The sequence below is a fragment of the Streptomyces caeruleatus genome (genome assembly GCF_001514235.1).
Taxonomy (GTDB): Bacteria; Actinomycetota; Actinomycetes; order Streptomycetales; family Streptomycetaceae; genus Streptomyces; species Streptomyces caeruleatus.
On record NZ_KQ948928.1, the window covers coordinates 229,876 to 286,298 of the forward strand.

Below are 56,423 nucleotides of genomic sequence, written 5' to 3' on the forward strand. Positions count from 1 at the left end.
GGAGGCCTTCAGCACCGTACGCCGCCCGTCGGGCCCCGCCCCGACGTCCAGCAGAATCCCGCAGCCGACCCCGCAGTACGTGCAGACCGTCCGGACCTGAGTCGTGGCAGCCGGAGTCGTGGAGGTGGTCGAGATCACGCGCTGCCCTTCTCCGGCGGTCGGGGTGGTGCGTGAAGCGTACGAATTGCCCGTTACGTCGATGTCACATCCCTTGATCATGAGGAGTTACGTCGGCCACACAGTCGCCGATGCGGCGGTGTGAGGGGGCGGGGCGGCCCCGTGCCGGGGTGCGGAACGCTTCGGTGCGGTCGCGGATCGTGTCGCTGTTGGGCCGAACGGGTGACTTGGCGTAAGAATTGGCTGGTGCAGGCATGGAAGGCAAATCAACACGGGGGGAGCCGGTGAACAGCCACGACGTCACCGATGAACAGTGGGAGGGGCTCGCCCAGGTCGTACCGTTGCGCGGCCGTGACGCCTGGCCGTCCGCGGTGGACCACCGGGTCCCCCCGGAGGCGGCGACGGAGCCGCGCCGCCGGTTCGTCGTCCTGCGGGTCAACGTCTTCGCGGACGCCCGCGACGTCGCCGAGACCCTCATGGCGGGCATTCCGGTGCTGCTGGATCTGACGGGGGCGGAGACCGAGGTCGCCAAGCGGGTGCTGGACTTCAGCACGGGCGTTGTCTTCGGGCTGGCGAGCGGGATGCACCGGGTGGACCGGAACGTGTTTCTGCTGACGCCGCCCGGGACCGAGGTGAGCGGGTTGATGGAGGGCGCGGGGGTGCCGGGCACCTGAGGGTGCCGGGCGGTCCCTCGATCGTAGGAAGGGCACTGCGGGGGAACGGTTCGCCTGAGCGGCGGAGGCCTACGGTCCGGACATGGCCGTGCCCTCGTCTGTCTCCCGTGCCGTGTCCGTGCCGTCTCAGGGACGCCGTGGGGGTGCGACGTCCGGGCTTCCGGCGCGCTCCACGGGCGACTCCCCGGGGGATTCGGCGGGCGGCGAGCCGTGTCCCGACCGACCTCGTGTCACCGAGTTACGGCTGTCGGCCTTCGCCGGGCTTCGGCGGGCAGCGCTGCCGCTCGGGGCGCTGACGTTCCTCGCCGGACCGAGCGGGTCCGGCAAGACGACCGCGTTACGGGCGTACGAGGCGCTGGCCCGGCTGGGTGCCGGTGCCGAGGTGGGGGAGGTGTTCCCCGACCCCGCCGCGTACGTTCCGGAACGGGCCCGGCCCGACGCTCAGCGGCGGCGCGGCTTCCGTATCGGGTGCACGGCGGACGGCCCCGAGGGGCTGGTGCGGCTCGACGTCGCCGTACAGGCCGAACCCGGACTGCGGATCGTGGGGGAACGGCTGAGCGTGGGCGGCGTGGTGCTGCTGGAGAAGGCCCTGCGCGATCCCAGCCGGCCCTGTGTGCAGGCCGCCTGGCACACGGCCGGTCAGTCGCCGGTCACACGGGCGCCACTGCCGGACGACCGGCTCGCCACCGCCCTGCTGCCGCTGCGGGTGGCCGGGAAGACCGACGGGCAGCGGCGGGTGCTCGCGGCGGCCGAGCAGATGGTCGTGGCGCTGCGGTCGGTCTACGCCTGCGACCCCCGGCCCGATCGGATGCGGGCGCCCGTGCCGCTCGGGTCGGGGCGGTTGCTCGGGCCCTGCGACAACCTCGCCGAGGTGCTGTGGCGGACCCGGGCCGAGTGCGGACGGCGGCATGCGCAGTTCGTGGCGGCGGTACGGGCCGGGTGTGCGGGGGCCGTGGCCGATGTGGTCGGTGAGGTGGTGGGGGACGGGACGGTGCGGGGGGTGCTGGACCGGGGGGACGGGGTGTGGACGGAGCTCGGGCGGCTGGGGGACGGGGAGTTGCGGTATCTGGCGCTGGCGTTGGTGCTGCTGACGGGGCCCGGGGTGCTGGAGGTCGATCCGGTGGGCGAGGTGCCTGCGGCCATGCAGACGCTGAGTGTGCTGGTGGACGGGTTCGACCGGGGGCTGGATCCGGTGCAGCGGCGGGAGTTGACGGGGCTCGCGGCGCGGATGTGCGAGCGGGGGCACATCCGCGTGCTGGGGACCGTGAGTGACGTGGCGGGGGTGGTGGAGGGGGCGGAGGGGGGCTCCGTGACGGTGGTACACCTGGAGCGTGACCGAACCTCTTGATGTGGCCGGGCTTCAGCGCAGGCTGGCCGAGTTCGCTGCCGTGCGGGGCTGGCAGCCGTATCACACGCCGAAGAACCTCGTCGCGGCGCTCAGTGTGGAGGCGTCCGAGCTGGTGGAGATCTTCCAGTGGATGACGCCGGAGGAGTCCTCGCGGGTCATGGACGACACGGAGAGCGCGGGACGGGTGACCGACGAGGTCGCGGACGTGCTGGCCTATCTGTTGCAGCTGTGCGAGGTGCTCGGGATCGATCCGCTGGCGGCGTTGGACGCGAAGATCGACCGGAACGAGCGGAGGTTTCCGGCGCCGTAGGGGGCTGATGGAGGGGCGTGCTCCACTTTCACTCTCTGTGGTTGGTGGAAGGGTCGTAGCCGAAAAGTTGTCCGCAGATTTCCGCCTTCCTCTGGCTTTTCGTCTCAAGGGCCTTCACTCTGGGTAGTGGACAAGGGAGTTCGGGTGGACGCGTGGGCAGCGCGTCGGGACAGACGGGGACTGCGGATGGACGCGGTGCGGCTGATCGTGACGAGCAGGCGGGCGCTGGCGGGGAGCAAGGGCGTCCCGGAGATGATGACCGAGGTGTGGCAGGCGCAGGCCCTGGCCCAGGCGATCGGCAGCCGGCTCGCGGTCTTCGGCCCGCCTGAACTGCGGGGCGAGGCGCTCGGGTTGACGGAGCTGGCGGGGCGTGGGTGCGGAGTCCTGGATACGCCGGACCTGGCCGAGGGTGACTTACGCGCGGCCCAGCTCACGGAGTTGGGTGATGCGCGGCAGTCGCTGATGCATCTGGGCAGCCTGCTGGGGGAGGTCGGGATCGCGCTGGTCGGGATGGCCAGTGGGGCGGACGACGAGACGACGTACTGGCAGTGCATGGAAGCGATCGACGCGGCGGACGAGTCCCGGGACCGGGTGCTGGAGATGCTGCGGAGGCTGGCGGATCGGGAAGAGGTGGTGCCGGAGGCGGGGTAGCCCCCGGTTGCTTGCTTGCTTGCTTGCTTGCTTGCTTGGTTGGTTGGACGGATGGGGGCAGGCCGTTCAGGGCCTGCGGTCGCGGAAGGTGCGGCGTAGATCGCTCACCCAGGCGTCGGGGTTCTCCCAGGGGATGAAGTGGCCGCCGTGGTCGTGGGCGTTGACGTTGACGTGGTTGAACCAGGCGGCCTGGGGACCGGACTTGAAGGCCTGGACGCGCTCGTCGGCGGTGTGGACGCCGGGCGGGTTCTCGTACGTGACGAAGGTGAGGCCGACCGGGGCCTGTACGACCGGGGTGCGGTCGTGGGCGGGGGTCCAGGGGTAGCGGTTGGCGTTGGCGTAGTAACGCATCGACGTGGCGACGGAGTTGTTCGCCCAGTAGATCGTGGCGTGGGTGAGCAGGTCGTCCTTGGTGAAGACGGACTCGACGTCGCCGCCGTTGTCGCTCCAGGCGTTCCAGCGCTCCAGCAGCCAGGCGAGCAGTCCGGCGGGTGAGTCGCTCAGCCCGTGGGCCAGGGTGGCACCGTCGAGCATGTGCACGGCGAGGTGGGACGCCCAGCGGCGGTCCTGGTCGAGGATGCGGGCGCGGACGTCGGCGGGCTGGTCGTCGGTGAGGGGCCGGTTCCGGGCGAAGTCCCAGGCGCGGGGGCCGGTGAAGAAGTCGAGCGGCAGCCCGGAGCCGATGTGGATGCCGTAGAGCTCGTCGGCGTACTTGTGGCCGAGCTGACTGGACACGATCCCGCCGATGTCGCAGCCTCCGGCGGCGTACTTCTCGTGTCCCAGGGTCTCGGTCATCAGGGTGTGCCAGAGGTCCGAGACCTTCCAGAAGTTGACGTCCGGAAAGCCGGTGAGCGGGCCGGGGAAGCCGAAGCCGGGCAGGGACGGCACGATGACGTCGAACGCGTCGGCGGGGTCACCGCCGAACGCCGCCGGGTCGGCGAGCGGGTCGATCACCTTCGACCAGTGCCAGAACGTCCACGGCCAGCCGTGGGTGAGGATCAACGGGATCGGGCGGGGCCCGCGGCCCGGCTTGCGCATGAAATGCACCGGGACCCCGGCGACGCTCACCTGGTAGTGCTCATAGGCGTTGATGTCGGCCTCGGCCTTGCGCCAGTCGTAGCCGTCCCGCCAGTACGCGACCAACTCCCGCAGATAGCTGTCCGGGACACCGTAGGACCAGTCCCCGTTGCCCTCGTCCAACGGCGGCCGGGTCCGCGCGAGTCGGCTGCGCAGATCGTCGAGGACCCGGTCCGACACATGGATCGGGGTGGGCTCCAGGGGAAAGGGGTGCGGGGTGGTCATGGCGTGGTTCCAGCCCTCCATCAGCGACTCCGACGACGCGACCATTCCACATGGGGCCACGGCGCAGGCCCTATTTCAGCCCGTCCGGCGTTTGAGGACGAGGCCCGAAGGGCCGATGGGGGTCCAGGGGGCGCAGCCCCCTGGCGGGGTCGAAGGGGCGGAGCCCCTTCAAGGGATGGGACGGGTAGGGGCGGCGGGGGCGAGAGACGCCCCGGTGGTCAGCCCGCGTCCCCGTCCTGCCGCGAGGCCCCCGTCGACTGAAGATCCGCGTCCAGCGCAGACAGGTCCGCGTTCAGGGCAGCCATCAGCTCCTCCATCTGCTGCAGCAGCCCCTTGGGCTGACCGGTACCGGCGGTGCGCTGTGGTGCGAGTTCCTCGGACAAGACGGCCTCCTCGGGCCTCCGGCCCCCCCCAATGGCAGCGGGCCGACACGGTGACACCCCGGTAGTCGGAAAGGACGGGGGCGGGCGCCGGTCGGTCCGGCTCCGTTCGAGCCAACGATCACCGTCGGGGCCGGTCACTGGCCCGAGCGTGGGCCGACACGGGGCGTTGACGGAATTCACCCGACCGGGGACGCGAGGGGCAGGGGGACCCATGCCGTTGACGGCTGTCGAGGCGTGCAGGATGGAGACATGGATCTTCGCATCTTCACCGAGCCCCAGCAGGGGGCCACCTACGACACCCTTCTCACCGTGGCGAAGGCCACGGAGGATCTTGGCTTCGACGCCTTTTTCCGGTCGGACCATTACTTGAAGATGGGCTCGGGCGACGGCCTCCCCGGCCCCACCGACGCCTGGATCACGCTTGCCGGTCTCGCACGCGAGACCAAGCGGATCCGGCTCGGCACCCTGATGACCGCCGGCACGTTCCGCCTGCCCGGCGTGCTCGCCATCCAGGTCGCCCAGATCGACCAGATGTCCGGCGGCCGTGTCGAACTCGGCCTGGGCGCGGGCTGGTTCGAGGAGGAGCACAAGGCGTACGGCATCCCGTTCCCGAAGGAGAAGTTCGGGCGGCTGGAGGAGCAGCTCGCCATCGTCACGGGACTGTGGGCGACGCGGGTCGGGGAGACCTTCGACTTCAAGGGCGAGCACTACACGCTCAGCGACTCGCCCGCTCTGCCCAAGCCCGCGCAGGACAAGATCCCCGTGCTCATCGGCGGCCACGGCGCCACCCGCACCCCGCGCCTGGCCGGCCAGTACGCCGACGAGTTCAACATGCCGTTCGCCTCGGTCGAGGACAGTGAGCGACAGTTCGGCCGGGTGCGCGCCGCGGCGGAGGCGGCCGGGCGCAAGGGCGACGACCTCGTCTACTCCAACGCCCTCGTGGTGTGCGTGGGCAAGGACGAGCAGGAGATCGCCCGGCGCGCCGCCGCCATCGGGCGTGAGGTCGACGAGCTGCGGCTCAACGGGCTGGCCGGCTCCCCGGACGAGGTCGTCGAGAAGATCGGCCGGTACCAGGAGATCGGGTCGCAGCGGATCTACCTCCAGGTCCTCGACCTGGCCGACCTGGACCACCTGGAGCTGATCTCCTCCCAGGTGCAGTCGCAGCTGTCGTAGGGCTGAAACGGCGGAGTTCGTGGTGCCGTCCGGCGGATCGGTCCGTTCCCGGTGCGATCCGCCGGGCGCGGCCTCGTCACGGTTTGCGGGCGACCCCCACGTACAGCGGTATGTCGTCGGACCCCGGCTGCTCGCCCTGCTCCGGGTGCCAGTTCGCGGCGAGCGCCACGCCGGGGGCCAGCAGGTCGAGGCCCGTGAAGAAGGCGGCGAAGGCTTCGCGCGAGCGCACCTGGGCCGGGGTGCCGCCTCTGCGGTAGACCTCGACGACGCGCTCCCACGTCTCCGGGTCGAAGTCCCCGGTCGCGTGCGACAGCGTCACATGGCTCCCGGGCGCGAGCGGCTCGATCAACTCGCTGACGATCCGCGCGGGTTCGTCCTCGTCCGGCACCAGGTGCAGAAGCGCCACCAGGGACAAGGCGATCGGCCGGCTGAAGTCGAGGGTCTCGCGCGCTTCCGCGAGGATCTTTCCCGGCTCCCGTACGTCGCCGTGGACGTAGGCCGTCCTTCCCTCGCGTGTGCTGTGCAGCAGGGCCTCGGCGTGCCGCAGGACGATCGGGTCGTTGTCGGCGTACACGACACGGGCGTCGGGCGCGATCCCCTGCACGATCTGGTGGAGGTTCGGCTCGGTCGGGATACCGGTTCCTATGTCGAGGAACTGCCGTACGCCTCGCTCGGCCAGCAGCCGGGAGGCGCGGTGCATGAAGCGGCGGTTGGTCCGTGCCATGTCCCGTACGTCGGGGAAGAGAGACACCACCTGCTCGGCCGCCTCCGCGTCGACCGGGTAGTTGTCCTTACCGCCGAGGAAGTAGTCGTACATACGGGCCGAGTGGGGCTTGCTGGTGTCCAGCCGTAACCCGGTGTCTGTCATGGGAGGCCTCCGCTTCCTACGTGGGCGCTCAGGCGTACGTTGTTCGAACGCCCGGACGTCCGGGAGGCTAGCGAAAATTCCCGAGTGGTGGGGGCGCCCGCTCTGTACGGTGGGCGTATCCGCAGTTCAGACCACTACTAAGGCCACCCATCGTGTTCCTGACCATCACCACCACCGGCACTCCGGAGCGTCCGGCCACCGATCTCGGCTTCCTGCTGCACAAGCATCCCGAGAAATCGCAGGCGTTCTCCACCTCGTACGGCAAGGCGCACGTCCTCTACCCGGAGGCGGACGCCGAGCGCTGCACGGCGGCGCTGCTGCTGGAGGTGGACGCGGTGGCGCTGGTCAGGCGGGGCAAGGGCAAGGGGCGGGGCGGCGCGCCCGACGCGGCGCTCGCGCAGTACGTCAACGACCGGCCGTACGCCGCCTCCTCGCTGCTCGCGGTCGCGCTCAGCAGCGTGTTCTCCAGCGCCATGCGCGGTGTGTGCAACGCGCGGCCCGAGCGCGCCGCCGAGCCACTGCCGCTGCGCGTCGAGGTGCCCGCGCTGCCCGCGAGGGGCGGCCCGGAGCTGGTGCGACGCCTCTTCGAGCCGCTCGGCTGGGCGGTGACCGTGGAGCCCGTGCCGCTGGACGTCGCATTCCCCGAGTGGGGCGACTCGCGGTACGTGCGCCTCGTACTGGAGTCGGAGTCCCGCACGCTCGCCGAGGCCCTGCGCCACCTCTACGTCCTGCTCCCCGTCCTGGACGACGCCAAGCACTACTGGGTGGCCCCCGACGAGGTCGACAAGCTGCTGCGGGCCGGTGAGGGCTGGCTGCCGGGCCACCCGGAGCAGAAGGTGATCACCAGCCGGTACCTGTCGCGCCGCTGGTCGCTGACCCGGCAGGCGATGGAGCGGCTGGAGCTGGTGCGGCTCGCCGAGGCCGACGACAGCGAGGTCGAGGACATCGACAACGCCGTCGAGGCGGAGGGCGAGACGGAGGAGAAGCCGACCCCGCTCGCCGTGCAGCGACGGGACACGATCATCGCCGCGCTGAAGGCGTCCGGCGCCGCGCGCGTGCTGGATCTCGGGTGCGGACAGGGGCAGTTGGTGCAGGCGCTCCTCAAGGACCCGGCGTTCACCGAGATCGTCGGTGTGGACGTGTCGATGCGGGCGCTGACCATCGCCGGGCGGCGGCTGAAGCTGGACCGGATGGGGGAGCGGCAGGCCTCACGCGTGAAGCTCTTCCAGAGCTCCCTCGCCTACACCGACAAGCGGCTCGCGGGCTACGACGCCGCCGTGCTCAGCGAGGTCATCGAGCACCTCGACCTGCCACGGCTGCCCGCCCTGGAGTACGCGGTGTTCGGCTCCGCCCGGCCCCGGACGGTCCTGGTGACCACCCCGAACGTCGAGTACAACGTCCGCTGGGAGTCCCTCCCGGCCGGGCACGTCCGGCACGGCGACCACCGCTTCGAGTGGACCCGCGAGGAGTTCCGCGCCTGGGCCCGGGCGGTGGCCGAACGGCACGGGTACGACGTGGAGTTCGTGCCCGTCGGCCTCGACGACCCGGAGGTGGGGCCGCCCACCCAGATGGCCGTCTTCGAGATGGGCCGAACCGAGAACGTGAAGGAGGCGAAGGCCGCATGAGCGAGAACACCACCGGGGCAACCGAGGGACGGGTCCTGCCCGTCACCGACCTCTCCCTCGTCGTGCTCGTCGGCGCCTCCGGCTCCGGCAAGTCCACCTTCGCCCGCCGGCACTTCAAGCCCACCGAGGTCATCTCCTCCGACTTCTGCCGCGGCCTGGTCTGCGACGACGAGAACGACCAGAGCGCGACCCGGGACGCCTTCGACGTCCTGCACTACATCGCGGGCAAGCGCCTGGCCGCCGGCCGGCGTACCGTCGTCGACGCCACCAACGTGCAGCAGGACGCCCGCAAGCAGCTGATCCAGCTGGCGAAGCAGTACGACGTGCTGCCCATCGCCATCGTGCTCGACGTACCGGAGCAGGTGTGCGCCGAGCGCAACGCGGGCCGCAGCGACCGCGCGGACATGCCGCGCCGGGTCATCCAGCGGCACACCCGCGAACTGCGCCGCTCGCTCAGGCACCTGGAGCGCGAGGGCTTCCGCAAGGTGCACGTCCTGCGCGGTGTGGAGGACGTCGAGAACGCCACCGTCGTCACCGAGAAGCGCTTCAACGACCTGACCCACCTCACCGGCCCGTTCGACATCGTCGGCGACATCCACGGCTGCGCCTTGGAACTGGAGTCCCTGCTGGGCAAGTTGGGCTACGTCGACGGCGTGCACCCCGACGGCCGTACCGCCGTCTTCGTCGGCGACCTCGTCGACCGCGGCCCGAACAGCCCGGGCGTGCTGCGGCGCGTCATGTCGATGGTCAAGTCGGGCAACGCGCTGTGCGTGCCGGGCAACCACGAGAACAAGTACGGCCGCTACCTCAAGGGCCGAGGCGTCCAGCACACCCACGGACTCGCCGAGACCATCGAGCAGATGGAGGGTGAGAGCGAGGAGTTCCTGACCGAGGTACGGCAGTTCATCGACGGACTCGTCAGCCACTACGTCCTCGACGGCGGCCGGCTGGTGGTCTGCCACGCCGGTCTGCCGGAGAAGTACCACGGCCGTACGTCGGGGCGGGTGCGTTCACACGCGCTGTACGGCGACACCACCGGGGAGACCGACGAGTTCGGGCTGCCGGTGCGCTACCCGTGGGCGGAGGACTACCGGGGCCGCGCGGCCGTGGTGTACGGCCACACTCCGGTCCCGGAGGCCACCTGGCTGAACAACACCATCTGCCTGGACACCGGCGCCGTCTTCGGCGGCAAGCTGACCGCGCTGCGCTGGCCGGAGCGGGAACTGGTCGACGTACCGGCCGAGCAGGTCTGGTACGAGCCGGCCAGGCCGCTGCGGACGGAGGCACCGGGCGGGCACGACGGACGGCCGCTCGACCTGGGCGACGTCCAGGGCCGCAGGGTCGTCGAGACCCGGCACTCGGGCCGGGTGTCGGTCCGCGAGGAGAACGCGGCCGCGGCCCTGGAGGTCATGAGCCGCTTCGCCGTCGACCCGCGCCTGCTGCCGTACCTCCCGCCGACCATGGCACCGACGGCCACGAGTCACATCGAGGGCTACCTGGAGCACCCGGCGGAGGCTTTCGCGCAGTACGCGGCGGACGGTGTCGAGCGGGTCGTGTGCGAGGAGAAGCACATGGGCTCGCGGGCCGTGGCGCTGGTGTGCCGGGACGCGGACGTGGCGCGCAAGAGGTTCGGGGTCGACGGGCCCACCGGGTCGCTGTACACCCGGACCGGCCGCCCCTTCTTCGACGACGAGTCGGTGACGGAGGCGATCCTGGACCGGGTCCGGGCCGCTGTCACCGAGGCCGGTCTGTGGGAGGACCTGGAGACCGACTGGCTGCTGCTCGACGCCGAGCTGATGCCGTGGTCGCTGAAGGCGCAGGGCCTGCTGCGTTCGCAGTACGCGGCGGTCGGCGCCGCCTCCGGGGCGGTGTTCCCGGGCGCGCTGGCCGCGCTGGAGGGCGCCGCGGCGCGCGGCGTCGACGTGTCGGACCTGCTGTCCCGGCAGCGGGAACGGGCCGCCGACGCCGCCTCGTTCACCGAGGCGTACCGCCGGTACTGCTGGACCACGGACGGCCTGGACGGCGTACGCCTGGCACCGTTCCAGGTCCTCGCGGTCCAGGGCCGCAGCCTCGCCGCCCTCCCGCACGACGAGCAGCTCGCGCTGCTCGACCGGCTGGTGGAGCACGACGGCACGGGTCTCCTGCAGACCACCAGGCGGCTGTACGTCGACACCGGTGACCCGGAGTCGGTCCGGGCCGGCGTCGACTGGTGGCTGGAGATGACCGGCCGGGGCGGCGAGGGCATGGTCGTCAAGCCGCTCGGCGCGGTCGTACGGAGCGGCGAGGGACGGCTGGTCCAGCCCGGGATCAAGTGCCGGGGCCGCGAGTACCTGCGGATCATCTACGGTCCGGAGTACACGCGCCCGGACAACCTGGCCCGGCTGCGGCAGCGGTTCCTCAACCACAAGCGCTCCCTCGCCATCCGCGAGTACGCGCTCGGCCTGGAGGCCCTCGACCGGCTGGCCGAGGGTGAGCCGCTGTGGCGGGTGCACGAGGCGGTGTTCGGGGTGCTGGCGCTGGAGTCGGAGCCGGTCGACCCCCGGCTGTGACGGCCGGCGGCTGTACACGTAAGTGGCCGTACACGGTCAGCCGACGAGTCGCAGCCGCTCCCGGCACACGCCCACCCGCAGGGTCTGACCCCAGGTCAGCTCCACCGCGTCCGTCTCCATCCCGTCCCCGAAGGCGACCAGCCGCTCGGACTCGACGGTGAGGTGGAGACGGTGCGCGGCGGCGAGTTCGCCGGACACCAGTGACGTCCCGGTGGCCGGGGAGGGCCAGGCCTCCCGTACGAACCACAGCAGGCGTTCCTCCGTGGGGGCGGGCAGCCGCTGCCGCCCGCCCCGCTCCTGCCACACCGACCGGATCCATCCGGTCGCCCCCGTCCCGGTGCCGATCAGCACCCCGGACGAGGCCTGGGCCTCGACGACACCCCCGTCGTCCTCCAGGCCCAGGCGGTATCGGGCCGTCTGGTGACCGACGGCGCCCAGGTAGATCTCGTTCAGCGCCACCAGCCGCTGGGTGTCGTCGGCGACGGCCTCCACCATGATGAGCTCGTCGCAGCGGACCCCTCCCGACCGTGTGGCGGCGAGCAGCGGGCCTGCGTCGGCGGGGCGGTGGCGCACCAGGACGCCCGGGTTGCGGCCGGGGTCGGTGTCGATGCCGAGCACCGGCTGGCCGGCCAGGTACTTGGCCACGTTCGCGACCAGCCCGTCCTGGCCGACCACGACGACCACGTCCTCCGGCGCGAACAGGAAACGGTCCAGGTCGGCCCGCTCCACCCGGGTCTGCCGCCAGGTCAGCGGGATCGCCGAGGTCACCTCCGTCAGCGCCTGCCGCGTGCGGCGGTGGCGTTCGGTGACCTCCGCGATGTCGCGGCCCCGGGAGGAGAGGAAGAAGGCGGCCTGGCCGTGGGTGCCGTGCCGGGCCACCAACTCCTCGTACTCCGTGGTGCGATGGACGAGGACGACCCGCGGGGCGAGACTCACGCCCGCTCCCGCGCACCGAGCCTGGCGAGCAGCCCGGTCAGCACGTCCGGCGACAGCGTCACACTGTCGATGCGCGGCAGGTTCTCCGCCAGCCGCGTCCCGGTGAGGGCGTGCAGCGTCGCCACGTCCACCTCGGCGTGCACCCGCAGCCACGCCGCCTGTGCCTGCGCCCGGGCCTCACCGACCTCGCGCGCGCCTTCGGCCTCGGCCCGGGCCAGTCGTACGGACCGCTTGGCCTCCGCCTCCGCGAGCCGCACCGTGCGCGCCGCCTCCGCCTCGGCCCGTACGGCGTCGGCGGCCGCGTGCTCCTCGGCCTCCCGGCGCGCGTTCGTGCCCCGCTGGTCGACCAACTGTTCCTCGCGGCGGGCGAGTTCGATCTGGCTGGCGAGCTCGTTCTCGGCGATGGCACGCTCCCGCTCGACGGCGACCGCACGCCGCTCGTACGTCGCGCGGTCCGCCTCCTGCTGGATCTGCTCGCGGGCGGGCGTGCGCAACGCCCGCTCCACCTCCGGTTCCGGACGCAGCGCCACGACCCGTACGGCGACCACCTCGATGCCGGTCGCCGGGAGCCGGGGCTCGCCGGCCAGGCCCGCCGCGATCCGCTCCCGCACCGCCGTCACGCCGTCGACGAGGGCCGCCGACAGCGGCGTACGGGACAGGACGTCCAGCGCGTGCTGCTGGGCCGTCTCCGTCAGCAGCGTCCCCAGCTGCTCCAGCGGGGTGCCCCGCCATGCGCCCGTGTCCGGGTCGACGGAGAAGTCCAGGCGGGTCGAGGCCAGTGCGGGGTCGCTGATCCGGTAGGTGACCGTGGCCTGGACGGCCACGTCCTGGAAGTCGGACGTACGGGCATGGAAGGTCATCGCCAACTCGCGGTCTTCGACCGGCACTTCGGAGAGCGCGGCGGTCAGCGCCCGGTACCAGAAGCTGAGTCCGGGGCCGTCGTGCAGCAGCTTTCCACCGCGGTGGTGGCGGATGTGCGCCGTGGGCGCGCCGCGCAGATGGCGCCAGCCGAGGCGCCGGGTGATGTCGGCCATGGGATCCCCTCCACGATTTCTCGTCATGTAGACGATAATTGTGAGGCCTGGTTGTCGTCAAGGAGACGAGAACGAGAGGAGGTCAAGGCGGTCAAGCAGGGGGTGAAGACGGCGCTCGATGGTCAGGATGGAGGCATGGGATTCCATGTCGACTCCGAGGCCGGGCGGCTGCGCCGCGTCATCCTTCACCGGCCCGATCTAGAGCTCAAAAGGCTCACCCCCAGCAACAAGGACGCCCTGCTCTTCGACGACGTGCTGTGGGTGCGCCGGGCGCGCGCCGAGCACGACGGGTTCGCCGACGTCCTGCGCGACCGCGGGGTCACCGTCCACCTCTTCGGCGACCTGCTCACCGAGGCCCTGGAGATCCCGGTGGCCCGCGAGCTCGTCCTGGACCGGGTCTTCGACGAGAAGGAGTACGGGGTGCTCGCCACGGACCACCTCCGTGCGGCCTTCGAGAGCCTGCCCTCGGCCGAGCTGGCCGAGGCCCTCGTCGGCGGCATGACCAAACGGGAGTTCCTGGAGGCGCACCCCGAGCCGACCTCCGTGCGCTTCCATGTCATGGAACTCGACGACTTCCTCCTCGCCCCCCTGCCCAACCACCTCTTCACCCGTGACACCTCCGCCTGGATCTACGACGGCGTCTCCGTCAACGCCATGCGCTGGCCGGCGCGGCAGCGTGAGACGGTGCACTTCGAGGCGATCTACCGGCACCACCCCCTCTTCCGTGACGAAACGTTCCGCGTCTGGTCCGAGGGGCAGGCCGACTACCCCTCCACCATCGAGGGCGGTGACGTCCTGGTGATCGGCAACGGCGCCGTCCTCATCGGGATGAGCGAGCGGACCACGCCCCAGGCCGTCGAGATGCTCGCCCACAAGCTGTTCGCCGCCGGGTCCGCGCAGACGATCGTGGCCCTCGACATGCCCAAGCGGCGCGCGCTGATGCACCTGGACACGGTGATGACGATGGTCGACGGCGACGTCTTCACCCAGTACGCCGGGCTCGGCATGCTCCGCTCGTACACCATCGAACCCGGCGCCGGCGACAAGGAGCTGAAGGTCACCGACCATCCGCCGGAGCACATGCACCGCGCCGTCGCCGCCGCCCTGGGGCTCAGCGAGATCCGCGTCCTGACCGCGACCCAGGACGTCCACGCCGCCGAGCGGGAGCAGTGGGACGACGGCTGCAACGTGCTGGCCGTCGAGCCGGGTGTCGTCGTCGCCTACGAACGGAACTCCACCACCAACACCCATCTGCGCAAGCAGGGCATCGAGGTGATCGAGATCCCGGGGAGCGAGCTCGGGCGGGGGAGGGGTGGGCCGCGCTGTATGAGCTGCCCGGTCGAGCGGGAGGCCGTATAGAAGGCCCTATAGAAGGCCGCATAGAAGGCCGTATAGAAATTCTAATGTTCGTATAGACTTCCAGCGTCCCTGTCCTCGTCCCACCCTGGAGCGCCCCCATGGCGACTGTCCCGAGCGCCCTCGCCGGCCGCCACTTCCTCAAGGAGATCGACTTCACCGAGCAGGAGTTCCTCGGGCTGGTCGAACTGGCCGCCGAGTTGAAGGCCGCCAAGAAGGCCGGGGCCGAGACGCAGTACCTGCGGGGCAGGAACATCGCGCTGATCTTCGAGAAGACCTCGACGCGTACGCGCTGCGCGTTCGAGGTCGCGGCCGCCGACCAGGGCGCCTCCACGACGTACCTCGACCCGTCCGGCTCGCAGATCGGTCACAAGGAGTCCGTGAAGGACACCGCGCGCGTGCTGGGCCGGATGTACGACGGGATCGAGTACCGCTGCGACAGCCACGCGAAGGTCGAGGAGCTGGCCGCGTACGCGGGCGTGCCCGTCTTCAACGGCCTCAGCGACGACTGGCACCCCACGCAGATGCTCGCCGACGTGCTGACGATGACGGAGCACAGCGACAAGCCGCTCAAGGAGATCGCCTTCGCCTACCTGGGCGACGCCCGCTTCAACATGGGCAACTCGTACCTGATCACCGGTGCGCTGCTCGGCATGGACGTGCGCATCGTCGCGCCCGAGGAGTACTGGCCCGGTGACGAGGTCGTGGCCCGGGCCCGCAAGCTCGCGGAGGCCAGCGGCGCCGTCATCACGCTCACCGCGGACGTCGCCGAGGGCGTCCGGGGCGCCGACTTCGTCGCCACCGACGTCTGGGTGTCCATGGGGGAGCCCAAGGAGGTCTGGGACGAGCGGATCGTGGCGCTCGGCGCCTATGCGGTGACCATGGACGTGTTGCGCGCCACCGGCAATCCGGACGTCAAGTTCCTGCACTGTCTGCCGGCCTTCCATGACCTCGGTACGAAGGTCGCGCGCGAGATCTTCGAGAGGCATGGGCTGGAGTCGCTTGAGGTGACCGACGAGGTCTTCGAGTCGGAGCACTCGGTGGTGTTCGACGAGGCGGAGAATCGGATGCACACGATCAAGGCCGTGTTGGTGGCTGCGTTGGCGTGAGTTTGGGGGCGCCATAGGGGGTTCGGTTGTTTGCCGGGTGCGGCGCCGTTGTGGCTGGTCGCGCCCGCGCGGCGGTAGCCGCAAATTCAATACAGCCCCGCGCCCCTAAGTGGGCTTTCGCTGAGCTGGGACGACAGGTAGCCGGAACCACACCGCCTTGCCGGAGTCGGTCGGGCGGTGGCCGCAGGAGGAGCTGAGGGCGCGGATCAGGAGTAGGCCGCGGCCGTGCTCTTGCCAGGGGTCGGGGGTGCCGATCGTGGGATGGGTCAGGTGGCCCGGCGGTGCCGGGTCCGGGTCGTGGACCTCTACCTGGCAGCCGGAGGGCAGCAGCTCCAGTACGAGTTCTATCGGGCCGGTGCCCGCGGTGTGCTCCACGGCGTTCGCGACCAGTTCCGCCGTGAGCAGCTCCGCGGTGTCGCTGTCGGCGGTGTGCTCCAGCTCGGCCAGCGCCGTACGGACCAGGGCGCGCGCCACGGGCACGGCGGCGGCCGTGTGCGGAAGCGCGATACGCCAGGAGGCGGAGGCTGAGGGGCGATCTTGCAAGGCGGGTCCGTTCATGAGCAGGCTGTCCTGCTTTCAACCTTATGAATGGTACGGCGCCACCCCGCAGAGGCTTCCGAAGGGCACCGTTCGGGACCTTCGGCCCCGACTGAAGGGCGGCTTACCCGGGTGAACGGCCGGCCTCGCGCGGCTGATCCCACCGTTACGCGGGTGTCGACGAGCCGTGACGGATGTGACGGGGTCAGGTCACACCCGGATGGGTTATCGCGCGACCGTGACGACAGTCAAAGTTGGGTGATAGCTTCGAAGGGTAGAGCTCAGTGATGCAGTGCCCGCCGTCCGCCCGAGGAGGCCGCACGTCATGAGTCCCTTCACCGGCTCCGCCGCCCGCACCGCCGACTGGAGGCATCTGCGGGTCGAGCACGCCGACGGGGTCGCCACCGTCACCCTCGCCCGCCCCGAGAAACTCAACGCTCTCACCTTCGGCGCCTACGCCGACCTGCGCGATCTGCTCGCCGAGCTGTCCCGGGAGCGGGCGGTACGGGCCCTGGTGCTGGCCGGCGAGGGCCGCGGCTTCTGCTCCGGCGGCGACGTCGACGAGATCATCGGCGCGACCCTGTCCATGGACACCGCCCAGCTCCTCGACTTCAACCGGATGACCGGCCAGGTCGTACGGGCCGTACGGGAGTGCCCGTTCCCGGTGATCGCGGCGGTGCACGGGGTGGCCGCGGGGGCGGGCGCCGTACTCGCCCTGGCGGCCGACTTCCGCGTGGCCGACCCCACCGCCCGCTTCGCCTTCCTCTTCACCCGGGTCGGCCTGTCGGGCGGCGACATGGGCGCGGCGTATCTGCTGCCCAGGGTGGTCGGCCTCGGTCACGCCACCCGCCTGCTCATGCTGGGCGAACCGGTACGCGCACCGGAGGCCGAGCGAATCGGCCTGATCAGCGAGCTGACGGACGAGGGCCACGTCGACCAGGCCGCACAAGTGCTGGCCCGCCGCCTGGCCGACGGCCCGGCCCTGGCGTACGCCCAGACGAAGGCGCTGCTGACGGCCGAGCTGGACATGCCCCTGGCGGCGGCGGTGGAAATGGACGCCTCCACGCAGGCACTCCTGATGAACGGCGAGGACTACGCAGAGTTCCACGCGTCCTTCACGGAGAAGCGCCCACCGAAGTGGCAGGGGAGGTAGGGATGTTCTCGGCCAAGGGGACTGCATCTCCCTCAGGGGCGCGGGGCTGTATTGAATGTGCGGCTACCGCCGCGCGGGCGCGACCAGCCCCCACGAACCCGCAGCCGCCAACGACGACCAGCCACCCCCTACGAGTCGCGATCACCGGCGGCGGCCCCGGCGGCCTCTACGCCGCAGCCCTCCTCAAACGCCTCGACCCCGCCCGCGAGATCACCGTCTGGGAACGCAACGCCCCCGACGACACCTTCGGCTTCGGCGTCGTCCTCTCCGACGAGACCCTCGGCGGCATCGAACACGCCGACCCCGTCGTCTACGAGGCACTCCAGTCCCACTTCACCCGCTGGGACGACATCGACATCGTCCACCGCGACACCCGCCAGACCTCCGGAGGACACGGCTTCGCGGCCCTCGGCAGAAAACGCCTCCTGGAAATCCTCCACACCCGCTGCCACCAACTCGGCGTAGACCTCCGCTTCCGCTCAGAAGCACCGCCCCCGGACCGCCTCGCGGAGACGTACGACCTGGTCGTCGCCGCAGACGGTGTGCACAGCACCACCCGCGAGGCCTACGCCCATGTGTTCCGCCCACATGTGGAGGAACACCACTGCCGCTACATCTGGCTCGCGGCAGACTTCGCCTTCGCATCCTTCCGCTTCGAGATCGCCGAGACCGAACACGGCGTGATGCAACTGCACGGCTACCCCTACGCCGCCGACGCCTCCACGGTGATCGTCGAGATGCGGGAAGAGGTCTGGCAGGCCGCCGGGTTCGCGGAACTCGACGAACCGGAGTCCGTCGAGCGCTGCGCCAAGATCTTCGCGGAAGCGCTCGGCGGACGGCCGCTCAAGTCCAACAAGTCGGCGTGGACGACGTTCCGCACGATCGTCAACGAACGCTGGTCGCACGGCAACGTCGTCCTGCTCGGCGACGCCGCCCACACCGCCCACTTCTCCATCGGCTCCGGCACCAAACTGGCCGTCGAGGACGCCCTCGCGCTCGCCGCCTGCCTGGCGGAACATCCCTCCCTGGAACGGGCGTTGGCGGCCTACGAGCAGGAACGCAAGCCGGTCGTCGCCTCCACGCAGCGTGCCGCCCGCGCCAGCCTGGAGTGGTTCGAGAACCTCGGGCTGTACCTCGACCAGCCGCCCCGCCAGTTCGCCTTCAACCTCCTCACCCGCAGCCGCCGCGTCACCCACGACAACCTGCGGCTGCGCGACGCCCACTTCACCGAGACCGTGGAGCGGGACTTCGGCTGTCCGCCCGGTACGCCGCCGATGTTCACGCCGTTCCGGCTGCGCGGCTTGACCCTGCGCAACCGGGTCGTCGTGTCCCCGATGGACATGTACTCGGCGACGGACGGCGTCCCCGGCGACTTCCACCTCGTCCACCTCGGCGCCCGCGCCCTCGGCGGCGCCGGACTGGTGATGACCGAGATGGTGTGCGTCAGCCCGGAGGGACGGATCACCCCCGGCTGCGCCGGCCTCTACACCGGCAAGCAGGGCGAGTCCTGGCGGCGGATCGTCCGGTTCGTGCACGCGCAGGCACCCGGCACCGCGATCGGCGTACAGCTCGGCCACAGCGGACGCAAGGGCTCGACCAAGCTGATGTGGGAGGGCATCGACGAGCCTCTGGAGGACGGCAACTGGCCGCTCGTCGCGCCGTCCCCGATCCCCTACAAGCCGTACAGCCAGACCCCGCGCGAGCTGACCCGGTCCCAGCTCACCGACATCCGCGAACAGTTCACGGCAGCCGCCTGGCGCGCCGCCCGAGCCGGGTTCGACCTCCTCGAACTCCACTGCGCGCACGGCTATCTGCTCTCCGGCTTCCTCTCCCCGCTGACCAACCGCCGCACCGACGCCTACGGCGGCTCGCTGGAGAAGCGGCTCCGCTTCCCGCTCGAGGTCTTCGACGCCGTACGGGCGGTGTGGCCCGAGGAACGGCCCATGACCGTCCGGATCTCCGCCACCGATTGGGCCGAGGGCGGTACGACCGCCGAGGACGCCGTGCAGATCGCCCGTGCCTTCGCCGCGCATGGTGCCGACGCCGTCGACGTGTCGACCGGGCAGGTGGTGGCCGACGAGCAGCCGGCGTACGGGCGGTCGTACCAGACGCCGTACGCCGACCGGATCCGGCACGCCACCGGCCTCCCGGTGATCGCGGTCGGCGCCATCTCCTCCTGGGACGACGTCAACTCCCTGATCCTGGCGGGCCGTACCGACCTGTGCGCCCTCGCCCGGCCGCACCTCTACGACCCGCACTGGACGCTGCACGCCGCGGCCGAGCAGGGCTACGACGGTCCGGGCGTCGTCTGGCCGGCGCCGTACCGGGCGGGCAGCCGCCGTCCGCAGACCGGGCGCACGGACGCCCCCAAGCCCCGGCTCACGCTGGGGAGTTGACGTTCACGGTGCCCGCCGCGCTCACCATGCCCGAGGTCACAGACCGGCGTACGTGGCTCCCGCGTCCCGCAGACGCTCGTGCAGCCCCCGGAAGACGGCGGCCGAGCGGGCGCCCGGCCAGTCACCGGGCAGCAGCCGGGCGGGCAGGCCGGGGTCGGTGTACGGGAGGTGGCGCCAGGAGTCCAGGGCGAGGAGGTAGTCGCGGTACGCCTCCTCGGGGTCGGGGTCCGGCCGGCGCTCCCAGTCGTGCAGCACGCGCGCGTGACGGTCGAGGAACGCCTCGTGCTCCTTGGCGATGGCGGCCAGGTCCCACCAGCGGGCGACGGCCTCGGCGGTCGGCGTGAAGCCGAGATGCTCACCGCGGAAGAAGTCGACGTACTCCTCCAGGCGCAGCCGCTGCAGGGTGTGCCTGGCCTCCTCGTAGAGCCGCGCCGGCGCGATCCACACGCCCGGAGCCGCCGTGCCGAAGCCGAGGCCGGCCAGCCGGGAGCGCAGGACGTGCCGCTTCTGCCGCTCGCTCTCCGGCACCGAGAACACCGCGAGCACCCAGCCCTCGTCGTCCGGCGGCACGGTGGTGTAGATGCGGCGGTCGCCGTCGTCCAGCAACTGACGGGCGTCCGGCGAGAGTTCGTACCCTGCCGCGCCCTGTGCCGTACGGGCCGGCAGCAGCAGGCCGCGGCGCTTCAGGCGGGACACCGACGACCGTACGGAAGGGGCGTCCACGCCGACCGCGGCCAGCAGTCTGATCAGCTCGGCGACCGGCACCGGGCCGGGCATGTGGCGGCCGTAGGCGCCGTAGAGCGTGACGATGAGAGACCGTGGTGCATGCTGGTCGGACACGTTGATCATCTTAGTTCGTACGGATCACTGCCGGTCGCCCGGCGGGTCACCGGCGTCGCGCAGCCGGAAGCGCTGGAGTTTGCCGGTCGCGGTGCGCGGCAGCGCGTCCAGGAAGACGAACTCCCGCGGGCACTTGTACGGCGCCAGCTCCGCCTTGACGAACGCCCGCAGCGCCTCCACGTCGCGTCGCGCACCCTCCCTGAGCACCGTGTATGCCACCACCACCTGCCCGCGCGCCTCGTCGGGCCGCCCTACCACCGCCGTCTCCAGCACGTCTGGGTGGCGCAGCAGGGCCTCCTCTACCTCGGGGCCCGCGATGTTGTAGCCCGCCGAGATGATCATGTCGTCCGCGCGGGCGACATAGCGGAAGTAGCCGTCACTCTCCCGGACGTAGGTGTCACCGGTGATGTTCCAGCCGTCCCGTACGTACTCGTGCTGCCGGGGGTCGGCGAGATAGCGGCAGCCGACCGGTCCGCGCACGGCGAGCAGCCCGGGCTCCCCGTCGGGCAGCTGTCGGCCCTCGTGGTCCACCACGCGCGCGTGCCAGCCCGGAACGGGCCGCCCCGTCGTGCCGGGCCGGATGTGCTCGTCCGCCGCGGAGATGAAGATGTGCAGCAGCTCGGTGGCGCCGATGCCGTTGATGATGCGCAGCCCGGTCCGCTCGTGCCAGGCCCGCCAGGTGGCGGCGGGCAGGTTCTCGCCCGCCGAGACACAGCGGCGCAGCGAGGAGATGTCGTGTGAGTCGAGCTCGTCGAGCATCGCGCGGTACGCCGTCGGGGCGGTGAACAGCACGGACACCCCGTGCTCGCCGATCGCGGGCAACAGCTGCTTGGGACCGGCCTGTTCGAGGAGCAGGGCGCTGGCGCCGGCCCGCATCGGGAAGACGACGAGCCCGCCGAGGCCGAAGGTGAAGCCGAGCGGGGGACTTCCGGTGAAGACATCGCCCACATGTGGTCGGAGCACATGCTCGGAGAAGGTGTCGGCTATCGCGAGCACATCCCGGTGGAAGTGCATACAGCCCTTGGGGCGTCCGGTGGTCCCCGAGGTGAAGGCGATCAGAGCGACGTCGTCGGCCGCGGTGTCGGCGGCGGGGTACGGCTCGTCGGGGGCGGGGTGGCGCAGGAGGTCGTCGGGGGCGTCGCCGCCGTACGTGGCGAGGTGCAGACCGGGTATCTCGGCCTTGGCCAGGTCGTCGACGGCCCGGATGTCGCACAGCGCGTGCCGCACCCGGGCGATCTCACAGATGGTCCGCAGCTCGTGCGCCCGCTGCTGGGCCAGCACGGTGACGGCGACCGCGCCCGCCTTCAGCACCGCCAGCCAGCAGGCGACCAGCCAGGGCGTGGTCGGGCCGCGCAGCAGCACCCGGTTGCCCGGGACGACGCCGAGGTGGGTGGTGAGCACATGTGCCAGCCGGTCGACGCGGGCACGCAGTGTGCCGTACGTCCATGTGTCGCCGGACGGGGTGTGGAACGCGGGGCGCTCGTCGGGCGGGCCGTCGAGCAGCTCGGCGGCGGCGTTGAGCCGATCGGGGTAGCGCAGCCCCGGCAGGTCGAAGTGGAGCTCGGGCCACTGGTCGGGCGGTGGCAGATGCTCGCGGGCGAAGGTGTCGACGTGGGCGGAGCGGTGCAGACCGGCCATGGCGGTTCGCCCCCTTGCCGTGTGGGCTGCCTTGTGGGCGTCGTGCTTCTGGGCATCGTGTCGGCTCGCACAGGGAGCGTATCGTGTTGGTGACGACAGTCAATGGTGCGCGATATCGTCGAGGAGGTCCGTCGAGGAGGTCCGTCGAGAGGGCCCGTCGCGGACGGCCCCGCAGGGAGGTCGGCAATGCCCGCATTCTCACTCGATCCACCGCAAACCGCATGGTGTGCGGAACTGCGCACCCTTGCCGCCGAACGGCTGCGCCCGCTCGCGGAGAAGGGCGAGCCCGGGCACGTCAACCGCCCCCTCGTCGTCGAGCTCGGCCAACTGGGGCTTTTGAAGCGGCTGTTCACCTCCGGCGCGGTCGACCTGTGCCTGATGCGGGAGTCCCTCGCGTACGCCTGCACGGAGGCGGAGACCGCGCTCGCCCTCCAGGGCCTGGGCGCGCACCCCGTGCACGCGTACGGCACGCCCGCCCAGCGGGACCGCTGGCTGCCCGGCGTGATCGACGGGAGCGCTGTGGCGGCCTTCGCGCTGAGCGAGCCGGGGGCCGGTTCGGACGCGGCGGCGCTGGAACTCGCCGCCGAGCCCGACGGACCCGCCCGCTGGCGGCTCACCGGCGAGAAGTGCTGGATCTCCAACGCCCCCGAGGCCGACTTCTACACCGTGTTCGCCCGCACCACCCCGGGCGCCGGCGCCCGCGGCGTCACCGCCTTCCTGGTCCCCGCCGACCGCCCCGGCCTCACCGGGACCGGCCTCGACATGCTGTCCCCGCACCCCATCGGCAGCCTCGACCTCGACGCCGTCCCGGTCACCGCCGACGACGTGCTGGGCGAACCCGACCGCGGCTTCCGGGTCGCGATGGGCACCCTCAACCTCTTCCGGCCCAGCGTCGGCGCCTTCGCCGTCGGCATGGCCCAGGCCGCCCTGGACGCCACCCTCGCGCACACGGCCCGACGCGACGCGTTCGGCGGCAAGTTGCGGGACCTCCAGACGGTCGCCCACCAGGTCGCCGAGATGGCCCTGCGCACGGAGGCGGCCCGTCTCATGGTGTACGCGGCGGCGACGGCGTACGACGAGCAGGCGCCGGACGTACCGCGGCGGGCCGCGATGGCGAAGCTGCTCGCGACGGAGACCGCGCAGTACGTCGTCGACCGGGCGGTCCAGCTGCACGGCGCCCGCGCCCTGCGCCGCGGCCACCTGCTGGAGCACCTCTACCGCGAGGTGCGCGCCCCGCGCGTCTACGAAGGCGCCAGCGAGGTGCAACGCGGCATCATCGCCAAGGAGTTGTACGCGGACATGGAGGCAGGCCAGTGACCACCGAGCGCGTCAACCCGCCCGACCTGTCCCCGCCCACCGGCTTCTCCCACGCGGTCGTCGCCACCGGCTCGCGCGTCGTGTTCCTGGCCGGGCAGACCGCGCTCGACGCCGACGGCAAGGTGGTCGGGGAGACGCTCACGGAGCAGTTCGAGCGGGCGCTCACGAACCTGCTGGCCGCGCTCGCGGCGGCCGGCGGCGCTCCGGCCGACCTCGCGCGGGTCACCGTCTACGCCACGGACGTGGCGGCGTATCGCGCGCAGGTCGCCGAACTCGGCCGAACCTGGCGGCAGTTGGCGGGGCGAGACTACCCGGCGATGGCGGTCGTCGAGGTCGTACGCCTCTGGGACGAAGAGGCCATGGTGGAGCTGGACGGGTTCGCGGTACTGCCGTAGGGCGTGCTCACGCCGCCATGGCGAGCCGCTCGGCCGGTACCCGCTGCGGTGCGACGACGCGGCCGTCGGGCAGCAGTTCACCGCTGTCGTCGAAGACGATCGCCCCGTCGCAGAGCAGGCTCCAGCCCTGCTCGGGGTGTGCGGCCACCACATGGGCGACGCGGCTTTCGGAGGAAGGGCACGAAGGCTGGTGGTGGGAACACATGGCGCACCTCCACATGGGGCGGACGAGCCGTGTGCGTCGTCCATATGGGTAGACCATCCTCCCGTCCCGCAGTGTCGATTCTGCGGCTCCGCCGCGGGCATCGGAACGGCCCGCCGTGAACCGTGACAACACGCGGACAACTCTCTGACCGATCCACGAAGGTCGGGGCGGACTCGCCACCGAAGGGGTGACGATCACGCCCATAAGCACACCGGCCCGGTACCAGTGGAGGCCCCCACTCCGCCCACCGGGAGGTCATCCCATGCCCCTGCGCCCCGCTCTCGCCGCCGCCACCGGCGCCGCGCTGCTCCTGCTGGCAGCCGCGCCCTCGGCCCTCGCCGACTCCGACGTCACCGCCGAGCCCAAGGAGACCGTGACGGTCGACAAGACGGTCCGTATGGCCACGGACGGCACCGTCACCGTCAGCGGCACCTACCGGTGTGCCGACAGCAAGGGCCCCGTCTTCGTGAGCGCCTCCGTCGGCCAGAAGTCCGCCACCACCCGGTACGCCATCGGCGGCACCCTCGCCGTGTGCGACGGCAAGAAGCACCGCTGGGAGAACAAGAGCAGGACCTCCTCGGCCACCCTCAAGCACGGCAAGGCGGACGTCGAGGCCACCGTCGTGGAACTCCGCCCCGCGGACGACCTGGGCGGCCTGCCCCTGCCCCACTTCCACGCGACGTCGAAGAAGGACATCACCCTGACGAAGGCGTGACGGCGGCCCTCACGACCGGGCACCCCAGCACACCCCGCTCGCGCGCGCTCTCTCTCCCCCCCCCGCAGTGCGTCGCGCCCCTCCCCGACCGGAGGGGCGCGACGCCGTACCGCGAGGTCAGGACGACACGGCCGCCGCGCGGCGGACCAGGTCCAGCGCGATGTCGGTGATCATGTCCTCCTGGCCGCCCACCATGCCCCGGAGGCCCACCTCGACGAGGATGCCGCGGGTGTCCAGGCCGTAGCGGGCCGCCGCCGTCTCCGCGTGCCGCAGGAAGCTGGAGTACACGCCCGCGTAGCCGAGGCTGAGGGTCTCGCGGTCCACCCGGACCTCACGGTCCTGCAGCGGACGTACGAGGTCGTCGGCCGCGTCCATCAGGGGGAACAGATCACACATGTGGTCCCAGCCCATGAGGTCGGCGACCGCCACGAACGCCTCCAGGGGACAGTTGCCGGCCCCGGCGCCCTGCCCGGCGAGGGAGGCGTCCACCCGTACCGCGCCGCTCTCCACGGCGACCACGGTGTTGGCGACGCCCAGGGCGAGGTTGTGGTGGGCGTGGATGCCGAGCTCGGTCTCCGGGGCGAGGACGTCGCGGTAGGCGCGGAAGCGGTCGCGGACGCCGTCCATGGTGAGACGGCCGCCGGAGTCGGTGACGTAGACGCAGTGGGCGCCGTAGGACTCCATCAGCTTGGCCTGGCGGGCGAGTTCGGCCGGCTCGGCCATGTGGGACATCATCAGGAACCCGGCGACGTCCATACCCAGGTCGCGGGCCGCGGATATGTGCTGGGCGGCTATGTCGGCCTCGGTGCAGTGGGTGGCGACGCGTACCGAGCGGACGCCCAGGGCGTGCGCCTGCCTGAGGTCGTGCAGGGTGCCGATGCCGGGGAGGAGCAGGGTGGTGGGCACCGCCTGCCGGGCGGCGTCCACCACGGCCTCGATCCACTCCCAGTCGGTGTGGGTGCCGATGCCGTAATTGATGCTGGAGCCTGACAGCCCGTCGCCGTGGGCGATCTCGATCGCGGCGACGCCCGCCGCGTCCAGCGCGGCGGCGATGGCACGGGCCTGGTCGACGGTGTAGCGGTGCCGGACGGCGTGCATGCCGTCCCGCAGGGTCACGTCCTGGACGTACAGACGGGTCATCGGGAGGCCACCTCCGTGGCGCGGTGGTGGGCGGCCATGCGCTCCGCGGTGCGCAGCGCGGCCGAGGTCATGATGTCGAGGTTGCCGGCGTACGCCGGGAGGTAGTGCGCGGCGCCCTCGACCTCCAGGAAGACGGACACCTTCAGCGCGTCGCCGCCGCCCGGGGCGAGGGCGCGCAGCGGGTCGTCGGACGGCACCTTCTCGAACTGCACCTTCTGCTTCAGCCGATAGCCGGGTACGTACGCCTGCACCCGCCCGACCATCTCCTCGACCGACGCGGTGACGGCCTCGGTCGCGCAGTCGGAGACCAGGCAGTGCACGGTGTCCCGCATGATCAGCGGGGGTTCGGCCGGATTGAGGACGATGATCGCCTTGCCGCGCGCGGCGCCGCCGACCCGCTCGACGGCGGAGGCGGTGGTCTCGGTGAACTCGTCGATGTTGGCGCGGGTGCCGGGGCCGGCCGAGCGGGACGCGATGGACGCGACGATCTCGCCGTAGTGGACGGGCGTGACGGCGCTGACCGCGGCCACGATCGGGATGGTGGCCTGGCCGCCGCAGGTGACCATGTTGACGTTCGGGGCGTCGAGGTGGGCGTCGCCGTTGACCGGCGGCACGACGTACGGGCCGAGGGCGGCCGGGGTGAGGTCGACCAGGGTGCGGCCGAGCGGGCGCAGCACCTCGTCGTGGTGGCGGTGTGCGCCGGCCGAGGTGGCGTCGAAGACGATCTCCACATCGGCGAACTCGTCCAGCGCGACGAGGCCTTCGACGCCTTCGTGGGTCGTGGCGACCTTCAGGCGGCGGGCGCGGGCCAGACCGTCGGAGGCCGGGTCGATGCCGGCCAGCGCGGAGATCTCCAGCGACTCCGACAGCCGCAGGACCTTGATCATGAGGTCGGTTCCGATGTTGCCGGAGCCGATGACGGCGACCTTGGTGCTCACAGCGCGCCCCCTGCCTTCAGCAGGCTCGCGTCCTGCGCGAATCCGACGCGTACGGACCCCAGTGCGGAGATATGTGCCTCGAACACATCCCCCGGCGCGGCGGGCACCATGGGGCCCAGCGCGCCGGTCAGCACCAGGTCGCCCGCGCGCAGCGGATCGCCCCGCTCGGCGAGCGCCGAGGCCAGCCACACGGCGGCGTTGAGGGGGCTGCCCAGACAGGCGGCGCCGGAGCCCTCGGAGACGGTCTCGCCGCCCCGTGTCATGGTCATCGTCACCGTCCGCAGGTCGACGGCGGTGAGCGGTACGGGGGTCGCGCCCAGGACGTACAGGCCGCAGGAGGCGTTGTCGGCGACGGTGTCGACCAGGGAGATGTCCCAGCCCGCGATACGGCTGTCCACGATCTCCAGCGCCGGCAGCGCGAAGTCGACCGCGCGCAGGACGTCGACGACCGTGCACTCCCGCTCCGGCAGGTCCCGCCCGAGCACGAGCGCGACTTCGGCCTCCACCTTCGGCTGGAGCAGCCGGCCGGCCGCCACCTCGCCGCCGTCCGGCACGGCCATGTCGGCGAACAGTGCGCCGAAGTCGGGCCGGTCCACGCCGAGTTGGCGCTGTACGGCCACGGAGGTCAGGCCGATCTTGCGGCCGACGATCCGCCGTCCGGCGGCCAGACCGCGCCGGACGCCCAGCTGCTGCACGGCGTACGCGGTCTCCAGGTCCCCGCCGTCGTCGAACAGATCACGCACGGGAGGACAGGCGGTCCCGGTGCGGGCGGCGTCCGCCAGCAGGTCGGCGGCCTTGACCACGGCCGGTGGGGCGGCGTCCGGGTGGGCGCCGTCGAGTGCGGTCGACACGGGATACCTCCGGGAAGGGGAAGGGGAAGGGGAAGCGGAAAGGGAAGGGGAAGCGGAAAGGGAAGGGGAAGAGGGAGGGGAAGGAGAAGCGGCGGGGACTGACATCGATACGTCGATATAGACAGGGTCTTCGCCAAGCGACAAGCTTTGTTCCGTGACACGGAACGGCGCAGGCGGCAACATGCTGGAAAAGGCCGCGAACATTCTGGAGTGCTTCAGTCCGAGCGGCGGGTCGTACCGTCTGTCGGAACTTTCGGAGCACACCGGGCTACCCAAGCCCACGGTGCACCGGCTGGCGGCCGATCTGGTGCGGCTGGGGTGGCTGGAGCGCTCGGGGAACCGGTACCGGCTCGGGGCCAAGCTCTTCGAGCTCGGCTCGCTGGTGCCGCACCGGCTCGATCTGCGCGAGGCGGCCCTGCCGTTCCTCCAGGACCTGTTCGAGGCCACCCGCGAGACCGTCCACCTCGGCGTGCGGGAGGGCATGGACGTCGTCTACCTCGAACGCATCCACGGCCACGAGGCCCTCCAGCTGCCCTCCCGTATCGGCGGCAGCCTGCCGCTGACCTGCACCGGCGTCGGCAAGGCCCTGCTGGCGTTCTCGGGTGCCGAGCTGACCGAGGAGGTGCTGTCCCGGCCGCTGCCGAGCCTCACGCCCCACTCGATCACCGACCCGAACCGGTTGCGTATGGCCCTGGAGAAGATCCAGGTCTCCGGCCTGGCCTACGAGGAGCAGGAGGCCACCCTCGGCGTGGCCTGCATCGCTGCCCCCGTCTTCGCCGGCGGCAGCACGGTCGCCGCCCTCTCGGTGGCGGTGCCCCGCTCCCGTTTCAGCCCCGCCCAGCTCGCGCCCGCCGTACGGACGGCGGCATTGGGGCTGTCCCGTGTCCTGCGCGGGGCTGGCTGACACGCCTGCCGACGCGCTCTGCCGACGCGCCTGCCGACGCGCTCTGCCGACACACCTGCCGACACGCCTGCCGACACACCGGCGGGCGCGGCCGGCCGTACGGCTTGGAGCCGTTCGGCCGGAGTCGCCCGCGCGGGCGGCGTAACGTCGTCAGTGTGGAGCCCACGGCCCGCGGTCTTCTGTCGCGCGCGGCGCACGAGCTCGGCTCGCGAGCGGACGAGCTCAGAGCCGAGCTGGAACAGTGCCTGCGACGCGAACTTCCCGCGCTGTGGGAGGACCCGGACGTTGCCCGGATGGCCTCCGACAACGTCGCCGAGCACCTCGTCGCCGCACTGTTCGGCATCGAACACGCCATCGACCCGGAGCTGATCGAGCCCCCGGCCGCCGACGTGGAACGCGCCCGGGGTCTGGCCCGGCACGGCACCCCCCTGAGCACCATGCTGCGCGCCTTCCGGCTGGCCCAGGGGCTTGTCATCGACCGCCTGATCGTGGAGCTGCCCCGGCTCAGCGACGATCCCGAGCAGGTCAGCGCCGCGGCACGCGAGCTCATCACCGTGTCGACCACCTACGTGGACCGGGTGTCGGAACAGGGCGTCGTCGCCTTCCAGGAGGAGCGGGACCGCCGGCTGCGCTGGCGCTCGGCCATGGTGAACGAGGCGGGCATGCGCATCGGCACCACCCTCGACATCGCCCGCACCGCCCAGGAACTGGCGGACCTCGCCACCGAACACTTCGCCGACCTGGTCACCGTCGACCTGCTCGACGCCGTGCTCCGGGGCGAGGACTGCGCGGGGGAGGGGCCACATGTGCTGCGCCGGATGGCGTGGGGCGCGGGGGTCGGTGGCGGACCGGCGCCGAAGGCCGAGGACGAACCGGACGCCCCGGCCGGGGTGGGGCGGACACCGAAGAGCGGGCCGGGGTCGCCGGCCGGAGTCAGCTCGGTACCGGAGGCCTCGGTTGAGGCAGGTGCCGCGCCGGAGGCCGGGCCGGTGTCGCGGGCGTCGGCCGGGGCTGGCTCGGTTCCGGAGGCTTTGGTTGAGGGAGGTGCCGTGTCGGAGGCCGGGCCGGTGTGGCGGGCGTCGGCCGGAGCCGGCTCGGTTCCGGAGGCCTCGGTTGAGGGAGGTGCCGTGTCGGAGGCCGGGCCGGTGTGGCGGGCGTCGGCCGGGGCTGGCTCGGTTCCGCAGGCGTCCGTCGAGGCCGGGGCCGTACCGGAGGCCGGGCTGGGCCGGGAGACGTCGGCCGGGGCCGGCCCGGCGCCCCAGGCCGTCGGGGGGCCGGAGGCGCCGGCCGGGGTCTGGTCCGACACGGCCATCGCGCTGCAGCAGCTCCACACCTGCCCCCACGGATCACCCTCGGCGTACGCCCTGGCCACCGGGCGGCCGTCCCGGCACCAGTACGGCGGGGCGGCCCCGGACGCCGGGAGCAACTCGACGCTGGTGGTGCCGTTGCGGGCGCGGGGGACGACGTTGGGGGTGGCCGTGTTCCACCGGTACGGTCGTCCCGCCCGCTACGACGAGGAGGATCTGCTCCTCGCGCAGGAGATCGCCGCGAGGGCGGCGGTCGCCGTCGACAACGCGTGCCGCTACACGCAGGCCCGCGCCACCGCCCTCACCCTCCAGCGCAGCCTGCTCCCGCGCCACGCGCCCCGGCAGTCGGCCGTGGACGTCGCCTACCGCTATCTGCCGGCCGGCTCCGACGCCGGGGTGGGCGGCGACTGGTACGACGTCATCCCGCTGTCCGGCGCACGGGTGGCCCTCGTGGTGGGTGACGTGGTCGGCCACGGCATCCGTGCCGCCGCCACCATGGGCCGCCTCAGGACCGCCGTACGCACCCTGGCCGACATCGACCTGCCGCCCGACGAACTCCTCACCCACCTCGACGACGTCGTCCTGCGCCTGTCCGCCGAAGCGTCCACGGGCGCCGACAGCGACAGCGACAGCGACGGCGACGGTGACGCCGGGCCCGAACCGGACCCCCACTCCGACGCCGAGACCGGCGGAGACCTCGGGGCCACCTGCCTGTACGCCGTCTACGACCCCGTCTCCCGCCGCTGCACCCTGGCCCGCGCCGGCCATGTGCCGCCCGCCGTGGTGATCCGGGACGGAACGGTGGACATCCTGGAACTGCCGCCCGGCCCGCCGCTCGGCCTGGGCGGACTGCCCTTCGAGACGGTGGAGGTCGAGCTGCCCGAGGGCAGCCTGATCGCCCTGTACACGGACGGCCTGATCGAGGCCCGCTCCCACGACGTCGACGCCGGCCTCACGACCCTGCGACAGGCCCTCTCCCACCCGGCGCCCTCGCTGGACGCCGCCTGCGACCACGTGCTGGAAGCCCTGCTGCCGTCCAGCGGCCTGCGACCGGACGACGACATCGCCCTGCTCCTCGCCCGTACCCGGGTGCTCGGCGCCGACCGGGTCGCCACCTGGCACCTGGACGCCGACCCCGAGGTCGTGGCCCGGGCCCGCTCGGACGTCGCCCGGCAACTGGCCGACTGGGGCCTCGCGGAACTCGACTTCACCGCCGAACTCGTCGTCAGCGAACTGCTCACCAACGCCATCCGCTACGGACGGCCCCCCATCAGCCTGCGCCTCATCCATGACCGCACCCTCCTGTGCGAGGTCTCCGACGCCAGCAGCACCACCCCGCACCTGCGCCGGGCCCGCGTCTTCGACGAGGGCGGCCGCGGCCTCCTCCTCGTCGCCCAGCTCGCCACGCAGTGGGGCACCCGGCACGCCCGGCGCGGCAAAACGGTCTGGGCCGAACTGAACGAGTCCGCCGCGTTTCCGGTGCCGGTTCTCGAATAGACGGGGTGGGCCTCGGTGCCGGTGGTGGCGACGGCCTCCTCGGCTTCGGCGCTAGGGCTGGAGAAGCCTGAAGACGAGACGCGCGCCGGCTCGCCGCGCCGAGTGCCGCAGCCGGACCGGGAGCGGACGGGACGGGGCCGGTGCGGGGGTGCCGTCGGCCAGGCGGGGGAAGAGGGCTTCGGCGTTGGCACGGTTGACGGCCGCGAGGGTGCGGGCGTCGACGCCGTCGTCGAGGCCGCTTGCGAAGTACTGGCCGGCGGCCGCGGGCGCGAAGGGCCAGTCGCTGCCGAACAGGACGTGTCCGGGGCGGGCGAACGCCAGCAGGGTGGGCAGCGCGGCGGGGCTGGAGGAGAGCGCGGTGTCGAAGTGGAAGCCGCGGAAGTCGTCCAGGATGTCGAGCGGGCTGCGTCCGGAGTCACTGGCCAGGGCGACGGCCATGCGATGGGAGGCGTACGGCAGGAAGCCGCCCGCATGGCTGAGGACGAACCGGATGTTCGGGTAGCGGCGCGGGACGCCGTTGCGTACGAGGAGATAGGCGGCGCGCGTCGTGTCGAGCAGGAAGTCGGCGGCGAACGGCGGGATGCCGTCGACGGCGGCGGCCGGGAGGTCGGCCGGGTGGACGAACACGACGGCGCCGTGCTCGTCGAGGGCCCGCCACAGGGGGTCCTGGCCGTCGGCGCCGAGGTAGGGCCCCTGGTTGTTGGCGAGCAGCGTGACCCCGTCGGCGCCCAGCTCGGCCAGTGCCCGCTCGGCCTCCGCGGCCGACGCGACGACGTCGGGCATGGGCAGCGTGGCGAACCAGCCGAAGCGGGCCGGGTGTTCGGCGGCGAGGCCGGCGGAGTACTCGTTGAGCCGCCGGGCCAGGCGGACGGCCTCGACCGGGTCGGACAGGAAGCCCGTCCCGGGGGTGGACAGGGAGAGGATCGCCGTCTGCGTACCCAGCAGATCCATCACCTCCAGCGCGGCACCGGCACCCCACTCGGGCAGCGCCCGGCCACCCGGCTCGGCGATGCCGGCCTGGGCGAGGACATCGCGGTAGAAAGGCGGAACGAGGTGCTGGTGGACGTCGATCCGACGGGACGGCTTGCTCATGGTGCGGCCTCTCGGCTCTCTCGTGGCCTCTCGGCCCGCTCGTGTCTGGGAGATCGGAAACGCCCGCCCGCCACCGGCGCCTGCGCACCGACCGGTTGACGAGGAGCGAGGCGGGGGGCCTCCGGCATGCGGTGGGCTCGTGTCCGGTGACCTGCCCGGGCCATGTGCCGGGCCCGCGCCGGGCCGCCTCCTCGCGCTGTACGTGGTCAGGCTCAACCCTCGCTCCTCGCCGCCATGCGGACGGCCGCCTCGTGGACCAGCCGCGCGTGCAGCTCGAACATCGCCACCAGGTCGACGCGGTCGCCGCTCACCTCGTGGTGCACGAACAGCCCGTCGGCACCGGCCACGGCATACGTGGCGAGGGTCTGCACGACGTCCTCGTCGAGGGCGCGGAAGAGGGTGGTGATCGTCTCCTCTATCCGCTGCCGGGAGATGGCGCGGACCTGGAGGAACACGGTCCGCCCCCGGCGTTCCTCCGGGCGCCGCTCCAGGCACTTGACCGTCCCTGACGTCGAGCTTACCGTAGCGAACATTCCAATTGGAGTAAACGCTACAGCAACAGCCGACAGGGACGACAGTGCCGCGACAGGGACGACAGTGAGGTGGCCTGGTGAGTGAGATCAGCGCCGGCAGCAGGGCCGAGGACAAAGCCGACGGCAGCGCGTACGACAGCCCGTACGACGTGGCGGTGATCGGCTACGGGCCCACGGGGGTGACCGCCGCGAACCTGCTGGGCGCGGCGGGCCTGAAAGTCGTCGTCGTGGAGCGCGACGCCGAGGTCTTCTCCCGGGCCCGGGCGATCTCCACCGACGAGGAGGTCCTGCGGATCTGGCAGCGCGTCGGCATGGCCGAACGGCTCAAGCAGGACATGCTGGCCGACCGGCCCCTCGACTTCGTCGACGCCCGAGGCCGCGCCATCCTCAGCGCCCACCCCGCCCCGCGCGGCCACGGCCATCCACCGCAGATGTTCATCTACCAGCCCGCGCTGGAACAGGTCCTGCGCGAGGGCGTCGACCGCTACCCGAACGTCGAGGTACTGCTGCGGCACGAGTGCCTGCGTCTGCGCCAGGACGCCGACGGGGTGGAACTCACCCTGGTGGGCACCGGCGACGACTCCGTACGCCGGCTGCGCGCGCAGTACGTCATCGCGGCCGACGGCGGCTCCAGCCTCACCCGCGCACAGCTCAACGTCGGCTACGAGGGACGGACGTACGAGGACCGCTGGGTCGTCATCGACACCAAGATGATCGAGCCGTGGCCCGACCACGACCGGCTGCGCTTCCGCTGCGACCCGGCCCGCCCGGCGGTGGACTGTCCGACCCCGCTGGGGCACCACCGGTGGGAGTTCCCGATCCTGCCGGGCGACGACGAGGCACGCCTGACCACCGACGACGCGATCCACGCGATGGTGTCCCGGTACGGCATCGGCAGGGACCAGATCAAGATCCTGCGCGCCACCGTCTACAGCCACCACGTCCGCTTCGCCGCCCGCTTCCGCGTCGGCCGCGTCTTCCTCGCCGGGGACGCCGCCCACGCGATGCCGCCGTGGATCGGCCAGGGCATGGCCGCCGGGGTGCGCGACGTGGCCAACCTGTGCTGGAAACTCGACGCCGTCGTACGCGGCGAACTGCCCGAGTCGGTGCTCGACAGCTACGAGACGGAGCGCAAACCGCACGTCAAGGAGATCACCAGGCGGGCCGTGTTCGTCGGCCGGATCATCACCGACCGGCGGCTCGCCGTCACCCGGGTCCGGGACGCCGTACTCGCGGCCGTGAACCGCATACCGGGCGTCGCCCGCCGGCTGCAGGACTCCCACTGGATCCCCGCCGCCCACTACGCCGACGGCTTCCGGGCCCGCCCGCGCGCCAAGGCCACCGGACACCAGCTCCCCCAGCCCTGGGTGACCGGCCCCGACGGCAGCCGGGCCCGCCTGGACGACGTACTGGGCGGCCGCTGGCTGCTCCTGCACAGCACGCGGGACACCCCGCAGCCCGTCTGGGACCGCTCCGGCGTCCCCTCCCTGACCGTCCTGCCGGCCGGCGCACGTCCGGCGCCGGGCGCGGTCGTCGACGACGACGAGGTGCTGCTGCCCTGGCTGACCGAGCACCGCGCCACCACCGTCGCCCTGCGCCCGGACGCCTACGTCTACGCCGCCGCCCCCTGGGGCGCCCAACTCCCGCCGCCCCCGGCCGGGTTCGCCCCGGCACCGCACCCGACCGCGACCACCGCCCCGTGAGGACCACACCATGACCACGCAGACCGACCTGCCCGCGATGCAGGAGTACACGACCGACGTCGGCGGCAGGCACATCTTCGTCGCCGAGACCGGCCAGGACGCGCCCGTCCTGCTGCTGCACGGCGGCGGCCCCGGCGCCTCCGGCGTCGCCAACTACACCCGGAACATCGCCGAGCTGGCCAAGGAGTACCGGGTCATCGTCCCCGACCTGCCCGGATACGGCCGCAGCACCAAGGGCCTCGACCTCAGCGACCCCTTCGGCTCCCTGGCCGCCGGCATCCGCGGCCTGCTCGACCGACTCGGCCTGGAGAAGGTTCACTTCGTCGGCAACTCCTACGGCGGTGCCTGCGCCCTGCGCCTGGCCCTGGACACCCCCGACCGGGTCGAGCGCATGGTCCTCATGGGCCCCGGCGGCATCGGCACCACCCGTGCCCTGCCCACCCCGGGTCTGAACTGCCTGCTGGACTACTACAACGGCGAGGGACCGACCCGGGCGAAACTGGAGAAGTTCATCCGCCACTACCTGGTCTTCAACGCCGCCGACGTGCCGGACAGCGTCATCGACGCCCGCTACCGGGACAGCATCGACCCGGAGGTGGTGGCGGACCCGCCGCTGCGGCGCCCCAAGTCGCTGGGCGCCCTGTGGAAGATGGACTTCACCCGCGACAAGCGCCTCGCCCGGCTGCCCGTGCCGACCCTGGTGCTGTGGGGCTCCGCCGACAAGGTCAACCGGCCCGGCGGCGGCCGGATGCTCGCCGACCGGCTCCCCAACGGCGACCTCTACATGGTCGCCAACACCGGGCACTGGGTGCAGTTCGAACGCGCCGAGCTCTTCAACCGGCTCTGCGCCGACTTCCTGGCCGGCCGCCGATGACTACACACCAGGGTTACCAGGGCTACCAGGGTTACCAAGGCCACCAGGGCCACCAGGGCCACCAGGGCTACCAGGGTTACCAGGGTTACCAGGGTTACCAGGGCCACGACGCCCCGTCCGTCTTCGGCGCGGTCCACCTCGGCTACATCGTCGTCGAGACCAACCGCTTCGCCGACTGGCGCCGCTTCGGCACCGAGGCCATCGGCATGCACCACGACGACCTCGACACCGGCCTGATGCGCTTCCGGCTCGACGACCACGAGTGCCGCTTCCTGCTGCGGCGCGGACCCGCCGAGGACGTCGTCGCCATCGGCTGGCACCTCGACGACCACACCACCTTCGAGCAGATCGAGGCCCGCGTCCGCGCCCACGGCGTCCCCGTCGTCGAGGGCACCGCCGAGGAGGCGCGAATGCGCGGCGTCGAACGCCTGCTGCGCTTCCCCGGCCCCAAGGGCATCACCCAGGAGATCTACACCACCCCGGTCCTCTCCCCGCAGCCCCTGCGGATGCTGGCCTCCGGCTGGGTCACGGGCGACTCCGGCATGGGCCACGTCGCGATCACCTCGGCCAGACCGACCCTGATGCGCGGCTACTTCAACACCGTCTTCGACGCCCGCGTCACCGACTACATCGACGAGACGATCAGCGGCGTCAAGCTCAAGATCCGCTTCCTGCGCGTCAACGAACGCCACCACTCCATCGCGATAGCCGCCGTCCGGGGCCTGCCCGTCGACCCGGTCCGCACCCGCGTCCAGCACCTCAACGTCCAGGTCGCCACCCTGGACGACCTCGCCCGCAGCTACGACCGGGTGCACGAACTCGGCTTCGACATGGCCCTGTCCGTCGGACAGCACACCAACGACAAGGAACTCTCCTACTACGCCCGCACCCCCTCGGGCTTCGAGTGGGAGGTCGGCTGGAACCCCGTCGTCATCGACGAGACCACCTGGGAACCCAGCACCCACCAGGGCATCAGCATCTGGGGCCACACCCCGGTCGGACAGACAATCGCCGACAAGCTCGACCAGTTCCGCCTCGGCGCCCGCTCCCTCACCCGCCCCGAGAAGACCGTCAAGGCCCTCAGCGGCGCCGGCATCCCCGACGACTGACCTGCCCCGACGACTGACCTTCACCGACGACTGACCTCCACCGAGGCCCGACTCCCGGCCCCGCACGACCCACCACCGCCGCCCGCATGACGCCGTATCAGCCATGCCCTGCCCGCGAAGGCGAGTCGGCGAGGCCTCACGCCTGTTCGGAGCGGAGGGCGACGGCCCGAAGGAGGGCGCGTCGGCAGGCCTGGACGGCGGGGTGCCGGCCGCGGCCGCGGCGTACGACCGTGAAGATGCGACGGCTGCGCTGGCCGCGGGGGAGTGGCCGCAGCGCGACCGTCGGGGGCTGTCCGCTCCAGACGAGGCCGGGCAGGAAGGCCGCGGCGTGTTCCTGTTCGACCAGGCGCTGGTGGAGCAGCAGGTCGGTGGTCTCGAACCGTACGTCGGGTTCGAACCCGGCGTTGCGGCACAGGGTCATGGCCCAGTGCCGGGCGGCCGTGCCCTCGGGTTCCATCACCCACGGATGCTCGGCGAGGGAGCGCAGCGTCGCCGTCGGACCGTTGCCGTCCGGGGTGCGGGCCGTCCTCGGCAGGGCGAGGTGCAGGGGGTCGTCGAGGAGGTCTTCCTGTTCGAGTTCGGCGGGCCGGGGGTTGGGGTTGCCCGGGTACTCCTCGGCGAGGACGAGGTCGAAGTCACGGGCCTGCAGGGCGGGCAGGGCCGTTTCGGGCTCCATGTGCGTGACGTGTACGCGCAGGCGCGGATGCTGGTCGCGCAACAGGCCGAGCGCGGCCGGGACCAGGGCCAGGGCGGCGGTCTGGAACGAGGCGAGGCGCAGGGTGCCCGTCAGGTCGCTGAGGGAGGCGGCGATGTCGGCCTCCGCGCGCTCCAGGCGTTCGAGGACCGCCTCGGTGTGGGCGACCAGGATCTCGGCCTGCTCGGTCAGCCGCACCCGCCGCCCGACCGGTTCCAGCAGCGGCACACCGACCTCGGCCTCCAGTTGGGAGAGCTGCTGGGAGACGGAGGAGGGGGCGTAGGACAAGGCGGCGGCGACGGCGGCCAGGGTGCCGCGATGCTTGAGCTCGCGCAGCAGACGCAGCCGGTGCAGATCGAACATGGCGGCCCCGAATCATCGTTCTTCTTGACGGGTATAGGTCGGAAACGTTCGCTGGACCGATTATAGAAAGTGCCGCACTCTGAACCTGTGCCTGAGACTCCCTCCTCCCCCTCCTCCCCCTCCTCCGCTCCCTCTCCTCGTACGCCGCTGTCGTGGCTTGCCCGACCCGGCGCCCGCACCTGGCGGTGTGGACCCGCCCCCGTCGCCGCGGTGCGCGACTTCCACGCCGCGCTGCCCGCCTACGCACCCACCCCGCTGACCGAACTACCCGCCCTGGCCAACGAGTTGGGAGTCGGCCGGGTGTTCGTCAAGGACGAGTCGTGCCGTCTGGGGCTGCCCGCGTTCAAGGCGCTGGGCGCGTCCTGGGCGGTCCACCGCACCCTCACCGAGCGGACTGTGAACGGTGAGGAACCGAGCCCGGCCACCCCGGCCACCCCGGTCGCCCCGGTAACCCCGGTAACCCCGGTAACCCCGGTCACTCTGGTGACCGCCACCGACGGCAACCACGGTCGCGCCGTGGCCCGCACGGCCCGTCTGCTGGGGCAACGCGCCCACGTGTTCGTCCCCCGGGGCGTACATCCGCAGGCCGTCGCGGCCATCGTCGCCGAACAGGCGCGGGTCACCGAGGTCTCGGGGCCGTACGACGAAGCCGTACGCCTGGCGGCCGAGGCGGCTGCCGCGCCGGACGCGGTCCTGATCCAGGACACCGCCTGGCCGGGCTACGAGCAGATCCCGGGGTGGATCGTCGAGGGCTACTCCACCCTCTGCGCCGAGATCGACGAACAACTGGCGACCGAAGGCGTCGTGGCAGGCCCCGACCTCGTCGCCGTACCCGTGGGAGTGGGGTCCCTGGCCCAGGCCGTGATCACCCACTACCGCAGTCGCCCCACCCCGCACGCCCCGGCGCTGCTGTCGGTGGAGCCGCAGGCCGCGCCCTGCGTCCTGGAAAGCCTCACCCGCGGCACCCCCGTCAGCGTCACCACCGGCGAAACCACCATGGCCGGCCTGAACTGCGGCACCCCGTCCAGCATCGCCTGGCCCTACCTGCGCGACGGCCTCGACGCCGCGGTCGCCATCACGGACCCCGACAGCGCCCGCGCGGCCGCCCGCCTCGCGGCCCTGGGCGTCTCCTCCGGCCCCTGCGGCGCCGCCGCGCTCGCCGGTCTGCACGCGGCGCTCACCGGTGAGGGCGCCGAGGAACGCCGTACGGCACTGGGGCTCGGGCCGGCCTCAGTGGTCGTCCTGCTGAACACCGAGGGCACGGCGGCCACGGCATCCGCCTGACCACTGCCCACGTCCCCACCACACCCCAGAGGCCCTCATGCTCCCCGACTCCGACCCCACCCGTCTGCTGGCCCGCCTGATCACCATCGACTCCGTCAACCCGGACCTGGTCCCCGGAGGCGCCGGCGAGACCGTCATCGCCGACTTCTGCGGCGGGTGGCTGGCCGACCACGGCTTCGAAGTACACCGCCTGGAAAGGCGCCAGGGCCGGCCTTCGCTCGTGGCGGTGGCCCGTGGCACGGGGGGTGGCCGTTCCCTCATGCCCCGAGAAGACACCCCATGACGGCCCACGACGACGCCCGTACCGCCGTGGCCCGGATGATGGCCGCGGTGGAGGAGTCCGATCCCGCCTCGCATCCCGCTCTCGCCGCGGGCAGCACCGGGAGTCGGCGTTCCGGAGCCCGTCGGGCAACCTGCAGGTCCGCACGTCGTCGTACCGACGCTCACTCCCCACCTTCCCGAGCCCGAGCGTGCCACGGGGGCCGGCGTCGTCGTCGCGCCCGGCGGCGGCTTGCTGATGCTGTCCATGAGCGACGAAGGCGTGGCGGTCGCCGAGTGGCTCCGGGAGCGGGGGATCGCGGCATTCCTGCTGAAGTACCGTCTCGGCCACTCGGGGCCCACCCGGCCGACTTCGTCGAACGATCCGTCGCCCGGTTCGCAGGCCGGGAACCCGGGACCACCGTCGGGGCCACCATCACGAACATGGCCGACACCGTGCCCCGCCTCGCCCTCGACGACACCCGGCGGGCCCTCGCCCTCGTACGGGAACGCTCGGCCGAGTGGCATCTGAACACCGACCGGATCGGGGTGATCGGCTTCTCGGCGGGCGGCTTCCTCACCACCAACGCGGCGGCCCGCGGATGAGCCCGCCGAACGCCCCGACTTCGTCACCTGCGTCTAGGCGGCTACGCCGACGGCAGGCCCGCCCCGGACGGGGCACTCCCCTTCTTCGCTGTGGTCACCACCCACGACCCCCTGTGCGAGGGGCCACCCGTCATCGTGTCACGAGCTCTGTGGGAGTGGGCCCGGTCACCGGGAGGGGCTCTTGTTGACGCGGTGCTCCAGGTTTGCGTCGATGTCGCCGGTAGCGGCAACGTCGGCCATGACCTGACGGATGCAGGCAGCCAGGTGTCGCACACCATTCCGGGCGAGCGGGGTGTCGGGATACTGGATCCTCAGATATGTCCGGCCGCACAGCCTGTTCACCCAGATGTGCAAGCCTTGCGCTCTTCCCTCACCCAGCAGGAAGCCGGCGTTTCCGTCGCCCCATTCTCGTGCGCCGGGGGCATGCCGGAAATCGACGTAGGACACCAGGGGGAGGGTCTGTGTCACGTCCCCCAGGAGTCCGCCCAGTTCGGGGACCAACTCCATCAGTCTCATCGGTGTGATGCCGCTGAGGTTCCGCCCGCGTACGAGCGCTTTCCGGGCGCCGCCGAGGATGTCGGTGAACGTCCGGCCAGTCACGGGGAACTCCACGGGGACCGCGTTGATGAACCAGCCGTGAGCGCGCTCCCAGCGGGGTTCGTCCCTGGTGTGGACGACGGTCAGAGCCCGATAGGTCGTCTGGTCGCCAAGCCGGTGACCGCAGATGCCCAGTGCGGCGAGTACCCCGGCGGAGAATCCGGCTCCCGCCGCTTTGCACATCCGGGCGAAGGCGTCCGCCTCCGTGGCGTCGAGGAGGTCCATGGTCAGGGAGCGAGTCCGGTACATCCGGCCCGGTTCCGTGCCCAGGTCCACGGGACTGACGGGCGAGCCGGCGCGCAGGAAGTCGGCCCAGCGGGCGACCTCGGGCGCCGACGCGGTGACGAGGGCGGTGCGTTCACGGTCCAGGCGGCAGAAGTCGACGTAGGAGCCGACCTCGGGCAGGTCCGTCTCTGTGCCGGACAGTTCTGCGGTGTAGCAGGCTCGCAGTTCGTCGAAGACGTACTGCAGGGACAGCCCGTCGGTGTGGGCGTGGTCGATGGCCACGAAGACCGTTGAGCTGGACTGCCGGAGTACCGCACCGGCCGTCAGTGGCGGCCAGCGCATCGGATCGGTGGCAGGCACGAGGCGCGCTCGCAGATAGTCACGGATCGCTTCTCCGGAGTCGTAGGTGCCCAGGGGCGCGGCGACGAAGCGGACCGTGTCGGGGGTGACGGCGTGGCGGCGGAAGCCACTGCCGTCCGAGGCGAACCAGGTGAGCAGGGTGGTGTGCCGGCGTACCCAGGTGGCCAGCGCGGCGGCCATGGCACCGGAGTCGAGACGGCCGGGCAGGTCGAAGTGGACGCCCGCCCACGGGGCCTGCGGATGGCCGGCGCGGTCGTTGGCGAGACGTCGGCGCAGATGGTTCTCCTGAAGGTGGCTGGGCGGTGCGGGGTGCGGGGGAGCCGCGGCCGCGGCCGCGAGCACCGTGTCCGGTACCTGGAACTCGACGAGTTCGCCCGGCAGCGGGGTGTACTCCGGCAGCGAAGTCATCTGCATGGGGTAATGCCCGTCCCTCTCGATCGAAACACGTGACGCATCGGACGGCATTCCCGGCCGTCGTCGATGAAATCCCTTTGCGGGCAGCTTGCATATTGGACGGCTGTGCCGGAGCACAGAACCTGAGATCTGACCGATCCGACCCGCCTCGAATGCGCCAGGCGCAGCCAGCTCACCTCGTCGAAATCTTCCTCTTCATACGCGCGAACAGGGGCGATGCAACTGGAAAGATCCGGGATCCCCGACGCCGGACGTCCTGTTAACCAGGCACCCGACCTCAATTTCAAGTCAATTGCGATGGCTAACCAAGGGATGGTTGAACCTTTTCCTAACGGTTCTGTAGTGTGCTTCGGTGAGATGAGTGAGTAATTCCGTTTCATCGATGGCGGGGACATGAAGGCCGAAAGTTTCGACGTATGCGTCGTCGGTAGCGGCGCGAGCGGCTCCGTAGCCGCGCAGGAGATCGCGTCCAGTGGACTCCGCGTTCTCGTTCTGGAAGAGGGACGGAAACTGAACCCGGGTGAGTCCCTTCCCACAGTGCAGAGTGCGTGGGAGAACGCGCTCGTGCCCACACCGGGCGGCGCGCTGCGCCCCTTCGGGCGCCCCTGGAGCGCGTCGGCACTCGGCGGAGGCATGGCACTGTACGCAGGGATCTCGTTCCGATTACGCGGCGTCGACCTGGACGCCCGTGCCCATGTCGCCCCCGACGCACTGGATCCGGCGTGGCCCATCGGATACGCCGACCTGCGCCCTTTCTACGACCGCATCGAGCGATGTATCGGGGTGGCCAGGGAGCCTGGTGCGGATCCCCTGGAGCCACCCGGCCCGCCGGCCGTCATGCCCGCACATCCCTACAGCACCCAGGGCGGTCTGATCGCCGCCGCAGGCCGCCGCATCGGCTTGAGGCCCTTCCCCACTCCGCTGGCCATCAACTCCGAGCCCTACGCCGGCCGGCCGGCCTGCGTACGATGCGGCCCCTGCAACGAATACGTCTGCCCCACCGGCGCCCGCGCGAACACCTCGTCCCTGCTGTTCGACGCCGGCCTGCCGGCCGGCGCGCTCACGGTGGCGCACGGCGCCAAGGCGCTGCGGATCATCCTGAGCAACCGGCACCACGCCGGATCGGTCGAGTGGCTGGACCTGCGTACGCGCACCCGGAGGGTGACTCGCGTCCGGAGCGTCGTCCTGGCGGCCAACGCCGTCCAGTCCGCCGCCCTGCTGCTGCGCTCCGCGCAGCGGGGTGCCGAGAACGGCCTGGGCAACAGCACCGACATGGTCGGGCGTGGCTTGTCCTTCAAGATCAGCGGCTATGCGGCGGGGACGGTGGACGCGCCCGGCCCACGCCCGGTGGTCTCCGCCGACCCTGCCGCCGGCGCGTACGCGCACGTCCCCGGCGGACCGTTCTCCACGGTGGCGTTCAGCGACCACTACCTGGACCCCGACGCGCCGTCCGGCCTCGGAGGTCTCCTCTATGAGGCGAGCGACGACGAACGCGTGGTCAAGGACGGCCGCATTCGGCTGCGAGTCCACTTCCTTGCCGCTGATCAGCCCATGCGGGACAACTCGGTGCGCCTGGCCCGCGAGCGCGGCCCGTTCAACCTGCCCCGCCTCGTCATCCACTATGTGACGCATCCGCTGGACAAGCGCCGTCTCGGATACCTCTCCCGGCGGGCTTCGGAGCTGCTGGCCAAGGCCGGGGCCGACGACATCCGCTACGAGGACTCCAACTACCAGTTGGGCAGCAGGCACCTGCACGGCGGCTGCCGGGCGGGTACGGATCCCGCCCAATCCGTGGTCGATCCCTGGGGCAGGGTGCACGACCTCGACAATGTCTACGTGGTGGACGGCGGGTTCTTCCCGTACTCCGGTGGCGTCAATCCGACCTTCACCATCCAGGCGAACGCGTTGCGCATCGCGCAAAAAATCGCTCTTGACCTGCGATCGGCGGCCTCCCTCCCCGCAGCGCACCGGCGACCGGACCTGCCTGTCGCCGACTGAGCCCTGCCTGCCGCATCCGGAGACCGGCCGGAGCGCCGCTGCGTGCGACGGACACCCTCTGGACGACACCCGATCCGCCCCCCGCTCACCTCCAGCAAAGGATCTCTCCTGTGCCCAGCAGAATGTCCCAGTCCGCCGGAACCCACGGCGACTTCCTCGACCGGGCCCGTCGCTTCACCGCCTCGGAGACCTGGGATCTCGATCGCCGTCTGCCCTTGGTGCTGGACCGCGCGAATGGCGCGCAGGTATGGGACGCGGCAGGTCGCAGGTACGTGGACTTCACCTCGTGCAGCGGTGCCGCTCCACTTGGCGCGGGTCACCGGCCCGTCACGGACCGCATAGTCGCCGAACTCTCCCGCAGCGGCGGCATCCTGCCAGGACCGCTTTCCACCCTGCGCGTGGAACTCGCCGAACGGCTCGCGGCGCTCTTCCCGGTCGCCGAACGATCTGTCTTCTTCCGCACCGGCTCCTGCGCGACCACCGCCGCCGTACGGCTCGCACGGGTGCACACGGGCGCCGACACCGTACTGACCAGCGGCTATCACGGCTGGCACGACTGGCACTTACAGGACCGGGCCCCCATGGGGTTACCCGGCCGGGACCCGCAGAGCACGGACTTCCGCTACGACCTCGACCTGCTCGACGAACTGGCCACCAGGCGCGGGCCCATTGCCGCGGTGATCGTCACTCCGGAGGTCAACTTCTTTCCGGAGGAATACGCCCGCGCACTCGAAGCAGCCGTCCGCCGGCACGGTGCACTGCTGATCGTGGACGAAGTCATGACCGGCTTCCGTTATGCCGCCGGCGGCTACCACGCGGCTGCGGGCCTTTCCCCCGATCTCATCACCCTCAGCAAGGGGCTCGCCAACGGCACCGCGCTGTCCGCGGTAGCCGGCCGGGCCGAAGTGATGAACGCCTCCGAGCACACCTACCTCGGCAACACCTACCAGCGCGAGGTCACTCCGTTCGCCGCCGCCCTCGCCACCCTGGACGCGCTCGCGGACGGCACCGCGCTCGCGCGGACACGGGCGGTCGGGGACCGGCTGATCCGCGGCCTCAACGAGGTGTTCGCACGCCACTGCACGGCCGCCTGGGCCTTCGCCCACCCCACCATGTTCGACGTCCTCTTCGAGGATTCGGCGCTGGGCCATGCCTTCTGCCGACAGATGTGGAGCCGGGGCTTCCTCATGCAGTACGGCGGCCGGTTCATGCCGTCGGCGGCCACCTCCGACGAGGACGTGGATGCGGCGGTCGCCGCAGCCGACGCCGCTCTCACCGCGGCACTGGAGGAAACCGACGCTCGGTACGACGAGCTCGCTGATCGAGGGCGGCGGGACGGCGACATCCTCGCGGCGGCCGGCCGGTTCGCCGAGGAACGCTTCGTGGCCACCCGCAACGCGGTCGAGAAGTGGTTCAGCGGAGTCGACACCCGCTGACCGCCTGCCACGTCGCTGCCCACGCCGCTCCGGCAGCGCCCACGCCCACGCTTGCGTCCCCGTGCTCCTTCTTTCGTGGAGAACCATGGCCAACTCCGGCATCCCGCCCCTGTCCGAGCCGACCTTCCGCCCCCTCACCTCCGATCCCGTCCTGCTCGGCGGGGAGAACCGCTCCGGCACCACCCTGCTCAGCGTCCTGCTGGACTCGCATCCCGACCTGGTGGTGGGACCGGAGATCGACTTCCCCGAACCGCCCGACCTCGGCCCGCACATCCTTCAGGTGTGCGACCTGATGGACCGTAACGACGTACGCGTGTCCGGAACCACCAAGGAGACCATCGACCCCGAGTGGTTCGACGGCGTGCACTTCGTCGTACAGTGCGAGCGCTCCGGACTGGACCGCGAGGATCTGCGCGCCTTGGTGGCGGGCCTGATGACCGAACGCGGCAGCGACCTCTCGGCCCTGACCGACCGCTGCCGGCTCATCGACGCCATCGGCGAGCTGCGGCGTACCCGCACGGGAGCCGGACGGTGGGGCATCAAACTCCAGCGGAAGATCCAGGACATCGGGACCTACGCCGCCATCTGGCCCCGGGCTCACTTCGTCCACATCATCCGCGACGGACGCGATCTCGCCGCCTCCCACCTCAAAACCGTCCCCGACTGGGGCTATCGCACCGTCGCCGAAGCCGCGCACGGCTGGCTGGAGGTCGTCACCCGGCCACGGCAGACCGCCCCCGAAGGGCGCTATCTGGAAGTGCGCTACGAGGACCTGGTCACCCATCCCCGTGCAACCGCCGAACAGATGCTGGACCATCTGGGCGTGCCATGGGACGAGGCGGTCCTGCGCCACGCCGAACTGGAGCACGCCCTGTTCAACAACCCCTGGGGACACCCCGCGGCGGAAGCCGCCGGCAAACCCCTCTACACCGGCCGCACCGGCCGCTACCTGCAGGACCTCACTCCCGGGGAGATCGAGGAGTTCGAGCGGATCGCGGGCACGGAACTGGAACGCCTGGGCTACCCCCTGTCGTCGACGGGCCCGAGGAGCGCCGGGTGACGGCAGACGTCCGGGAACCGGCCCCAGGCGAACGCCTGCCCAGGGGGTTCCACCTCCTGCTGATCGGCCAGACGGTGTCCCTGGTCGGTTCCGCCGTGACGTTCCTGGCGCTGCCCCTGACCGCGATCGATCTGCTCGGGGCAGGGCCATTCGAAACCGGGGTGCTCCTCGCCTGCGGACGGGCTCCGTACCTGCTGTGCGGCCCGGTCGCCGGAGTCCTGGTCGACCGCCTGCCCCACCGAGTGCTCCTGATGAGCGCGAACACGGTCATGGCGGTGGCTCTGGCCACGGTGCCCATCGCTGCTCTCACGGGGCACGTCGGCCTGCCTCACCTGTACACGGCCGCGACCGTGGTGGGCACGGCGACCGTGCTCGCCGACGTGGCCTACCTCGCCTGCGTGCCCAACGTCGTGCCGCCCACCCAACTGGTGCGGGCACAGAGCAGGCTGGAGTTGGGACAGTCGATCGCGGTAGCGCTCGGTCCGCTCCTCGCGGGATGGCTGATCGGCACCTTCTCCGCACCGACCGCGATCTTCGCGGACTCCGCCTCGTTCCTCCTGGCTACGGCACTGCTCCCGTTCGTCGCCATGCGCCCGGCGGAGTACCTCCCTGCCCACGGGGCAGCCCGGGAACACGACGACGGCCGCCGTGCCCATGGCGGCATCCTCTCAGAGGCGGCCGAAGGCGCGCTGTTCGTGCTGCGCACCGCGCGGCTGCGCGCCGTCACCCTCGCCACTGCCACGCTCGTCTTCTGCTACAACGCCTACTCCGCCGTCTTCCTCCTCTACCTGACCGAACGGCTCGGATTCTCCGCTGGAGCGAGCGGTGCGGCCATGGGGATCGCCGCGGCGGGAGGCATCGCCGGGGCGCTGGCCGCCCGATCCCTCGCCCGGGGTCTGGGCCTGGGCCGCGTGCTGGTCGCGTCGCTTGTGCTGAGCGCGATCGGCGCGGTCCTCACACCGGTGGCCGCGGTGACCGGGTGGGCGGCGTTGCTCGCAGTCGCGTTGTCGCACTTCCTGCTGTGGGCCGGTCAGCAGATCTACAACGTGCACCAGGTGCCGATCCGCTACGTCCTGACACCGCGCGTCCTGCACGGCCGTGTCAACGCCAGCATCCGCACGATCGTCTGGGGCCTCGCCCCGCTGGGAGCCCTCCTCGGCGGGGCCTGCGGCGCCTGGTTCGGCACCCGGGCGACGCTGCTGCTGAGCGGAGCCGCCATCGCATTCGCCGCGGCGTGGATCGTGCGCTCCCCGCTGTGGGCGGTGCGCACACCGCAACTGGCCGGGCCGGGCACGCCACCGGCGCACAGCGAGACCGCAGCCCGTACCGAGGACCACCGCCCCTGAGGTCGTCACCTGCCCGACGACCTCCCGCACCGTCTTCTTGCCCGTGTCTCTCTTTCGAACACAAGGCTGGTCTCATAGTGAAGATCACTGACATCTCGTCACTCGACATGACGCCGGGCCGGCTGACCGTCTGGCGTGTCACCACCTCAACCACCGCCGAAGCGGCCTGGGCCGCAGACTCCCGACCTGCCTCACACGTCCAGGAAGCCCACCTCGCCCACGCCCTGGAGTCAGCAGGCGAAGGCCCCCTGCCCCCGTCCTGGCTGGGTATCGCCTTCGACCTTTCTCCTGAGCTCGACCCGGAGGCGTTCTCCACCGCTCTGCAGCAGTGGACGGACCGTCACGAAGTCCTGCGCAGCCGACTCCTTCCCTCTTCCTCCGTCACCTCGGCCGACTGGCTGCGCCGGGAGACCCTCCCGGTCGGAGTCACGATCACGCGCGCCACGGAGTACGGGGAGTTCACCGACGGTGAGGAACTGGCGCACCGCATAGAGGAGTTGTTCAACGACGAGGCGGGCCCTCTGGGCTGGCCCGGCTACGTCTGCGCCACGGTGGCGCGCCCGGGCTCCACCACCGTCCATCTCGCCGCCGACCACTCACTCATGGACGGCTACTCCATCTTCCTGACCGCCTACGAGATCCACACCCTCTACGCCGCGGCACTGTCTGCCTCGGACGCAAGGAACGACGAGGGCGGCCCGGCTGCCGCACCCCATCTGCCCCCTGCACCGAGCTACCTCGACTTCGCCGAGGCCGAGAGGTCCGCCGCCGAGGCCCTGACCGCCGACCACGACACGATCGTCCGCTGGCGCGGGTTCCTGACCGAAACCGGAGGACGGCTGCCGGAGTTCCCGATCCCGGTCAACGACGTCAGCGGCACCCCGGCAGCCCAGCCCGGCCACCACACGGCGCTCCTCGACGCATCCGCCACCCACGCCTTCGGCCGGGCATGCCGCGCCGCCGGCGGCGACATCTTCTCAGGGCTGCTCGCCTGCCTGGCCAAAGTGGGTTACGAGACGACCGAGGAGCCCGTGTTCCGCACCATGGCCCCGTTCCACACCCGAACCGATCACTACCGCTCCGCCCTCGGCTGGTACGTGGGCATGGCCCCGATCAGCTTCCCCATGGACGACGCCGACTCCTTCGAAGACACCGTCCGATCCGCGGCCCGTGGTTTGCAGGGGGTGAAGGAACTCGCCCAGACCCCCATCTCCCGGATCGAGGAACTGCTGGGCGGATCCCTCCGTGATCCGTTCATGATCTCGTACATGGATCTGCGCCTCACTCCGGGCGCCCGTGACTGGCGAGAGTGGCGCACGGTTGCTCTGCGCGCCCGCACCACCGACCCGGACGAAGTGTGCCTGTGGATCATGCGGACCCACGAGGGACTGTCCGTCAGCTACCGCCACCCCGCCACGGCCTCGGCCCGCACCGCGCTACCCCACTACGTCACCCGCGCACACCAGCTCCTGGCAACCGTCGCCGCCACCAGCCAGTGGAGGTTCTCAGCGAGTGAAGTCATCCCGGCGCCCGGACGAGCCCCATCTCGCATCGACCACGACACGCGTCCTCAGTAGCTGTTCCCTTTTCGACCTTGCTCGGTCTCACTCGAACGCGGTCGCTGCCGAGGGTCTGGCTGACGTGAGGATCATCACCGCCAATTTCGTGCTGAACCCCCGAACGCATGCCTAAAGTATGGACATTCGGATGTCCTGAGCGTCATCGAGAGGTTTTCCCCGATGAAGATCCACTATGGCCCACTTGGCTGTCCGGCACGAAGGTTCGGGAGCGCCGCCGCCGCCGTGGTTCGCGGGCGGCGTTGCCCGACGGAATTGGCCGGCGCGGAGTGGACCCGGGTCGGGCTCGATGAGGCGGTCGCAGAACTTCGTTACGGCACGGTCGGGTTCAGCGCCTGGAGGGGCGTCGGTTATCCGACTGCGGCCGCCACCTGAGGTTGCCTTCCGCGGCCATACTCTCGAAACGTGCAGAGCGGCATCGGCGTCGTGCACTACGCCCCGTACTCTTGGACGGGCCCCGGACGCACTGTCGTACGAGGCCGGTTCCGTCCCGCGCCCTGCGCGGTCCTGTAGGGAGAGATGGCGGTGTCCCCGATGCTCCCGCGGTTCGTCACCGACCCGCACTGCGGCCACCACGGGCCGCCTTCTCACCGGCTTCGCCGCCGTCCCGGCTGGTCGGCGTTGTCCAGGATCTTCGCGCAGGCTTTGCGCAGCTGATCACCCCCATGCCTGTCACCCCCCATGCTTGTCACCCCCCATGCTTGTCACCCCCCATGCCTGTCACCCCCCATGCCTGTCACCCCACATGCTTGTCACCCCCCATGCCTGGAGAAGCCTCATGCTCAATCTTGCTGTCCTGCTGGAACACACCGCACGCGAGCTGCCCGAGAGGGACGCCGTGGTGCTGGGCGGCACCCGCCTGACCTACGCCCAGGTCGACGCCCAGGCGACGCGGGTCGCCGCGGCACTCGCGGCGCGCGGCATCGGCCCCGGTGACCGGGTCGCGCTGAGCTGCCCCAACCTGCCGTACTTTCCGATCGTGTACTACGGCATCCTCAAGTCCGGCGCGACGGTCGTGCCGCTGAACGTTCTGCTCGCCGAGCGGGAGATCACCTATCACCTGCAGGACTCGGGTGCGAAGGCGTACTTCTGCTTCGAGGGTACGGACCAGCTGCCCATGGGCAAGGCGGGTCTCGCGGCGTTCGAATCGGTGCCGGACTGCGAGCACTTCGTCCTGCTCACGGCCGATCCGTCCGGTGAGACGTCGATGACGGGCGTGACGACGCTGACGGAGTTCGCCCGCGACGGACTCCCCGGCTTCGAGACCGTGCAGACCAGCGAGACCGACACGGCCGTCGTGCTCTACACCAGCGGTACGACGGGCAGGCCGAAGGGCGCCGAGCTGACGCACAGCAACATGGTTCTCAACGCGCAGCTGGCGACCCGCCTGTACGCCGCGGCACCCCACGACGTGCACCTGCTGGCGCTGCCGCTGTTCCACTCCTTCGGGCAGACCGTCCAGCTCAACGCGGGATTCTTCTCCGGTGCGACGCTGGTCCTGCTGCCGCGCTTCGAGGTGGCGGCGGCGCTGGAGCTCATGGAGCGGGAGAAGGTCACTCTCTTCGCCGGGGTGCCGACCATGTACTGGGCGCTGCTGAGCTCCCCGGACGCGGACCGTTTCGATCTGTCCGGCATCGCGGCGAACCTGCGGATCGCCATCTCCGGAGGGTCGGCCCTGCCGATGGAGGTGCTCAAGGGCTTCGACGAGCGCTTCGGAGTGCCCGTCCTGGAGGGCTACGGTCTGTCCGAGACCTGCCCGATCGCCACGTTCAACCGCGTCGACCGCCCCCGCAAGGCCGGCTCGATCGGGCTCCCCGCCTGGGGCGTGGAGGTCAGGGTGACCCGCCGCGACGGCACCGAGGCCGAGGTCGACGAACCCGGTGAGATCCGTCTGCGCGGCCACAACGTCATGAAGGGCTATCTCGGCCGCCCCGAAGCGACGGCCGAGGCGATCGACCCGCAGGGCTGGTTCAGCACCGGCGACATCGGCAGGCGCGACGCCGACGGCTACCTCTACATCATCGACCGCACCAAGGACCTCATCATCCGTGGCGGCTTCAACGTCTACCCCCGCGAGGTCGAGGAGGTCCTGCTCACCCACCCGGACGTCAGCCTCGTCGCGGTCGTCGGCGTTCCGCATGCCAGCCACGGCGAGGAGGTCAAGGCCTTCGTCGTCCGCAAGCCCGGAGCGACCGCTACCGAGGAAGACCTGGTGGCCTGGTCGAAGGAGAACATGGCGGGCCACAAGTATCCCCGGCTCGTCGAATGCCGGGAGTCCCTGCCCATGAACGCGACCGGCAAGGTTCTCAAGCGGGAACTCGCGGCGCTGCCGGCGGACTGACCGCCACCGGTCCACAGTCGGCGCTGGACCTGAGGTGCATCAAGGCGACGGTCACCGCACGGTGGCCGTCGCCTCTCGCGTGAAGACGCAACGGCCGCGGTGCGTCTGGTGCGCCGTGGATGATGACTCCGTCTTTGAAGCCGTCAGCGGGGCGGTGCCCGCGGCGTTGCCGTGGGCCGAGGCGGCCAGGACGACGCCGCCGATGATCAGCCCCAGCACGTCGACGGCCAGTGCCCGCTTGCGCCCCGGCGTTTTGCAATTGGTGTCCGGTCGGTCCCGTCGTGGCCTTCGGGACACCTGATGCCGCACGCACGGACCGGATATCGGTGATCACGAGGGACGGGCCCTCTCACCGGCGGGCCTTCTCCCGCACCTGACAGCGGAACGGTTCCTGGATCCGCTGGTCAAGACCGTCCTGGCGCCAGAGCGCGAAGGTGGAGGCCAAGCGCCGGCGGCCGAGGACCTACAACCTCCTGGTGACGGGCCGCGAGCGGAAGGCCATCAACCGGAACTACTTCAACTCGTACGTGTGGAAGCCCGCGCCGGCCACGGCGGGCGTGATCGCACGGCTGGAGGAAGGCGGCGCCGACGGTGCTCGCGTGTGGGAGCCGTCCGACCCCGGGTTCACGCTGCGGAAGTACTCCCACTTCCTGCCGCGAGCCGGCACACGGGGCAGCGCCGCCATCGACGCGATCTTCGCAGTCCCAGAGATGCCGCCGCACATCAAATGTCCCGGAAGATCTCGATCTGCGCCCCGATCGAGTTCAGCCGCTCGGCCAGATCCTCGTAACCGCGGTTGATGACATAGACGTTGCGCAGGACCGACGTCCCCTCCGCAGCCATCATCGCCAGCAGGACGACCACGGCCGGTCGCAGGGCGGGCGGGCACATCATCTCGGCGGCGCGCCAGCGGGTCGGGCCCTCGACCAGGACGCGGTGCGGGTCCAGCAACTGGAGGCGGCCGCCGAGGCGGTTGAGGTCGGTCAGGTAGATGGCACGGTTGTCGTAGACCCAGTCGTGGATCAGGGTCTTGCCGGAGGCGACGGCCGCGATGGCGGCGAAGAACGGGACGTTGTCGATGTTCAGGCCCGGGAAGGGCATGGGGTGGATCTTGTCGATCGGCGCCTCCAGCTTGGAGGGGCGGACCGTCAGGTCGACCAGTCGCGTACGGCCGTTGTCCGCGAAGTACTCGGGCGTACGGTCGTGGTCGAGGCCCATCTCCTCCAGGACCGCCAGCTCGATCTCCAGGAACTCGATGGGGACGCGGCACACCGTCAGTTCCGACTCCGTCACCACGGCGGCGGCCAGCAGGCTCATCGCCTCGACCGGGTCCTCGGAGGGGGAGTAGTCGATGTCCACGTCGATGTTCGGTACGCCGTGGACGGTGAGCGTCGTCGTGCCGATGCCCTCGACGCGGACGCCGAGCGTCTCCAGGAAGAAGCAGAGGTCCTGGACCATGTAGTTGGAGGAGGCGTTGCGGATGACGGTGACGCCGTCGTGCCGCGCGGCGGCCAGCAGCGCGTTCTCCGTCACGGTGTCGCCGCGCTCGGTCAGCACGATCGGCCGGTCGGGGCGGACGGCACGGTCGACCATGGCGTGGTACTGGCCCTCGGTCGCCGCGACGTCCAGACCGAAGCGGCGCAGGGCGATCATGTGCGGCTCGATGGTCCGCGTGCCGAGGTCGCAGCCGCCGGCGTAGGGCAGCTTGAAGTGGTCCATGCGGTGCAGCAGCGGGCCGAGGAACATGATGATCGAGCGGGTGCGTACGGCGGCCTCCGCGTCGATCGCCGCCATGTTCAGCTCGGCCGGCGGGACGATCTCCAGGTCGACGCCGTCGTTGATCCAACGGGTGCGCACGCCGATGGAGTTGAGCACTTCCAGGAGGCGGTAGACCTCCTCGATACGGGCGACCCGGCGCAGCACTGTGCGCCCCTTGTTGAGCAACGAGGCGCACAGCAGGGCCACGCAGGCGTTCTTGCTGGTCTTGACATCGATGGAACCGGACAGCCGACGTCCGCCGACCACGCGCAGATGCATCGGACCGGCGTAGCCGAGGGACACGATCTCGCTGTCCAGGGCCTCACCGATTCGGGCGATCATCTCAAGGCTGATGTTCTGGTTGCCGCGCTCGATGCGGTTGACGGCGCTCTGGGAGGTGCCGAGCGCCTCGGCCAGCTGCGTCTGTGTCCAGCCACGGTGTTGCCGGGCGTCACGGATGAGCTTGCCGATGCGTACGAGGTAGTCGTCTGCCATGAGATTGAGGTTATCTCAGATATGAGATGGGACATGCTCAGGGGGGCCGTTCGGGTGACGGGCCGTCAACGCCGCCTGGCATTACGCGTACGACGCCACCCGAAAGGTCCGGGCAAATCCATCGATGTCGTACGACGTCCGGTACTGCTGTGTGTGCGCCGCGGCCCGTGCCTGCCACCGGTGGTGATGGACCAGGAGTGCCGGTTGATGTTCAGCCGCACTCCGGGCAGGATCCGAAAGCTCTTGCGGAATGTGAGGGGCACGGATGCCTCCCTCCGAGGTCGGGTACGTACCTCTCGGTTACCCCGACTTGCCGAACTGATGGCAGCTCGTCACGGAGAGTCTGCGGAAACGCCGTCGGCGACCAGCCGGGCGACCTGTTGAGGGGAGAGCGGGGCGGTGTCGATGACCTCCGCCTCTCGGCTGAGCCAGGGCAGGGCGTCGCGGTAGGCGGCGCGATGGTCGAGGCGCCACTGGCGGGCCTTCGGGAACTGGGTGTTGGTCGCGTCGTCCGTCTCGATCCGCCGGGTGAGCGTGTCCGGGTCGGAGTGGAGTACGAAGTGGTGGACGGGGATGCCCTCCTTCTCCAGGCCGGTGCGGATCTCGGTCCAGTACCGCTCGACCAGAACCGTCTGCGGCACGACGAGCGCCCCGCCCAGGTAGCCGAGCAGTTGCGCGGCCGTCTCCACCACCAGGTGGCGCCACGGCGGCCAGTGCTGGAAGTCACCCAGCCGGGGGAGCTTCTCGACGTGTTGCAGCATGTAGCCGACGTGTTCGGCGTCGAAGATCGTCGCGTCCGGCACGAGGTCGACCAACTCACCGGCGGTGGTCGTCTTGCCCGCGCCGAAGGTTCCGTTCAGCCAGATGATCATCCGGTGAGGCTAGTGGCGCGGATCCGCCGAGGGTGGGCGATGACCTGAAAAGGCCGGTCCGACGCCCATGGCGTCGAACCGGCCTTCAGTGGCCGTCCCGGCGGGTCAGTCCGTGCCGGACTCCATCGCCGCACGGTCCAGCAGCGCGTCCTCCTCGGAGACCTCGCCGCGGGAGGCGATGGCCTCGGCGCCGCCCTCGGGCATCTCCGGCATGGTGCCGATCAGCGCGGCCGCCTGGGAGGCGCCGACGGCGGAGCTGCCGGTGCCGATCAGGCCGAGGCCCACGTACTGCTCCAGCTTGGCGCGCGAGTCGGCGATGTCGAGGTTGCGCATGGTGAGCTGGCCGATCCGGTCCACCGGGCCGAAGGCGGAGTCCTCGGTGCGCTCCATGGAGAGCTTGTCCGGGTGGTACGAGAACGCCGGGCCCGTGGTGTCGAGGATCGAGTAGTCCTCGCCGCGCCGCAGCCGCAGGGTGACCTCGCCGGTGATGGCCGCGCCGACCCAGCGCTGGAGCGACTCACGGATCATCAGCGCCTGCGGGTCCAGCCAGCGGCCCTCGTACATGAGGCGACCCAGACGCCGGCCCTCGTTGTGGTACTGGGCGAGGGTGTCCTCGTTGTGGATCGCGTTCACGAGGCGCTCGTACGCCGCGTGCAGCAGCGCCATGCCCGGGGCCTCGTAGATACCGCGGCTCTTGGCCTCGATGATCCGGTTCTCGATCTGGTCCGACATGCCGAGGCCGTGCCGGCCGCCGATGGCGTTGGCCTCCATCACGAGGTCGACGGGGGAGGCGAACTCCTTGCCGTTGACGGTGACCGGACGGCCCTGCTCGAAGCCGATCGTCACGTCCTCGGGGGCGATCTCGACCGACGGGTCCCAGAACCGGACGCCCATGATCGGCTCCACGGTCTCGACGCCGGTGTCCAGGTGCTCCAGGGTCTTGGCCTCGTGCGTGGCGCCCCAGATGTTGGCGTCGGTGGAGTACGCCTTCTCCGTGGCGTCCCGGTAGGGCAGGCCGTGGGCGACCAGCCACTCCGACATCTCCTTGCGGCCGCCGAGCTCGGTCACGAAGTTCGCGTCCAGCCAGGGCTTGTAGATCCGCAGGTGGGGGTTGGCGAGCAGGCCGTAGCGGTAGAACCGCTCGATGTCGTTGCCCTTGTAGGTCGAGCCGTCGCCCCAGATCTGGACGTCGTCCTCCAGCATCGCCCGCACCAGCAGCGTGCCGGTGACGGCGCGGCCCAGCGGCGTGGTGTTGAAGTAGGCGCGCCCGCCGGAGCGGATGTGGAACGCGCCGCACGTCAGCGCGGCCAGGCCCTCCTCGACCAGCGCCGCGCGGCAGTCGACCAGGCGCGCGACCTCGGCGCCGTAGGTCTTGGCGCGGCCGGGCACCGAGGCGATGTCGGGCTCGTCGTACTGGCCGATGTCGGCGGTGTAGGTGCACGGGACGGCGCCCTTGTCGCGCATCCAGGCGACCGCGACCGAGGTGTCGAGACCGCCCGAGAAGGCGATGCCGACGCGCTCGCCGGTGGGCAGGGAGGTGAGGACCTTGGACATAGGAAGAGTATGCATGAAGACGCATGGTCATGCAAAGGGCGCATGTCGAAGCCCCGGGACATGACCATCCCGGCCCTATGTACTAGAGTTATCTCGACATCGAGATATCTGCCGAGGCGTGCCGCAGTCGCCCACCCGGTAAGGCATACCTAACTTAGCCTTACCTTAGCGGATCGGCCAAGACGGTGTGGCGGCAGGATGCGGTGGTAAGCGCACAGAAATAAAGGAGACTGTCGTGTCGGCGAACAGCTTCGACGCCCGCAGCACGCTGAGCGTGGGCGACGAGTCGTACGAGATCTTCCGGCTGGACAAGGTCGAGGGCGCCGCGCGCCTCCCCTACAGCCTGAAGGTGCTGCTGGAGAACCTCCTCCGCACCGAGGACGGCGCGAACATCACCGCCGACCACATCCGCGCCCTCGGCGGCTGGGACTCCCAGGCCCAGCCGTCGCAGGAGATCCAGTTCACGCCGGCCCGCGTGATCATGCAGGACTTCACCGGCGTGCCCTGTGTCGTCGACCTCGCCACCATGCGTGAGGCCGTCAAGGCCCTCGGCGGCGACCCGGCCAAGGTCAACCCGCTCTCGCCGGCCGAGATGGTCATCGACCA

Annotated in this window: 51 protein-coding genes and 2 pseudogenes (2 of these 53 only partly in view); 30 read left to right on the forward strand and 23 right to left on the reverse strand. The window is 71.1% G+C overall.

The genetic code is table 11. The features are described 5' to 3' along the window. A protein-coding gene (locus tag AQJ67_RS16585) for a bifunctional nitrate reductase/sulfite reductase flavoprotein subunit alpha (protein WP_244190476.1) crosses the window boundary here: on the reverse strand, positions 1–138 show its beginning. 3,903 nt of this gene lie to the left of the window's left edge; only the first 138 of its 4,041 coding nucleotides appear in the window; its start codon is at positions 136–138; the stop codon falls past the left edge of the window. A gap of 233 nt (positions 139–371) precedes the next feature. On the opposite strand from AQJ67_RS16585, the gene AQJ67_RS16590 reads away from it, so the two are divergent. From AQJ67_RS16590 to AQJ67_RS16605, 4 genes are all read left to right on the forward strand, one after another. Then, on the forward strand, positions 372–791 hold the full coding sequence (locus AQJ67_RS16590) for a cell division protein SepF (protein ID WP_062719538.1): 420 nt from the start codon (positions 372–374) through the stop codon (positions 789–791). An 82-nt stretch (positions 792–873) separates the two neighbouring features. Then, positions 874–2,139 carry an AAA family ATPase gene (locus tag AQJ67_RS16595; RefSeq protein WP_079055992.1) on the forward strand — a complete coding sequence of 422 codons (1,266 nt, stop codon included), beginning with the start codon at positions 874–876 and terminating at the stop codon, positions 2,137–2,139. Further along, positions 2,123–2,449, forward strand: coding sequence for a nucleotide pyrophosphohydrolase (locus tag AQJ67_RS16600; protein ID WP_062719539.1), 327 nt, complete (start codon positions 2,123–2,125; stop codon positions 2,447–2,449). Before AQJ67_RS16595 ends, AQJ67_RS16600 begins: the two co-directional genes overlap by 17 nt. A 186-nt stretch (positions 2,450–2,635) precedes the next feature. Next, positions 2,636–3,100: a DUF6099 family protein gene (locus tag AQJ67_RS16605; protein ID WP_062719540.1), complete on the forward strand. Its 465-nt coding sequence runs from the start codon at positions 2,636–2,638 to the stop codon at positions 3,098–3,100. A 66-nt stretch (positions 3,101–3,166) separates the two neighbouring features. On the opposite strand, the gene AQJ67_RS16610 is transcribed toward AQJ67_RS16605, so the two are convergent. Both AQJ67_RS16610 and AQJ67_RS48260 read right to left on the reverse strand, forming a co-directional pair. Next, positions 3,167–4,402 (reverse strand): epoxide hydrolase family protein, encoded by a 1,236-nt coding sequence (locus AQJ67_RS16610; RefSeq protein ID WP_062720066.1) that lies wholly within the window; start codon positions 4,400–4,402, stop codon positions 3,167–3,169. A 218-nt stretch (positions 4,403–4,620) separates the two neighbouring features. Beyond that, positions 4,621–4,785: a hypothetical protein gene (locus AQJ67_RS48260; protein WP_167366207.1), complete on the reverse strand. Its 165-nt coding sequence runs from the start codon at positions 4,783–4,785 to the stop codon at positions 4,621–4,623. A gap of 249 nt (positions 4,786–5,034) precedes the next feature. Between AQJ67_RS48260 and AQJ67_RS16615 the strand changes: the two genes are divergently transcribed. After that, entirely contained in the window at positions 5,035–5,958 is a 924-nt protein-coding gene (locus tag AQJ67_RS16615) for an LLM class F420-dependent oxidoreductase (RefSeq protein ID WP_062719541.1), read from the forward strand. A gap of 76 nt (positions 5,959–6,034) precedes the next feature. Here the strand turns inward: AQJ67_RS16615 and AQJ67_RS16620 are convergent, their stop codons facing one another. After that, complete coding sequence (locus AQJ67_RS16620) at positions 6,035–6,826, reverse strand: SAM-dependent methyltransferase (protein WP_062719542.1); 792 nt, start codon at positions 6,824–6,826, stop codon at positions 6,035–6,037. 152 nt (positions 6,827–6,978) lie between these two features. Here AQJ67_RS16620 and AQJ67_RS16625 point away from each other — a divergent pair, with 152 nt between their 5' ends. After that, the gene (locus AQJ67_RS16625) at positions 6,979–8,451 is read left to right on the forward strand and encodes a 3' terminal RNA ribose 2'-O-methyltransferase Hen1 (protein ID WP_062719543.1); all 1,473 of its coding nucleotides are present in this window, start codon (positions 6,979–6,981) and stop codon (positions 8,449–8,451) included. Next, positions 8,448–11,000: a polynucleotide kinase-phosphatase gene (locus tag AQJ67_RS16630; protein WP_062719544.1), complete on the forward strand. Its 2,553-nt coding sequence runs from the start codon at positions 8,448–8,450 to the stop codon at positions 10,998–11,000. Before AQJ67_RS16625 ends, AQJ67_RS16630 begins: the two co-directional genes overlap by 4 nt. Positions 11,001–11,036: 36 nt before the next feature. Here the strand turns inward: AQJ67_RS16630 and AQJ67_RS16635 are convergent, their stop codons facing one another. Both AQJ67_RS16635 and AQJ67_RS16640 read right to left on the reverse strand, forming a co-directional pair. Beyond that, complete coding sequence (locus tag AQJ67_RS16635) at positions 11,037–11,936, reverse strand: diacylglycerol kinase catalytic domain-containing protein (RefSeq protein WP_062719545.1); 900 nt, start codon at positions 11,934–11,936, stop codon at positions 11,037–11,039. Then, positions 11,933–12,970 (reverse strand): SPFH domain-containing protein, encoded by a 1,038-nt coding sequence (locus AQJ67_RS16640; RefSeq protein ID WP_062719546.1) that lies wholly within the window; start codon positions 12,968–12,970, stop codon positions 11,933–11,935. The genes AQJ67_RS16635 and AQJ67_RS16640 overlap by 4 nt, the downstream gene beginning before the upstream one ends. Before the next feature lie 135 nt (positions 12,971–13,105). Between AQJ67_RS16640 and AQJ67_RS16645 the strand changes: the two genes are divergently transcribed. Next, a complete protein-coding gene (locus tag AQJ67_RS16645; protein ID WP_062719547.1) occupies positions 13,106–14,329 on the forward strand; it encodes an arginine deiminase in 1,224 nt (407 codons plus the stop codon). Between the two features lie 98 nt (positions 14,330–14,427). Beyond that, positions 14,428–15,435, forward strand: coding sequence for an ornithine carbamoyltransferase (argF, locus tag AQJ67_RS16650; protein WP_062719548.1), 1,008 nt, complete (start codon positions 14,428–14,430; stop codon positions 15,433–15,435). 105 nt (positions 15,436–15,540) lie between these two features. On the opposite strand, the gene AQJ67_RS16655 is transcribed toward argF, so the two are convergent. Next, entirely contained in the window at positions 15,541–15,993 is a 453-nt protein-coding gene (locus tag AQJ67_RS16655; protein WP_062719549.1) for an ATP-binding protein, read from the reverse strand. A gap of 304 nt (positions 15,994–16,297) precedes the next feature. Here AQJ67_RS16655 and AQJ67_RS16660 point away from each other — a divergent pair, with 304 nt between their 5' ends. Further along, positions 16,298–17,125, forward strand: coding sequence for an enoyl-CoA hydratase family protein (locus AQJ67_RS16660; protein ID WP_062719550.1), 828 nt, complete (start codon positions 16,298–16,300; stop codon positions 17,123–17,125). 2 nt (positions 17,126–17,127) lie between these two features. Continuing rightward, entirely contained in the window at positions 17,128–19,521 is a 2,394-nt protein-coding gene (locus AQJ67_RS16665) for a bifunctional salicylyl-CoA 5-hydroxylase/oxidoreductase (RefSeq protein ID WP_062719551.1), read from the forward strand. A gap of 36 nt (positions 19,522–19,557) precedes the next feature. Here AQJ67_RS16665 and AQJ67_RS16670 read toward each other — a convergent pair whose 3' ends face one another. Both AQJ67_RS16670 and AQJ67_RS16675 read right to left on the reverse strand, forming a co-directional pair. Next, positions 19,558–20,370, reverse strand: a complete 813-nt coding sequence (locus AQJ67_RS16670; protein WP_062719552.1) for a PaaX family transcriptional regulator — start codon at positions 20,368–20,370, stop codon at positions 19,558–19,560. Positions 20,371–20,385: 15 nt separating this feature from the next. After that, on the reverse strand, positions 20,386–21,999 hold the full coding sequence (locus AQJ67_RS16675; RefSeq protein WP_244190477.1) for an AMP-binding protein: 1,614 nt from the start codon (positions 21,997–21,999) through the stop codon (positions 20,386–20,388). A 186-nt stretch (positions 22,000–22,185) separates the two neighbouring features. On the opposite strand from AQJ67_RS16675, the gene AQJ67_RS16680 reads away from it, so the two are divergent. Continuing rightward, a complete protein-coding gene (locus AQJ67_RS16680) occupies positions 22,186–23,316 on the forward strand; it encodes an acyl-CoA dehydrogenase family protein (protein WP_062719553.1) in 1,131 nt (376 codons plus the stop codon). Beyond that, positions 23,313–23,711, forward strand: coding sequence for a RidA family protein (locus tag AQJ67_RS16685; protein WP_062719554.1), 399 nt, complete (start codon positions 23,313–23,315; stop codon positions 23,709–23,711). Before AQJ67_RS16680 ends, AQJ67_RS16685 begins: the two co-directional genes overlap by 4 nt. Before the next feature lie 7 nt (positions 23,712–23,718). Here AQJ67_RS16685 and AQJ67_RS16690 read toward each other — a convergent pair whose 3' ends face one another. Next, positions 23,719–23,916 (reverse strand): DUF5999 family protein, encoded by a 198-nt coding sequence (locus AQJ67_RS16690; protein WP_062719555.1) that lies wholly within the window; start codon positions 23,914–23,916, stop codon positions 23,719–23,721. Between the two features lie 262 nt (positions 23,917–24,178). On the opposite strand from AQJ67_RS16690, the gene AQJ67_RS16695 reads away from it, so the two are divergent. Continuing rightward, the gene (locus AQJ67_RS16695; protein WP_062719556.1) at positions 24,179–24,631 is read left to right on the forward strand and encodes a DUF6299 family protein; all 453 of its coding nucleotides are present in this window, start codon (positions 24,179–24,181) and stop codon (positions 24,629–24,631) included. 117 nt (positions 24,632–24,748) lie between these two features. Here AQJ67_RS16695 and dmpG read toward each other — a convergent pair whose 3' ends face one another. The 3 genes from dmpG to AQJ67_RS16710 are packed head-to-tail and all read right to left on the reverse strand — an operon-like array spanning position 24,749 to position 27,560. Continuing rightward, positions 24,749–25,771 carry a 4-hydroxy-2-oxovalerate aldolase gene (gene dmpG / locus AQJ67_RS16700; RefSeq protein WP_062719557.1) on the reverse strand — a complete coding sequence of 341 codons (1,023 nt, stop codon included), beginning with the start codon at positions 25,769–25,771 and terminating at the stop codon, positions 24,749–24,751. Next, entirely contained in the window at positions 25,768–26,709 is a 942-nt protein-coding gene (locus AQJ67_RS16705; RefSeq protein ID WP_062719558.1) for an acetaldehyde dehydrogenase (acetylating), read from the reverse strand. The genes dmpG and AQJ67_RS16705 overlap by 4 nt, the downstream gene beginning before the upstream one ends. After that, the gene (locus AQJ67_RS16710) at positions 26,706–27,560 is read right to left on the reverse strand and encodes a 2-keto-4-pentenoate hydratase (protein ID WP_244190478.1); all 855 of its coding nucleotides are present in this window, start codon (positions 27,558–27,560) and stop codon (positions 26,706–26,708) included. The genes AQJ67_RS16705 and AQJ67_RS16710 overlap by 4 nt, the downstream gene beginning before the upstream one ends. 181 nt (positions 27,561–27,741) lie before the next feature. Here AQJ67_RS16710 and AQJ67_RS16715 point away from each other — a divergent pair, with 181 nt between their 5' ends. Beyond that, positions 27,742–28,464, forward strand: coding sequence for an IclR family transcriptional regulator (locus tag AQJ67_RS16715; RefSeq protein WP_062719559.1), 723 nt, complete (start codon positions 27,742–27,744; stop codon positions 28,462–28,464). Positions 28,465–28,619: 155 nt separating this feature from the next. Then, a complete protein-coding gene (locus AQJ67_RS44455) occupies positions 28,620–31,268 on the forward strand; it encodes an ATP-binding SpoIIE family protein phosphatase (RefSeq protein WP_244190479.1) in 2,649 nt (882 codons plus the stop codon). 51 nt (positions 31,269–31,319) lie between these two features. On the opposite strand, the gene AQJ67_RS16725 is transcribed toward AQJ67_RS44455, so the two are convergent. After that, entirely contained in the window at positions 31,320–32,360 is a 1,041-nt protein-coding gene (locus AQJ67_RS16725) for an amidohydrolase family protein (protein ID WP_062719560.1), read from the reverse strand. A 212-nt stretch (positions 32,361–32,572) separates the two neighbouring features. Continuing rightward, positions 32,573–32,893 carry a hypothetical protein gene (locus AQJ67_RS16730; protein WP_208614983.1) on the reverse strand — a complete coding sequence of 107 codons (321 nt, stop codon included), beginning with the start codon at positions 32,891–32,893 and terminating at the stop codon, positions 32,573–32,575. A gap of 86 nt (positions 32,894–32,979) precedes the next feature. Between AQJ67_RS16730 and AQJ67_RS16735 the strand changes: the two genes are divergently transcribed. The 3 genes from AQJ67_RS16735 to AQJ67_RS16745 are packed head-to-tail and all read left to right on the forward strand — an operon-like array spanning position 32,980 to position 36,579. Beyond that, on the forward strand, positions 32,980–34,596 hold the full coding sequence (locus tag AQJ67_RS16735; protein ID WP_425264162.1) for a bifunctional 3-(3-hydroxy-phenyl)propionate/3-hydroxycinnamic acid hydroxylase: 1,617 nt from the start codon (positions 32,980–32,982) through the stop codon (positions 34,594–34,596). 10 nt (positions 34,597–34,606) lie between these two features. Then, complete coding sequence (locus tag AQJ67_RS16740; RefSeq protein WP_062719563.1) at positions 34,607–35,470, forward strand: alpha/beta fold hydrolase; 864 nt, start codon at positions 34,607–34,609, stop codon at positions 35,468–35,470. Beyond that, positions 35,467–36,579 carry a VOC family protein gene (locus AQJ67_RS16745; RefSeq protein ID WP_244190480.1) on the forward strand — a complete coding sequence of 371 codons (1,113 nt, stop codon included), beginning with the start codon at positions 35,467–35,469 and terminating at the stop codon, positions 36,577–36,579. The genes AQJ67_RS16740 and AQJ67_RS16745 overlap by 4 nt, the downstream gene beginning before the upstream one ends. A gap of 136 nt (positions 36,580–36,715) precedes the next feature. On the opposite strand, the gene AQJ67_RS16750 is transcribed toward AQJ67_RS16745, so the two are convergent. Next, the gene (locus tag AQJ67_RS16750) at positions 36,716–37,636 is read right to left on the reverse strand and encodes a LysR family transcriptional regulator (RefSeq protein WP_062719564.1); all 921 of its coding nucleotides are present in this window, start codon (positions 37,634–37,636) and stop codon (positions 36,716–36,718) included. A gap of 87 nt (positions 37,637–37,723) precedes the next feature. On the opposite strand from AQJ67_RS16750, the gene AQJ67_RS16755 reads away from it, so the two are divergent. The 3 genes from AQJ67_RS16755 (at position 37,724) to AQJ67_RS47665 (ending at position 39,784) form a co-directional block, all read left to right on the forward strand. Beyond that, on the forward strand, positions 37,724–38,920 hold the full coding sequence (locus tag AQJ67_RS16755) for a diaminopropionate ammonia-lyase (protein WP_062719565.1): 1,197 nt from the start codon (positions 37,724–37,726) through the stop codon (positions 38,918–38,920). A 37-nt stretch (positions 38,921–38,957) separates the two neighbouring features. Further along, positions 38,958–39,203: a hypothetical protein gene (locus tag AQJ67_RS16760; RefSeq protein WP_062719566.1), complete on the forward strand. Its 246-nt coding sequence runs from the start codon at positions 38,958–38,960 to the stop codon at positions 39,201–39,203. 419 nt (positions 39,204–39,622) lie between these two features. Next, the gene (locus AQJ67_RS47665; protein WP_159058774.1) at positions 39,623–39,784 is read left to right on the forward strand and encodes an alpha/beta hydrolase; all 162 of its coding nucleotides are present in this window, start codon (positions 39,623–39,625) and stop codon (positions 39,782–39,784) included. Between the two features lie 165 nt (positions 39,785–39,949). Here AQJ67_RS47665 and AQJ67_RS16765 read toward each other — a convergent pair whose 3' ends face one another. Then, positions 39,950–41,374 (reverse strand): condensation domain-containing protein, encoded by a 1,425-nt coding sequence (locus tag AQJ67_RS16765; protein WP_159058775.1) that lies wholly within the window; start codon positions 41,372–41,374, stop codon positions 39,950–39,952. Positions 41,375–41,773: 399 nt separating this feature from the next. On the opposite strand from AQJ67_RS16765, the pseudogene AQJ67_RS50685 reads away from it, so the two are divergent. From AQJ67_RS50685 to AQJ67_RS16795, 7 genes and pseudogenes are all read left to right on the forward strand, one after another. After that, a pseudogene (locus AQJ67_RS50685) lies at positions 41,774–41,878 on the forward strand (NAD(P)-binding protein); the annotation flags it as partial. A 135-nt stretch (positions 41,879–42,013) separates the two neighbouring features. Then, a complete protein-coding gene (locus AQJ67_RS16770) occupies positions 42,014–43,378 on the forward strand; it encodes a GMC oxidoreductase (protein WP_341846156.1) in 1,365 nt (454 codons plus the stop codon). Between the two features lie 110 nt (positions 43,379–43,488). Next, the gene (locus AQJ67_RS16775; RefSeq protein WP_159058776.1) at positions 43,489–44,814 is read left to right on the forward strand and encodes an aminotransferase class III-fold pyridoxal phosphate-dependent enzyme; all 1,326 of its coding nucleotides are present in this window, start codon (positions 43,489–43,491) and stop codon (positions 44,812–44,814) included. 85 nt (positions 44,815–44,899) lie between these two features. After that, positions 44,900–45,874: a sulfotransferase family protein gene (locus tag AQJ67_RS16780; protein WP_062719570.1), complete on the forward strand. Its 975-nt coding sequence runs from the start codon at positions 44,900–44,902 to the stop codon at positions 45,872–45,874. Then, on the forward strand, positions 45,871–47,220 hold the full coding sequence (locus AQJ67_RS16785; RefSeq protein WP_063807333.1) for an MFS transporter: 1,350 nt from the start codon (positions 45,871–45,873) through the stop codon (positions 47,218–47,220). The genes AQJ67_RS16780 and AQJ67_RS16785 overlap by 4 nt, the downstream gene beginning before the upstream one ends. A gap of 77 nt (positions 47,221–47,297) precedes the next feature. Beyond that, a complete protein-coding gene (locus AQJ67_RS16790; protein ID WP_063807334.1) occupies positions 47,298–48,797 on the forward strand; it encodes a condensation domain-containing protein in 1,500 nt (499 codons plus the stop codon). 778 nt (positions 48,798–49,575) lie between these two features. Beyond that, positions 49,576–51,138 carry a long-chain-fatty-acid--CoA ligase gene (locus AQJ67_RS16795; RefSeq protein WP_062719571.1) on the forward strand — a complete coding sequence of 521 codons (1,563 nt, stop codon included), beginning with the start codon at positions 49,576–49,578 and terminating at the stop codon, positions 51,136–51,138. A gap of 109 nt (positions 51,139–51,247) precedes the next feature. On the opposite strand, the pseudogene AQJ67_RS50430 reads toward AQJ67_RS16795, so the two are convergent. From AQJ67_RS50430 to argG, 6 genes and pseudogenes are all read right to left on the reverse strand, one after another. After that, positions 51,248–51,571 (reverse strand): annotated as a pseudogene (locus AQJ67_RS50430) (IS5/IS1182 family transposase); the annotation flags it as partial. Between the two features lie 78 nt (positions 51,572–51,649). Further along, the gene (locus AQJ67_RS48595; RefSeq protein ID WP_208614984.1) at positions 51,650–51,823 is read right to left on the reverse strand and encodes a hypothetical protein; all 174 of its coding nucleotides are present in this window, start codon (positions 51,821–51,823) and stop codon (positions 51,650–51,652) included. A 38-nt stretch (positions 51,824–51,861) separates the two neighbouring features. Next, entirely contained in the window at positions 51,862–53,391 is a 1,530-nt protein-coding gene (locus AQJ67_RS16810; RefSeq protein ID WP_062719573.1) for a helix-turn-helix domain-containing protein, read from the reverse strand. 65 nt (positions 53,392–53,456) lie between these two features. Next, positions 53,457–53,654: a DUF4236 domain-containing protein gene (locus AQJ67_RS45175; protein ID WP_079055995.1), complete on the reverse strand. Its 198-nt coding sequence runs from the start codon at positions 53,652–53,654 to the stop codon at positions 53,457–53,459. Positions 53,655–53,723: 69 nt separating this feature from the next. Continuing rightward, positions 53,724–54,263, reverse strand: coding sequence for a P-loop nucleotide/nucleoside kinase family protein (locus AQJ67_RS16815; RefSeq protein ID WP_062719574.1), 540 nt, complete (start codon positions 54,261–54,263; stop codon positions 53,724–53,726). A 105-nt stretch (positions 54,264–54,368) separates the two neighbouring features. Continuing rightward, positions 54,369–55,817: an argininosuccinate synthase gene (gene argG, locus AQJ67_RS16820; protein WP_062719575.1), complete on the reverse strand. Its 1,449-nt coding sequence runs from the start codon at positions 55,815–55,817 to the stop codon at positions 54,369–54,371. Between the two features lie 235 nt (positions 55,818–56,052). On the opposite strand from argG, the gene acnA reads away from it, so the two are divergent. After that, on the forward strand, positions 56,053–56,423 hold the beginning of the coding sequence (gene acnA / locus AQJ67_RS16825; RefSeq protein ID WP_062719576.1) for an aconitate hydratase AcnA. 2,347 nt of this gene lie beyond the right edge of the window; only the first 371 of its 2,718 coding nucleotides appear in the window; it begins with the start codon at positions 56,053–56,055; its stop codon lies off the right edge, out of view.

Bases quoted from the DNA above. Each gene is read 5' to 3' on its own strand.
- AQJ67_RS16645 (WP_062719547.1), top strand. From the start codon at position 13,106: ATGGGATTCCATGTCGACTCCGAGGCCGGGCGGCTGCGCCGCGTCATC.
- AQJ67_RS16660 (WP_062719550.1), top strand. From the start codon at position 16,298: ATGAGTCCCTTCACCGGCTCCGCCGCCCGCACCGCCGACTGGAGGCAT.
- AQJ67_RS16760 (WP_062719566.1), top strand. From the start codon at position 38,958: ATGCTCCCCGACTCCGACCCCACCCGTCTGCTGGCCCGCCTGATCACC.
- AQJ67_RS47665 (WP_159058774.1), top strand. From the start codon at position 39,623: ATGGCCGACACCGTGCCCCGCCTCGCCCTCGACGACACCCGGCGGGCC.
- argG (WP_062719575.1), bottom strand. From the start codon at position 55,817: ATGTCCAAGGTCCTCACCTCCCTGCCCACCGGCGAGCGCGTCGGCATC.
- AQJ67_RS16610 (WP_062720066.1), bottom strand. From the start codon at position 4,402: ATGACCACCCCGCACCCCTTTCCCCTGGAGCCCACCCCGATCCATGTG.
- AQJ67_RS16795 (WP_062719571.1), top strand. From the start codon at position 49,576: ATGCTCAATCTTGCTGTCCTGCTGGAACACACCGCACGCGAGCTGCCC.
- AQJ67_RS16620 (WP_062719542.1), bottom strand. From the start codon at position 6,826: ATGACAGACACCGGGTTACGGCTGGACACCAGCAAGCCCCACTCGGCC.
- AQJ67_RS16670 (WP_062719552.1), bottom strand. From the start codon at position 20,370: ATGATCAACGTGTCCGACCAGCATGCACCACGGTCTCTCATCGTCACG.
- AQJ67_RS16690 (WP_062719555.1), bottom strand. From the start codon at position 23,916: ATGTGTTCCCACCACCAGCCTTCGTGCCCTTCCTCCGAAAGCCGCGTC.
- AQJ67_RS48595 (WP_208614984.1), bottom strand. From the start codon at position 51,823: ATGGCGGCGCTGCCCCGTGTGCCGGCTCGCGGCAGGAAGTGGGAGTAC.
- AQJ67_RS16590 (WP_062719538.1), top strand. From the start codon at position 372: ATGGAAGGCAAATCAACACGGGGGGAGCCGGTGAACAGCCACGACGTC.
- AQJ67_RS16675 (WP_244190477.1), bottom strand. From the start codon at position 21,999: ATGGCCGGTCTGCACCGCTCCGCCCACGTCGACACCTTCGCCCGCGAG.
- AQJ67_RS16780 (WP_062719570.1), top strand. From the start codon at position 44,900: ATGGCCAACTCCGGCATCCCGCCCCTGTCCGAGCCGACCTTCCGCCCC.
- AQJ67_RS16740 (WP_062719563.1), top strand. From the start codon at position 34,607: ATGACCACGCAGACCGACCTGCCCGCGATGCAGGAGTACACGACCGAC.
- dmpG (WP_062719557.1), bottom strand. From the start codon at position 25,771: ATGACCCGTCTGTACGTCCAGGACGTGACCCTGCGGGACGGCATGCAC.
- AQJ67_RS16770 (WP_341846156.1), top strand. From the start codon at position 42,014: ATGGCACTGTACGCAGGGATCTCGTTCCGATTACGCGGCGTCGACCTG.
- AQJ67_RS16745 (WP_244190480.1), top strand. From the start codon at position 35,467: ATGACTACACACCAGGGTTACCAGGGCTACCAGGGTTACCAAGGCCAC.
- AQJ67_RS16655 (WP_062719549.1), bottom strand. From the start codon at position 15,993: ATGAACGGACCCGCCTTGCAAGATCGCCCCTCAGCCTCCGCCTCCTGG.
- AQJ67_RS16595 (WP_079055992.1), top strand. From the start codon at position 874: ATGGCCGTGCCCTCGTCTGTCTCCCGTGCCGTGTCCGTGCCGTCTCAG.
- AQJ67_RS16750 (WP_062719564.1), bottom strand. From the start codon at position 37,636: ATGTTCGATCTGCACCGGCTGCGTCTGCTGCGCGAGCTCAAGCATCGC.
- AQJ67_RS16695 (WP_062719556.1), top strand. From the start codon at position 24,179: ATGCCCCTGCGCCCCGCTCTCGCCGCCGCCACCGGCGCCGCGCTGCTC.
- AQJ67_RS16680 (WP_062719553.1), top strand. From the start codon at position 22,186: ATGCCCGCATTCTCACTCGATCCACCGCAAACCGCATGGTGTGCGGAA.
- AQJ67_RS16640 (WP_062719546.1), bottom strand. From the start codon at position 12,970: ATGGCCGACATCACCCGGCGCCTCGGCTGGCGCCATCTGCGCGGCGCG.
- AQJ67_RS16810 (WP_062719573.1), bottom strand. From the start codon at position 53,391: ATGGCAGACGACTACCTCGTACGCATCGGCAAGCTCATCCGTGACGCC.
- AQJ67_RS16615 (WP_062719541.1), top strand. From the start codon at position 5,035: ATGGATCTTCGCATCTTCACCGAGCCCCAGCAGGGGGCCACCTACGAC.
- AQJ67_RS16715 (WP_062719559.1), top strand. From the start codon at position 27,742: ATGCTGGAAAAGGCCGCGAACATTCTGGAGTGCTTCAGTCCGAGCGGC.
- AQJ67_RS16765 (WP_159058775.1), bottom strand. From the start codon at position 41,374: ATGACTTCGCTGCCGGAGTACACCCCGCTGCCGGGCGAACTCGTCGAG.
- AQJ67_RS16725 (WP_062719560.1), bottom strand. From the start codon at position 32,360: ATGAGCAAGCCGTCCCGTCGGATCGACGTCCACCAGCACCTCGTTCCG.
- AQJ67_RS16605 (WP_062719540.1), top strand. From the start codon at position 2,636: ATGGACGCGGTGCGGCTGATCGTGACGAGCAGGCGGGCGCTGGCGGGG.
- argF (WP_062719548.1), top strand. From the start codon at position 14,428: ATGGCGACTGTCCCGAGCGCCCTCGCCGGCCGCCACTTCCTCAAGGAG.
- AQJ67_RS16815 (WP_062719574.1), bottom strand. From the start codon at position 54,263: ATGATCATCTGGCTGAACGGAACCTTCGGCGCGGGCAAGACGACCACC.
- AQJ67_RS16630 (WP_062719544.1), top strand. From the start codon at position 8,448: ATGAGCGAGAACACCACCGGGGCAACCGAGGGACGGGTCCTGCCCGTC.
- AQJ67_RS16665 (WP_062719551.1), top strand. From the start codon at position 17,128: ATGTTCTCGGCCAAGGGGACTGCATCTCCCTCAGGGGCGCGGGGCTGT.
- AQJ67_RS16730 (WP_208614983.1), bottom strand. From the start codon at position 32,893: ATGTTCGCTACGGTAAGCTCGACGTCAGGGACGGTCAAGTGCCTGGAG.